Below are 57131 nucleotides of genomic sequence, written 5' to 3'. Positions count from 1 at the left end.
CCTCTTCCTCTGCATACAGCAGCGGACCGAGTTTGTCGGAGAAGCCCCACTGCGTCACCATGTTACGCGCCAGGTTTGTCGCGACTTTGATGTCGTTGGACGCACCGGTAGAAACATGTTCCACACCGTAGATAATCTCTTCTGCCAGGCGACCACCGTACAGGGTAGAAATCTGACTTTCCAGTTTCTGACGGCTGGCGCTGATCGCGTCGCCTTCAGGCAGGAAGAAGGTCACACCCAGCGCACGACCGCGCGGAATAATCGTCACTTTATGCACCGGATCGTGTTCCGGTACGAGGCGACCGATAATCGCGTGACCCGCTTCGTGGTATGCCGTGGACTCTTTCTGCGCTTCCGTCATCACCATGGAGCGACGTTCCGCACCCATCATGATTTTGTCTTTCGCTTTCTCGAACTCCACCATGGACACCACGCGCTTGTTACCGCGAGCGGCAAACAGAGCTGCTTCGTTGACCAGGTTAGCCAGGTCCGCACCGGAGAAGCCCGGGGTACCGCGCGCAATGATTGCCGCATCGATATCTGGCGCCAGCGGTACGCGACGCATGTGAACTTTCAGAATCTGTTCACGACCGCGAACGTCCGGCAGACCCACGACAACCTGACGGTCGAAACGGCCTGGACGCAGCAGCGCAGGGTCAAGTACGTCCGGACGGTTAGTCGCCGCGATAACGATGATACCTTCGTTACCTTCGAAGCCGTCCATCTCAACCAGCATCTGGTTCAGCGTCTGTTCACGTTCATCGTGACCACCGCCCAGACCTGCGCCACGCTGGCGGCCTACGGCGTCGATTTCATCGATGAAGATAATGCACGGTGCTGCCTTCTTGGCCTGCTCGAACATGTCACGCACACGAGATGCACCGACACCCACGAACATTTCAACGAAGTCAGAACCTGAAATAGTAAAGAACGGCACCTTCGCTTCACCCGCAATGGCTTTCGCCAGCAGGGTTTTACCGGTACCCGGAGGGCCAACCATCAGCACGCCTTTCGGGATCTTACCGCCCAGCTTCTGGAAACGGCTCGGTTCACGCAGGTATTCAACCAGTTCACCGACCTCTTCTTTCGCTTCGTCACACCCGGCGACGTCAGCAAACGTGGTCTTGATCTGGTCTTCCGTCAGCATACGCGCCTTGCTCTTACCGAACGACATGGCACCTTTGCCACCGCCGCCCTGCATCTGGCGCATAAAGAAGATCCAGACGCCGATAAGAAGCAGCATCGGGAACCAGGAAATGAAGATAGAAGCCAGCAGGCTTGGTTCTTCTGGCGGCTCGCCAACTACCTTGACGTTTTTGGTCAGAAGGTTATCAAGCAGCTTAGGATCGTTCACCGGGATGTAAGTCGTGTAACGGTTACTATCTTTCTTGGTAACGTTGATCTCACGTCCGTTGATACGCGCTTCGCGAACCTGGTCCTGATTGACCTCCTGCAGGAAGGTAGAATAATCCACCTTGCGGCCATTCGACTCGCTGGGCCCAAAGCTCTGGAATACTGACATCAGCACAACGGCAATGACCAGCCAGAGTATTAGGTTTTTCGCCATGTCACTCAAGGGATTAACCTCATATTACAACTGTGTTAAAAACAGCGTCAGGATACTCTATATCCAGTTTCATTCAAACTTTCGCCTGAAATCTACCGGTTATCATTTTCGCCCGGTCGCTACAATATACACTTCTCGGGAGCGGGCCCGGGAAGAGTCCGGCTTACGAACTTTAACCTTCGCAAACAGGGAGCGAATTTCCTTAAGATACTCCTCGAAACCTTCGCCCTGAAACACCTTCACAACAAAACTACCACCAGGCGCTAGTACATCACGACACATTTCTAACGCTAGCTCCACCAGATACATGGCGCGGGGGATATCCACCGCCGGTGTTCCGCACATATTTGGTGCCATATCTGACATGACAACCTGAACCTTACTGTCACCTACACGATCAAGTAACGCTTTCAGCACTAATTCATCACGAAAGTCGCCCTGAAGGAAGTCGACACCAACGATGGGATCCATTGGTAAAAGATCGCACGCAATGATTCGGCCCGTTCCGCCGATTTGCGTTACCGCATACTGGGACCATCCGCCAGGTGCCGCACCGAGGTCAACAACCGTCATCCCCGGCTTAAAAAGTTTGTCACTTTGCTGTATTTCATCAAGTTTAAACCAGGCACGGGAACGCAACCCCTTTTTCTGTGCCTGTTGAACATATTTATCGCTAAAGTGTTCCTGAAGCCAGCGGCTGGAGCTGGCAGAACGCTTTTTACCTGTCATTTAACATTTCCGTCCTGGTTCATCGTTACCTGCCTGTGACGTAAATTTCTACGCAGCTATTTGGCGATATAAGGGAGATGGCGGTAGAATGAACCGTTTTCAATCCCAACGTAAGCAAAAATATACGATGAATCTGAGTACTAAACAAAAACAGCACCTTAAAGGTCTGGCACATCCGCTCAAGCCTGTAGTGATGCTTGGCAACAATGGTTTGACCGAAGGGGTGCTTGCCGAGATTGAACAAGCGCTGGAACACCACGAGCTGATCAAGGTGAAAATCGCCTCTGAAGACAGAGACACTAAAAACCTGATCGTGGAAGCCATCGTGCGCGAAACCGGCGCCTGTAATGTACAGGTCATCGGTAAAACGCTGGTGCTCTACCGCCCATCTAAAGAGCGTAAAATCTCGCTGCCACGCTAAGGATATCCTGAATCAAACACATTTTCTGTGTGAAACGAGGGATTTCTATCAGCAGGCGAGCAAAATGCCATGCTCCTTGAGTTGATAAAAGGCCGCTATGCGGCCTTTTTCTTTTCTTTACAATGTATCAACATCTTAGTAGAGAAGCGAATTACAGATATTCAACCTTAATAATTTCGTATTCTACTTCACCGCCAGGGGTGCGGATGGTGACAACATCATCCTGCTCTTTGCCAATCAGGCCGCGAGCAATCGGAGAGTTCACTGAAATCAGGTTCTGTTTGAAGTCTGCTTCATCATCACCCACGATGCGATAGGTTTGCTCTTCGTCGTTGTCCAGGTTCAGCACGGTAACGGTAGAACCAAAGATCACACGCCCGTTGTTAGGCATTTTGGTGATATCGATAACCTGCGCATTGGACAGTTTTGCTTCGATATCTTTAATACGCCCTTCACAGAAGCCCTGCTGCTCACGCGCGGCGTGGTATTCAGCATTCTCTTTCAGGTCGCCATGCTCGCGCGCATCCGCGATAGCGGCGATGATTTCAGGGCGACGCACGGATTTCAGAAAATCCAGCTCTTCGCGCAGTTTTTCGGCACCACGTAAGGTCATCGGAATAGCTTGCATTTGTTATACCTCTTAAACATTCCTGTTGGGAGCAGTGTTCCCTGCTCCTGCCCCCCTAAGCGGGCAAGAAGCAAAAAGAAAACCGACCCGGGAGCAATGCCCCAGGTCAGCAGCAATTTTTCAATTTGATATGCATTTTACCGCGAAGTTCACTATGGGTCATCGTTTACTTTGCAGTGCCATGCACCGTAGTATGACGGTTTGTTTTCGGGTTGTTAGCGCGAGATTATGCGATTTTCCAGATTTATCATCGGATTGACTACCAGTATAACGTTCACCGCCCAGGCCGCGAATGTTGATGAGTACATTAATCAGCTCCCCGCAGGCGCGAACCTTGCCCTGATGGTGCAGAAGGTTGGCGCACAGGCTCCCGAGATTGACTATCATAGTCAACAGATGGCGCTGCCTGCCAGTACCCAAAAGGTGATCACTGCCCTCGCCGCCCTGCTCCAGCTCGGTCCTGACTTCCGTTTTACGACCACACTCGAGACCAAAGGTAACGTCGAGGGGGGCGCACTGAAAGGCGATCTTATCGCCCGTTTTGGCGGCGATCCGACCTTTAAGCGCCAGGATATCCGCAACATGGTTGCGGTACTGAAAAAAACTGGCGTGCAGAAAATTGATGGCAATGTGCTGATCGACACGTCAATCTTTGCCAGCCACGATAAAGCCCCAGGCTGGCCGTGGAACGACATGACCCAATGTTTTAGCGCCCCGCCCGCCGCCGCGATTGTTGACCGTAACTGCTTCTCGGTTTCGCTTTACAGCGCGCCAAAACCAGATGATTTAGCGTTTATCCGCATAGCGTCCTACTACCCGGTCACAATGTTTAGCCAGGTCCGCACGCTGGCGAAAGGCTCCCCCGATGCACAGTATTGCGAACTGGACGTGGTGCCAGGCGATCTTAACCGCTTCACGCTCACCGGCTGCCTGACGCAGCGCGCCGATCCGCTGCCGCTGGCCTTTGCGATACAGGATGGCGCAAGCTATGCGGGCGCCATCCTGAAGGATGAGCTGAAACAAGCAGGCATAACATACACCGGAACGCTGCTTCGCCAGACGCAGGTCAACCAGCCCGGCACGGTCATCGCGAGCAAACAGTCTCCTCCGCTGCACGATTTACTGCGAATCATGCTGAAAAAGTCTGACAACATGATTGCCGACACCGTATTCCGCATGATTGGTCACGCGCGTTTCGGCGTGCCGGGAACCTGGCGCGCGGGTTCAGACGCCGTTCGCCAGATCCTGCGCCAGCAGGCCGGGATCGAGCTGGGTAATACCATCGCCGTCGATGGCTCCGGATTATCGCGTCATAATTTGATCTCTCCGGCCACGATGATGCAGGTGCTTCAGTACATTGCACAGCATGACACTGAGCTAAACTTTATTTCAATGCTGCCGCTGGCCGGGCATGACGGTTCACTGCAGTACCGCGCGGGGCTTCACGCCGCGGGCGTGGATGGCAAAGTATCTGCGAAAACAGGCTCACTGCAGGGGGTTTACAACCTTGCAGGCTTCATCACTACCGCCAGCGGACAACGCATGGCATTCGTGCAGTATCTTTCCGGCTATGCCGTCGAACCGACCGACCAGCGCAATCGTCGTATTCCGCTGGTTCGCTTCGAAAGCAGGCTTTATAAGGACATCTACCAGAATAACTAGCGATGAAACTACTCATAGTTGAAGACGATGTGTTATTGCAGGAAGGGCTGGCGCTGGGGCTGGCCAATGAGGGGTATGCTCTCGACTGTGCTGGCACCGCAGCGGAGGCGGACGCCCTGATCCAGAGCGGCGAATACAGCCTGGTGATCCTCGATTTGGGCTTGCCTGATAAAGACGGCGCCACGCTGCTCAGCCAGTGGCGACGTCGCGGTATCGCCAACCCGGTATTGATCCTGACGGCACGTGATGCCATTGAAGATCGTATCACCGGCCTCGATGCAGGCGCAGATGATTACCTGGTGAAGCCTTTTGCGCTTGCGGAGCTGCAGGCTCGGGTACGAGCCTTGATTCGCCGCTATCAGGGACATAGTGATAATTTACTTACCGACGGCGATATCACGCTGAATCTGCAAACCCAGCAGGTACTGCGCCAGGATCAGGCCGTAGAGGTAACGCCAAAAGAGTTCGCCTTGCTTACGCGTCTGATCATGCGCAGCGGGCAAACGGTGCACAGAGAAACGCTCCAGCAGGATATCTACTCCTGGCAGGACGATCCCGGGTCAAATACCCTTGAGGTTCATATCCATAACCTGCGTCGTAAGCTCGGCAAAGACAGGATCAAAACCGTTCGCGGCGTTGGCTATCGCCTGGAGAGCCAGAAATGAACAGCATGCGTCGGCGTTTGATGGTGCTGCTGGCGGTCATTCTGTTATTTTTCCAGCTGATAAGCGTAATCTGGCTGTGGCATGAAAGCCGTGAGCAGATAGGATTTCTGGTCAACGAAACGCTGTCAGCGAAAGCTCGCAATAATCATGTTGAGAAAGAGATCCGCGAAGCGATTGCTTCCCTTCTCGTCCCTTCTCTGGTGATGGTCGGTTTCACGCTGCTGTTTTCATTCTGGGCGGTCACCTGGATAACCCGACCGCTGAATAAACTGCGTGACAGCCTGGCTAACCGTTCGGCGGATAACTTAACTCCGCTTCCTATGTATTCCGACATGGAAGAGATCGGCGCGGTGACGACCTCCCTGAACCACCTCCTCGCCCGGCTGGACAATACCATTCAACAGGAGCGTCTCTTTACCGCAGACGCCGCACACGAGCTGAGAACGCCGCTGGCCGGTATCCGGCTCCATCTGGAGCTAATGGCGCAGTCAGGTGCGCCTCAGGCCGCAACGCTGATTAGCCGTATCGATCAGCTCATGCATACCGTCGAACAACTGCTGATGCTGGCCCGCGCCGGACAGGCAATGGCGAGCGGCCACTACGAAACCGTGAGCTGGACGGAAAATATCATTGAACCTCTCGGCCTTGGGCATGAAGCCAAAGAGCATACGGTGATTTGGCCCGCTAAAAGCGCGCTTACGGTTCAGGGGGACGCCGTGCTTCTGCGCCTGATGCTGCGCAACCTGCTTGAGAATGCCGGGCGCTACAGCCCGACAGGGACAACGATTACAGTGACATTAACCGAAGTCGACGGGGGGACGCGGATCAGCGTTATCGATCAGGGTCCGGGGATTGATGAAGCGCACCGGCAGTCCATTACCGAGCCATTCCGCCGTCTTGACCAGCGCTACGGCGGAAGCGGTCTGGGTCTGAGTATCGTGCAGCGCATCGTCCAGCTCCACCACGGCAGGCTTTCGCTTGAGAATGGCGCAGAAGGTGGTTTAATCGCCAGCTGCTGGCTGCCCGCGACGCTGGAATAAAAAAAGCCCCCATAATGGGGGCTTTGGAGAGATATTAGTGCTTGTAGATGAACTCGACGCCTTCTTCGTCGTCTTCATCCCAGTCATCGTCCCAGTCTTCATCATCATCTTCCGCTTCCAGCTCTTCGAGCTGCTGACGGTGGTAGTCATCCCACATGAATTCGACTTTTTCAGGCTGTTTCACTTCTTCCGCCTGAACAATTGGGTTCTCAATGATGAATGTCATCACATCCCAGCACAGATCTTTCACGCCAACCTGGCTTGCCGCAGAGATCAGGTAATATTTATCTTCCCAACCCATCGCTTCAGCAATCGCTTTAGCTTTCGCTTCCGCTTCCGCTTTATCCATCAGGTCGATCTTGTTGAAGACCAGCCAGCGTGGTTTATTCGCCAGTTTTTCGCTGTATTTTTCCAGCTCACCGATGATGATGCGGGCGTTTTCAACCGGATCGGAACCGTCGATAGGATCGATATCGATAAGGTGCAGCAGCACGCGGCAACGCTCAAGGTGTTTCAGGAAGCGAATACCCAGACCCGCGCCTTCCGCAGCGCCTTCAATCAGACCAGGAATATCGGCAACCACAAAGCTCTTCTCGTTATCCATACGGACAACGCCCAGGCTTGGCACCAGCGTGGTAAACGGATAGTCCGCCACTTTTGGTTTCGCCGCAGAAACGGCGCGAATGAACGTCGATTTACCGGCGTTTGGCATACCCAGCATGCCCACGTCTGCCAGAAGCATCAGCTCCAGCTGCAGATCGCGCTTATCGCCCGGCGTACCCATCGTTTTCTGACGCGGAGTACGGTTAACGGAGGATTTGAAACGGCTGTTACCCAGACCGTGCCAGCCGCCTTTAGCCACCATCAGGCGCTGACCGTGTTTGGTCATGTCACCCATGGTTTCACCCGTCCCCTGGTCAATCACACGCGTACCGACCGGCACTTTAATGGTGACGTCTTTACCGCGTTTCCCGGTACAGTCACGGCTCTGGCCGTTCTGGCCACGTTCAGCACGGAAGGATTTTTCGAAACGGTAGTCGATCAGCGTGTTGAGGTTTTCATCCGCCTCCAGCCACACGTCACCACCATCCCCGCCGTCGCCGCCGTCAGGACCGCCACGTGGGATATACTTTTCACGGCGGAAGCTCACGCAACCGTTGCCGCCATCACCAGCCACGACCAGGATCGTCGCTTCATCAACAAACTTCATTTTACTCTCCGTAACTCATTCGCCTGAGCGGGGGACTACTACAACCGCTTCATTTTTGCGCCAACGTCCCCAAAGACGATGACCAATGGCGGAATACATCGCGCCCGCAACCACGACAAACGCACCGAGATAACCCAACAGGTTGAGCATCGGTCTGACGAAGACATCGGGCCAGGCCATTGATAACAAATCTGAAAATAACAGCGTAAACAGCGGAGTAAGCGTAATTAACGCGCTCACCTGTGCTGCCTGCCAGCGCGCCATCGCTTCGGCCAGCGCGCCATAACCGACCAGCGTGTTCAGCCCACAAAAAATGAGGCACGCCAGTTGCCAGTCGCTAAGCTGGGAAATCACACCCGGCTTTGCTAATGGCAGCAATGCTATTGTACACAAAGTGTACAATAAAAAGAGGATCTGCTGTGAGGCAAGACGACGCAATAACACCTTTTGCGCGACGCCATAGCTCACCCAGACCGTTGCTGCCCCCACACCAAAAATTACACCCCATGTGTAATCCGTCAGGCGGGTAAAAATCTCTATCAGACTGGTGTTGAAGAACATCACCAGACCGCACAGCAGCATACTCGCCCCGATAATCTGCGTACCGCGCATCTTTTCCTTGAGGATAAAGACGCTGGCGACCATCATGCCCACCGGTGAAAGCTGACCTATCACCTGCGACGCCGTGGGGCTGAGATATTGCAGGGAAGAGCTGAACAGGATGAAGTTACCGAACAGACCGCCCGTCGCGATAGCCAGCAATACCAGCCAGCGAGGTTTACGGAAAAGCCGCAAAGGTGGAAGCTTACCTTTGATAGCCAGAATGGCCCCGAGGCCGATGCTTGCCATCAGAAAGCGATAAAAGACCACCGTAGGCGGCTCCATCACTTCCAGTACCTGCTTCATTGCAATTGGCAGCGCACCCCAGCACATTGCGGTTGTGAGCGCCAAAAGAATACCAATGCCGGCCTGCTGCTTCATGCCCGTTTTCCCTACAGAAAAAATTACCGGGTTTCCAATGTAAAAAGCCCCGCAACAGGTTGCGGGGCTTTAATCCGTTACCGGACCGAGAAAACCTTACTCAGCAACGATGCTGATGTATTTACGGTTGTTCGGGCCTTTAACTTCAAATTTCACTTTACCGTCTGCTTTAGCAAACAGAGTGTGGTCACGACCGCAACCTACGTTGTTGCCAGCGTGGAATTTGGTACCACGTTGACGAACGATGATGCTACCCGCCAGAACGGATTCGCCACCGAAACGCTTAACGCCAAGGCGTTTAGCTTCTGAATCGCGACCGTTACGTGTGGAGCCGCCAGCCTTTTTATGTGCCATTTAAATCTCTCCTCAGGTCTTAGGCGCTGATGCCAGTAATTTTCACATCAGTGAACCACTGACGGTGGCCCTGCTGCTTACGGTAGTGCTTACGACGACGAAACTTAACGATTTTAACTTTCTCGCCACGACCGTGTGCAACAACTTCAGCTTTGATAACGCCGCCATCAACGAAAGGAACGCCGATTTTGACTTCTTCACCGTTTGCGATCATCAGAACTTCTGCGAACTCAACAGATTCGCCAGTTGCGATGTCCAGCTTTTCCAGGCGAACGGTCTGACCTTCGCTTACTCGGTGTTGTTTACCACCACTTTGGAAAACCGCGTACATATAAACTCCGCTTCCGCGCACGTCCTCGTATGAATCAGAGTGCGCTATAAATATTCACAATAGGGCGCGAATATTACGCAAAACGCGAGCCTTTGACAAGTGCTACCGTCAATACATGAAGAAAAAAAACACAACACGTACGGTAACGTTTATCTGTGCCGTTTTTTCAGTACAATCAGCACTACTATTGATAAACCGAAACCCTTCGTTACCCCATTGAAAATGGGATCAACAGGATAAAAAGCCCGGCTTTTGCGATGAATTTAGAAAAAATCAACGAGTTAACCGCGCAAGATATGGCGGGTGTGAATGCAGCAATCCTGGAGCAACTCAACTCTGACGTTCAGCTGATCAATCAGTTGGGTTATTACATCGTCAGCGGCGGCGGTAAACGCATTCGTCCGATGATTGCCATTCTGGCTGCCAGAGCCGTTGGCTATCAGGGAAATGCTCACATCACTATCGCAGCGCTCATCGAATTTATTCACACGGCGACGCTTCTGCATGACGATGTGGTGGATGAATCGGATATGCGTCGTGGCAAAGCCACGGCAAACGCTGCTTTCGGGAACGCAGCCAGCGTCCTGGTGGGGGATTTTATCTATACCCGCGCCTTCCAGATGATGACCAGCCTGGGCTCTCTTAAAGTGCTGGAAGTCATGTCCGAAGCCGTGAACGTTATTGCTGAAGGCGAAGTGCTGCAGCTGATGAACGTCAACGACCCTGACATCACCGAAGAAAACTACATGCGCGTCATCTACAGCAAAACCGCGCGCCTGTTTGAAGCGGCTGCCCAGTGTTCCGGCATTCTGGCTGACTGTACCGAAGCACAGGAAAAGGGCCTGCAGGACTATGGCCGCTATCTGGGTACGGCATTCCAGCTGATCGATGATTTACTGGATTACAGCGCAGACGGCGAGACGCTCGGCAAAAACGTGGGCGATGACCTGAACGAAGGCAAACCAACCCTGCCTCTGCTGCATGCTATGCGCAACGGAACAGCCGACCAGGCGAAAATGATCCGGGAAGCGATTGAGCAGGGAAATGGCCGCCATCTTCTGGAACCTGTACTGGAAACCATGGCTATCTGCGGATCGCTGGAATGGACGCGCCAGCGTGCGGAAGAGGAAGCCGACAAAGCCATCGAAGCGCTGCAGGTCATTCCAGACAGCCCGTGGCGCGAGGCACTGATTGGTCTTGCCCACATCGCCGTTCAGCGCGACCGTTAATCTCCTTGTTTCTCCCCGCAGCAATAGCGGGGAGATTCCAGTACAAACCTGTAAATTCCGCGTTCATGTAAATTCATCGGTTTAGAGACCGCATGAATAAAGCCGTGTCTTATTCTGAATATCCTTTCAAGTAACGCGAACTTTTTAGAACAAGAAGTTGAAATGGGTATAGTAACCGCGTCGTTTCAGAAGAAACGGCGTAGGTGAATCCGAACTTAAGGACGGCGTTATGGATACGAAATTTATCGACTGGCATACGGCTGATATTATTGCCGCACTGCGCAAAAGAGGCACTTCACTGGCAGCAGAGTCCCGCCGCCATGGACTGAGTTCTTCAACTCTCGCAAACACCCTCACCCGCCCCTGGCCCAAGGGAGAATTAATTATCGCGAAGGCGCTGGATACGCATCCGTGGGTGATTTGGCCTTCTCGCTACCACGATCCCATCACTCATGAATTTATCGACAGATCGCGCATGATTCGCCAGAGAAAGGTAAAAAGAGAACCGCAGGAATAACGCGTGTTGACAGGAACAGCAACCCCCCGGTCATTGCTGGCAGGGGGCTGCCGGAACGATTACTCGCCCTTCACACGCTCAATGTTGGCACCCAGCGCGCGCAGTTTATCTTCGATACGCTCATAACCACGATCGATGTGATAGATACGATCCACGATCGTTGTACCTTCCGCAATACACCCCGCCAGAACCAGGCTTGCAGACGCACGCAGATCGGTTGCCATCACCTGAGCACCTGACAGTTTCTCAACGCCGTGGCAAATCACGGTATTACTTTCGATCTCAGCATGCGCCCCCATACGGATCAGCTCCGGTACGTGCATAAAGCGGTTCTCGAAAATGGTTTCTGTGATGAAGCCAGTGCCTTCGGCAACCAGGTTCAACAGGGTGAACTGCGCCTGCATGTCAGTAGGGAACGCCGGATGCGGCGCCGTACGTACATTGACCGCTTTTGGACGCTGGCCGTGCATATCGAGGCTGATCCAGTCTTCACCGATTTCGATATCCGCACCCGCATCGCGCAGTTTCGCCAGCACCGCATCCAGGGTATCTGGCTGCGCGTTGCGGCACACAATCTTACCGCCAGAAATCGCCGCAGCGACCAGGAAGGTACCGGTTTCGATACGGTCCGGCAGTACGCGATAGACACCACCGCCCAGACGCTCAACGCCTTCGATGGTGATACGGTCGGTACCCTGACCGGAAATCTTCGCCCCCAGCGCCACGAGGAAGTTGGCGGTATCCACAATCTCCGGTTCACGCGCGGCGTTTTCGATGATGGTGGTACCTTCTGCCAGCGTCGCCGCAGACATAATGGTGACCGTTGCGCCCACGCTCACTTTGTCCATGACAATGTGCGCGCCTTTCAGACGACCATTGACGGACGCTTTAACGTAACCTTCTTCCAGCTTGATCTCTGCGCCCAGCTTCTCCAGACCAAAAATGTGCAGGTCAACCGGACGCGCACCGATGGCGCAGCCGCCCGGCAGAGAGACCTGCCCCTGACCAAAACGCGCCACCAGCGGGCCAAGCGCCCAGATGGATGCACGCATGGTTTTCACCAGATCGTAAGGGGCTGAGAAGTTGTTCACCTTGCTGGCGTCGATCCAGACGGAACCGTTACGCTCAACTTTCGTCCCCAGCTGGGTGAGCAGCTTCATGGTGGTGTCGATATCTTTCAGCTTTGGTACGTTCTGAATTTCTACCGGCTCTTCAGCCAGCAGCGCAGCAAAGAGGATTGGCAGCGCGGCGTTTTTTGCGCCAGAAATTGTGACTTCGCCCTGGAGACGCGTTGGCCCCTGTACACGAAATTTATCCATTGTGTGCTCTCTTATAAATTCAACCGTGCTGCGGGCCTGTCGCCCTCAGCTCAAAAACCGTTTAGTTTGCGATCGCGTGCCCACTCTTGCGGGGTGAACGCTTTAATCGACAGGGCGTGGATGCGGTTATCCGCAATATATTCCATCAGCGGCGCGTACACAGCCTGCTGTTTCTTCACGCGGCTCATACCGTCGAACATCTCACCCACAGCAATAACCTGGAAGTGACTGCCATCGCCAGTGACGTGGGCTTCCTGAAGGGAGAGTGCATTCATCAGCACTGTCTGGATTTCATGATTTTCCATGGGCTCTTAATCATCTGATAGTGAAAACAAGCCCAACATCTTAGAGCAAAGTGGCGTTGTCTTAAACAAGCAAAAAGCCCCGACGATGAAACTGTCAGGGCTTTCGGAAGTAACGCACTGAAAATATTAACGAGGCAGTACGTCCTGAGGGAGGTTGTAGAGCTGCGCAAGGGTCACGACATTTTCGCTCGCGCCGCGAAGCGTGACGCTTGTCCCCTGCTTTTTCCCTACGGCAACCAGATGGGCAAGCAGCGCAACACCCGCCGTATCCACCCGCGTGATGCCGGTTAAGTCGATAAGCGCCACGCCCTGCATCGCTTCATGGCGTTTGTCCCAGAGTGGGTTCAGCAGATCCTGATCCAGTTCACCGGACAGCTTTAATGTCTCGCCTTCACGCGACCAGCTGAGTTGCTGTGACATTACTTCTTCTCGTCGAGAGTAATTTTCTGGCGAGAGATAGACTGCAGCTGAGCGGTCAGGCCATCAATGCCTTTGGTGCGAAGCAGGTCGCTCCATTCGTTCTGTTTGGTGGTGATCATGCTTACCCCTTCGGCAATCATGTCATATGCCTGCCAGTGGCCGGTCTGGCTGTTTTTACGCCACTGGAAATCCAGACGAACCGGCGGACGACCGTTAGGATCGTTGATCGTCACACGGATAGGGACGATGGTCGCATCGCCCAGCGGCTGCTCAGGCGCAATCTGATAGGTCTGACCGTGGTACATCGCCAGCGCCTGGCCATAAGCCTGTTTCAGGTATTCACGGAACGCGGCAAAGTAAGCATCGCGCTGCGCAGGAGTCGCGTCTTTGTAATAACGTCCCAGCACCAGCGCACCCGCATATTTAATCTGCACGTACGGCAGCAGCTCCTGGTCAACCACGTCACGCAGATAATCAGGATTCGCACGAATTTTAGGCTGTTCATTTTTAAGACGATCGAAGGTTTTCTTCGCGGCCTCGTCCATCAGTTTGTACGGGTTACTCTGATCCGCCGCGTGCGCCGCGGTGAGAGGGGCAATGACCAGCATGGCAACCATTAACAGTCGTTTAAACATGAATGACTTCTCCTGATATTATTTCGCAGCACCTGGGGTCGGCGCGGCATTGGTATGGTCTTCACTCTGCGCAGGGGCATTGTCAGACTTTTTATCATCCCCTTTACTGTTGTAAAGGAACTGACCAATCATATCTTCCAGCACCATGGCGGACTTGGTGTCCTGGATCACGCTCCCGTCCTTAAGGATAGTCGTTCCCAGCTCGGGGTCTTCAAAACCGACGTTAAGCGCCAGATATTGTTCGCCCAGCAGACCGGAAGTCCGGATAGAAAGGGAGCTGGTGTCCGGAATGTGGTTGTAACGCTCTTCGATATCCATCGCGACGCGCGGCAGATAGGTCTTCTCATCCAGCGTAATGTCAGATACGCGCCCAATCACCACGCCGCCGATGCGGACCGGTGAACGCGCTTTCAGCCCGCCGATGTTATCGAAGGTGGCATAGATGCGATACGTCGGTTCGGTGCGCACAGATGTAATATCCGCCGCTCTGAGGCAGATAAACAGCGCGGCCAGCAGCGCCAGCAGCAGGAATACACCGACCCAAATTTCATTTTTTCTCGTTTGCATGAACTCAATTCCCAAACATCAGTGCGGTGAGCACAAAATCCAGACCCAGTACGGCCAGCGACGAATGTACGACTGTACGTGTTGTTGCGCGGCTAATGCCCGCCGACGTCGGGATGGCATCGTAACCATTGAACAATGCAATCCAGGTGACCGTAATGGCAAATACCACGCTTTTAATCAGGCAGTTAACCAGATCCATTCGCAAGTCGATGGCGTCCTGCATCGCGGACCAGAAGAAACCGGCATCAATGCCTTTCCAGTGAACGCCAACCAGCGAACCGCCCCAGATACCCACGGCGACAAACAGAATAGTCAGTAACGGTAAAGAGATCACCCCAGCCCAGAAACGCGGCGAGATCACGCGACGCAGCGGGTCGACCGCCATCATCTCCATGCTGGAAAGCTGCTCGGTAGCACGCATCAGGCCAATTTCAGCCGTTAATGCCGATCCCGCGCGTCCGGCAAACAGCAGCGCCGCCACAACCGGCCCCAGCTCGCGAAGAAGCGAGAGCGCCACCAGCATTCCAAGGCTGGTTTCCGCGCTGTAGGTTGTCAGAACAAGATAGCCCTGTAGCCCAAGCACCATACCGATAAACAGACCGGAAACAATGATGATGAGCATCGACAGCACGGCGACATTATAAAGCTGCCGCACCAGCAGCGGCGCGTGCTTACGGAATTCCGGCTTGCCGACCAGCGCGTTGAATAACATCAATCCGGCACGCCCGAACGTCCTGATGGTTTTTATGCCACGGTGTCCGAGAGCGGCCAACGCATTTAACAGCATGAGTGGCTTAACTCCCTATTCCCAGTAAATCGTCACGATAGTCGCCCGCCGGGTAGCGGAACGGCACAGGGCCATCGGCAATACCGTCGAGGAACTGCCGCACGCGCGGATCGCAATTTTCCTGCAGCGCCTGGGCGCTACCGTGTGCGACGATCTTTTTGTCCGCCACGATATAGGCGTAATCGGCAATGCTCAATACTTCCGGTACATCGTGCGATACCACAATGCAGGTGACGCCAAGCGCGCTGTTCAGTTCAGAGATGAGCTTCACCAGCACGCCCATCGTGATGGGATCCTGTCCAACAAAAGGTTCGTCGAACATGATTAAATCAGGTTCTAATGCAATGGCTCGCGCCAGCGCGGCGCGGCGCGCCATCCCGCCGGACAGTTCCGAAGGCATCAGCTTCGCGGCGCCCCGCAAACCGACGGCTTCAAGCTTCATCATCACCGTGCTTTTCAGCAGTTCAGGCGGCAGGCTGGTATGCTCACGCAGCGGATAGGCCACGTTATCAAAGACATTCATGTCGGTGAACAAGGCTCCCGACTGAAAGAGCATGCTCATGCGTTTGCGGACAGTATACAGGCGCGAGCGTGACATCTCCGGGATGTTTTCGCCATCAAAGAGGATTTCACCGCGATCGGGTGGGATCTGCCCACCAATAAGGCGCAGCAGGGTCGTTTTACCGATCCCGGACGGGCCCATGATAGCAGTGATCTTGCCACGCGGTACGGTCAACGAAATATCATCAAATATCAATCTGTTGGCGCGAGAAAAACTCACACCGCGAACATCGACTAAATTCGCCATCGTTTGGCTCATTTATGGTTCCTTTATTACCTGCTCACGTTAAGGCATGCCGCCAGAATCAGCCCTCAACTCCGCATTTTTACAGAATAATAGCCGTTGAGGTTAGCGAAAGCTGGCATTTGTTTTACTTTTCCGGCGCATAAAGTCAAAATTAGGAATTCGTTACGCCTCAGACTGTATGCAGTCCTGCCATTTCCGCGCGATGGACCGACGAGTATACCTGAAGAAAGGACTTTTGATGCTTTTAGCAACAGCACTGTTAATAATTGGTTTACTTTTGGTGGTCTACAGTGCTGACCGTTTAGTGTTTGCTGCATCTATCCTGTGTCGCCTGACTGGCGTACCGCCTGTCGTCATCGGGATGACCGTTGTCAGCGTTGGAACGTCACTTCCTGAAATCATCGTCTCTGTCTCGGCATCGCTGCATGGTCAGCTAGACCTGGCAGTCGGTACCGCGATTGGCTCGAACATCGTCAATATACTCTTGATTTTAGGCCTGGCCGCCCTGCTCCATCCATTTCGCGTGCATTCTGATGTTCTGCGCCGTGAATTGCCGCTAATGTTAATCGTAAGCCTGCTGGCAGGCTGCGTATTTTACGATGGTGTACTGAGCTATAGCGATGGCATTTTCTTGCTGGCGCTGGCCGTCATCTGGCTGATGTATAGTGTTAAAATCGCCCGTCTGGCTGAGAAGCAGGGTCAGGATAGTCTCACGCGTGAGCAGGTCGCCGAGCTTCCCCGAGAAGGTACGCTGCCTGTTGCCCTGCTCTGGCTTGGCGTTGCGCTGATCATCATGCCGATGGCAACGCGCATGGTCGTGGATAACGCGACTGTGGTGGCGAACTATTTCGCCATCAGTGAACTGACCATTGGCCTGACGGTGATTGCCATCGGTACCAGCCTGCCGGAGCTGGCCACGGCCATTGCGGGGGCACGTAAAGGTGAGGATGACATTGCCATTGGTAATATCATCGGTTCCAACATATTTAATATCGCCATCGTGATGGGTCTGCCGGCCCTGATTACGCCTGGGCCCTTTAATCCCCTGGCGTTTTCACGAGACTACGGCGTGATGTTATTGGTCAGCGTGATATTTGCCCTGCTCTGCTGGCGGCGGCAACGACAGATCGGCAAAGGCGCAGGCGCGCTGCTGACGGGTGGATTTATCGTATGGATGGCGATGCTGTACTGGCTCTCGCCTCTTCTCTCTGGGTAAACGGAAACGCATTATGTCGCAAATAGAATTGCAGCCGGATTTTGACTTTCAGAAAGCGGGCAAAGAGGTTCTGGAGATTGAACGTGAAGGTCTGGCGCAGTTAGATCAGTACATTAATCAGGATTTTAGTCTGGCATGTGAGAAGATGTTCTACTGTGCCGGAAAAGTCGTGGTGATGGGGATGGGCAAGTCCGGCCACATTGGACGCAAAATGGCGGCAACGTTTGCCAGCACCGGAACCTCTTCCTTCTTTGTACACCCGGGGGAAGCCGCGCACGGCGACCTGGGTATGGTCACGCCGCAGGATATCGTCATCGCGCTGTCTAACTCCGGTGAGTCCAATGAAATTCTGGCGCTGATCCCGGTACTGAAGCGACTACAGGTGCCGCTTATTTGCATGACCAGCCGTCCGGAAAGTAGCATGGCGCGGGCAGCCGATATTCATCTTTGCGTGAAAGTGCCCAAGGAGGCCTGTCCGCTCGGCCTGGCGCCGACGTCCAGCACCACCGCCGCGCTGGTCATGGGTGATGCGCTTGCCGTTGCGCTGCTCGAAGCCCGCGGTTTTACGCCGGAAGATTTCGCGCTTTCCCACCCGGGCGGCGCGCTGGGGCGCAAGCTTCTGCTTCGGGTAAACGATATTATGCACACCGGGGACGAGATCCCTCACGTCAGTAAAGAAGCCTCCCTGCGTGATGCGCTGCTGGAAATCACCCGTAAGAATCTGGGTATGACGGTCGTGTGCGACGATCTGATGAAAATTCAGGGGATCTTCACCGATGGCGACCTGCGTCGCGTGTTCGACATGGGTGTAGATGTCCGCACGCTCGGCATTGCCGACGTGATGACGCCGGGCGGTATCCGCGTCCGTCCGGGTACGCTGGCCGTAGATGTGCTGAACCTGATGCAGTCCCGTCACATTACCTCAGTGATGGTTGCCGATGGCGACCAGTTGCTGGGTGTGGTACATATGCATGATCTGCTGCGCGCAGGCGTAGTGTAATGAAGGATAAGACAATGAGTAATGCGGGTGCATCCCTTGCAACCTGTTATGGTCCGGTCAGCACCCAGATGATGGCAAAGGCGGAAAATATTCGTCTGCTCATCCTGGACGTGGATGGCGTACTTTCCGATGGCCTGATTTACATGGGCAATAATGGTGAAGAGCTGAAAGCGTTTAACGTACGCGACGGCTACGGTATCCGCTGTGCGCTCACCTCAGGTATTGAGGTGGCTATCATCACCGGGCGAAAAGCTAAACTGGTAGAAGACCGCTGTGAAACCTTAGGAATTACCCATCTGTATCAGGGTCAGTCCGATAAGATGGCGGCGTTTAAGGATTTACTGGGTAAACTGGCTATCGCACCGGAAAACGTGGCCTACGTCGGGGACGATCTGATTGACTGGCCCGTGATGGCTGAAGTCGGGCTGAGCATCGCCGTTGCCGATGCGCATCCGCTGCTGATCCCACGCGCTGACTACGTTACCCACATCAACGGGGGCCGTGGTGCCGTACGTGAAGTCTGCGATCTGCTTTTGCTGGCGCAGGGCAAGCTTGATGAGGCCAAAGGGCAATCGATATGAGTAAAACCAGACGCTGGATTATCATTTTGCTTTCGCTTGTCGCACTGGTATTGATTGGCGTGAACCTTGCCGATCGCGACGATACGCAAACGGAAGTGGTCAACAATAACGATCCAACCTATAAAAGCGATCACAGCGACACCGTGGTCTACAGCCCGGAAGGCGCGCTGAACTATCGCCTGATTGCCCAGCATGTTGAATATTTTTCAGATGACGGTATTTCGTGGTTTACCCAGCCTGTCATGACCACATTTGATAAGGACAAAGTTCCGACGTGGTCAATTAAGTCAGATCGGGCAAAACTGACAAATGACCGTATGCTTTATCTGTATGGTCACGTTGAAGTCAACGCCCTGACCGCTGACTCGCAACTGCGAAAAATTACGACGGATAATGCCCAGATTAACCTGGTAACCCAGGACGTGACCTCGCAGGATCTGGTCACACTGTATGGCACAACATTTAATTCCAGCGGTTTGAGAATGCGCGGGAACTTACGCAGCAAGAACGCCGAGCTGATTGAAAAGGTTAGAACCTCCTATGAAATTCAAAACAAACAAACTCAGCCTTAAAGTAATTATCGCCAGCGCGATGCTGGCGACCAGTCTCCCCGCGCTTGCTGTTACGGGCGATACCGACCAACCGATCCATATCGAGTCTGATACCCAGTCTCTCGATATGCAGGGCAACGTCGTCACCTTCACGGGTAACGTCGTCATGACTCAGGGCACCATCAAAATTAACGCCGACAAAGTGGTCGTGACCCGTCCGGGTGGCGAGCAGGGCAAAGAGATCATTGATGGTTACGGCAACCCGGCAACCTTCTACCAGATGCAGGACAACGGCAAGCCGGTGAAAGGCCACGCCTCGCATATGCACTACGAGCTGGCGAAGGACCTGGTCATCCTGACCGGAAATGCGTATCTGGAACAGCTGGACAGCAACATTACCGGCGACCAGATCACCTATCTGGTGAAAGAGCAAAAAATGCAGGCCTCCAGCGAGAAAGGCAAACGCGTCACGACCGTACTGGTTCCGTCGCAGCTGCAGGACAAAGGCAAAGGCCAGGCCCCGGCACAGAAGAAGAGTAACTAATTCGTTATGGCAACATTAACTGCAAAAAATCTCGCGAAGGCCTATAAGGGCCGCCGTGTCGTAGAAGATGTCAGTCTGACCGTCAACTCCGGCGAAATTGTAGGGCTGCTTGGCCCTAACGGTGCGGGTAAAACCACCACCTTCTACATGGTCGTTGGCATTGTGCCGCGCGATGCCGGCAACATTATCATTGACGATGAAGACATCAGCCTTCTGCCGCTGCACGCGCGCGCGCGTCGCGGGATCGGCTACCTGCCGCAGGAAGCCTCCATTTTCCGTCGTCTCAGCGTTTACGATAACCTGATGGCGGTCCTGCAAATTCGTAACGACCTGACCAGTGAACAGCGTCAGGATCGTGCCAACGAGCTGATGGAAGAGTTCCACATTGAGCATCTGCGCGACAGCCTCGGTCAGGCACTCTCCGGCGGGGAACGCCGTCGCGTTGAGATTGCGCGTGCGCTGGCCGCAAATCCGAAATTTATCCTTCTGGATGAACCGTTTGCTGGCGTTGACCCGATCTCGGTTATCGACATCAAACGAATCATTGAACACCTGCGCGACAGCGGGCTTGGCGTCCTGATCACCGACCACAACGTCCGTGAAACGCTGGCCGTTTGCGAACGCGCGTATATTGTGAGCCAGGGCAATCTGATCGCCCACGGTACGCCGCAGCAGATCCTCGAAGACGATCATGTTAAGCGCGTCTATCTTGGGGAAGACTTCAGACTCTGATAGGGTAGAGGTAACGTAACGCCGAACCGGAGAAAAATGCTCTGAACATGAAGCAAGGTTTGCAATTAAGGCTCAGCCAACAACTGGCAATGACGCCGCAGCTACAGCAGGCAATTCGCCTGTTGCAACTGTCCACGTTAGAACTTCAGCAGGAGCTCCAGCAGGCGCTGGACAGCAACCCTCTGCTGGAACAAACCGATCTTCATGACGAGGTAGACACTCAGCAGTCACAGGATACAGAAGCGCTCGACACTGCGGATGCACTCGAACAAAAAGAGATGCCCGACGAGCTTCCGCTTGATGCCAGCTGGGATGAAATCTACACGGCCGGAACCCCTTCCGGTACGCGTGCAGACTACCAGGACGATGAGCTACCGGTCTATCAGGGAGAAACCACCCAGTCGCTGCAGGATTACCTGATGTGGCAGGTGGAACTCACCCCCTTCTCCGATACCGACCGCGCGATTGCTACGTCAATTGTCGATGCCGTTGACGACACCGGCTATTTGACCGTCACGCTGGACGATATTCTGGAAAGCATGGGCGACGATGAGATTGAGCTTGAGGAAGTTGAAGCCGTTCTGAAGCGCATCCAGCGTTTCGATCCGGTAGGCGTAGCCGCAAAAGATCTGCGCGACTGCCTGCTGATCCAGCTCTCTCAGTTCAGCAAAGAGACGCCATGGCTCGACGAGGCGCGTTTAATCATCAGCGATCATCTGGATCTGCTGGCAAACCACGATTTCCGCACCCTGATGCGCGTTACGCGCCTGAAGGAAGAGGTGCTGAAAGAAGCGGTGAATCTGATTCAGTCGCTCGATCCGCGCCCCGGTCAGTCGATCCAGACCAGCGAACCCGAGTACGTGATCCCGGATGTGCTGGTCAGAAAACACAACGGCCGCTGGGTAGTTGAATTGAATTCAGACAGCATCCCTCGCCTGCAAATCAACCAGCAGTATGCCTCCATGTGCACCAGCGCGCGTAACGACTCCGATAATCAATATATTCGTAGCAATCTTCAGGAAGCGCGATGGCTGATCAAAAGTCTGGAGAGCCGAAATGATACGCTGCTACGCGTCAGCCGCTGTATTGTCGAACAGCAGCAGGCGTTCTTTGAGCAGGGTGAAGAGTATATGAAACCGATGGTACTGGCGGATATCGCTCAGGCCGTCGAGATGCATGAATCAACCATTTCCCGTGTCACCACGCAGAAGTATCTGCACAGTCCACGCGGTATATTTGAGCTTAAGTATTTCTTCTCCAGCCATGTGAATACCGAGGGCGGCGGCGAAGCGTCGTCAACGGCCATTCGTGCCCTGGTGAAGAAGTTGATCGCCGCGGAGAACCCCGCGAAGCCACTGAGCGACAGTAAGTTAACCACCATGCTGTCCGATCAGGGTATTATGGTGGCACGTCGTACTGTTGCGAAGTATCGAGAGTCTTTATCCATTCCGCCGTCCAACCAGCGTAAACAGCTGGTCTGACACAACCGATAAGGAAGACACTATGCAGCTCAACATCACTGGACAAAACGTCGAAATTACTGAGGCTTTACGCGACTTTGTGAACGCGAAGTTTGCAAAACTCGAGCAGTATTTCGAAAGGATCAATCAGGTCTATATTGTGTTGAAAGTGGAGAAAGTGACTCATATCTCGGATGCCACCCTGCATGTTAACGGGGGTGAACTGCATGCCAGTGCGGAAGGGCAAGACATGTACGCTGCTATCGACGGCTTGATTGATAAGCTTGCACGACAGCTCAATAAACATAAAGATAAACTGAAACAACACTAATTGTCCGGGCAGTTAACGGGTGCAGGACGGCCTGTTGTGAAACACAACAGGCCATTTGTACAGTTAGCGCTTAGGTGAAATTATGATGAACAACGATTCCGCTCTTCAACTGAGCAATGTCCTTAACCAGGAATGTACCCGCAGTGCGGTTCACTGCCAGAGCAAAAAACGTGCGCTGGAGATCATCAGTGAACTGGCCGCAAAACAGCTGGGCCTGCCGCCGCAGGTGGTGTTCGAAGCGATTCTGACCCGTGAAAAGATGGGCAGTACCGGTATCGGCAACGGCATCGCGATCCCGCATGGCAAACTGGAAGAGGATACCCTGCGTGCCGTCGGTGTGTTTGTGCAGCTTGAAACACCGATCGCCTTCGATGCCATTGATAACCAGCCCGTCGATCTCCTCTTCGCGCTGCTGGTTCCTGCTGACCAGACGAAAACCCATCTGTATACACTGTCGCTGGTCGCCAAGCGTCTGGCTGATAAAACCATTTGCCGTCGACTGCGCTCGGCTCAAAGTGATGAAGAGCTCTATCAAATTATCACTGAAGCAGAAGGCAATCAGGATGATGCATAACCAGGAGATGGCCTTCACATCTGTTGTCCTGAGGAGAAACGGAACATGGTGCTGATGATTGTCAGTGGCCGTTCAGGGTCGGGGAAATCCGTTGCTCTGCGCGCGCTGGAAGACATGGGTTTTTACTGCGTAGATAACCTGCCGGTCGTGTTGTTGCCCGATCTGGCCCGCACGCTTGCAGAGAGACAAACCTCTGCCGCCGTCAGTATCGACGTTCGTAACATGCCGGAATCGCCAGAGATCTTCGAACAGGCCATGAGCAACCTGCCTGATGCGTTCTCGCCTCAGCTGCTGTTCCTTGATGCAGACCGCAATACGCTGATCCGTCGCTACAGCGATACCCGTCGCTTGCACCCGCTTTCCAGTAAGAACCTCTCTCTGGAGAGCGCGATCGATGAAGAGAGCGACCTGCTGGAGCCGCTGCGTTCTCGTGCCGACCTGATTGTCGACACCTCTGAGATGTCCGTTCACGAGCTGGCGGAAATGCTGCGTACCCGGCTGTTGGGTAAACGCGAGCGTGAACTGACGATGGTGTTCGAATCCTTCGGCTTTAAGCACGGTATTCCGATTGATGCGGATTACGTTTTCGACGTGCGCTTCCTGCCGAACCCGCACTGGGATCCGAAGCTGCGCCCAATGACCGGTCTGGATAAACCCGTCGCGGCCTTCCTCGACCGGCACACAGAAGTTCACAATTTTATCTACCAGACGCGAAGCTACCTTGAGCTATGGTTACCTATGCTGGAGACAAACAATCGTAGCTACCTGACGGTGGCGATTGGCTGTACCGGCGGTAAACATCGTTCGGTTTATATCGCCGAACAGCTGGCCGACTATTTCCGCTCGCGCGGGAAGAACGTTCAGTCCCGTCATCGCACGCTGGAAAAACGTAAAACATGACCGTAAAACAGACCGTTGAGATCACCAACAAGCTGGGTATGCACGCCCGCCCGGCGATGAAGCTGTTTGAGCTAATGCAGGGTTTCGATGCAGAAGTTCTGCTGCGGAATGACGAAGGTACCGAAGCGGAAGCGAACAGCGTGATCGCCCTGCTGATGCTGGATTCCGCCAAAGGGCGCCAGATTGAAGTCGAAGCTACCGGCCCCCAGGAAGAGGAAGCGCTGGCGGCGGTGATTGCCCTGTTTAACGCCGGCTTTGACGAAGACTAACGTTCGCCCCTTCGGCGGGTGGCGCTGCGCTTACCCGCCCTACATTAGATTATTACGCTGCATAAAACCCTCTCCGCCCAGCTGATTCATCTGGCGTATAATCCACGCCTGACGGCTTCGCACGTATCCTGATGGGGCACTGGCTTTAAAGCGGATAGGGTTCGGTAAAACGGCGGCCAATAACGCTGCTTCTGACATGCTCAGACGGCTGGCTGGCTTATTGAAATAACGCTGCGCGGCAGCTTCCACGCCAAAAACGCCATCGCCAAACTCAGCGACGTTGAGATAGACGGTCAGAATGCGTTTTTTGCTCCAGACCGTTTCCATCCCCAGGGTCAACCCCGCCTCCAGCCCTTTTCGCACCCAGCTACGGCCGTCCCACAGAAACAGATTTTTGGCAGTCTGCTGCGACAACGTTGACGCGCCGCGCACGCGATTTTCATGACGTTCGTTATGCGCCAGCGCCTTCTCAATCGCGGCCACGTCGAACCCCCAGTGCTCCGGGAATTTCTGATCCTCCGCCGCGATGACCGCCAGCCCCATGAACGGTGAGATCTCGTCCATGCGCACCCAGTCAGAGTGGGCAACATAGCCGAAATCGCCGCTGAGCCACGCGCCGAGCTGACGCTCAACCATCACGGCCGAGAACGGAACCGGCATAATGCTGAACAGGGCGAGTCCACCGCCCCAAAACACCGCCAGCACCAGAACGATGCGTAACAGGGTACGTTTTACCCACGCGCCAGCACCGGATTGACGACTCATTCAGCCAGCACCAGCACGCGGGCGACCAGCTTTTCGATCCCCGTGGCCGCTTCCGCAATATTCTGCGCCAGCATATACGCAGGCGTGGTGACAATTTTATTATCTTCATCAACCACAATATCATCCACCGGGCACGGAACGTGTTCGCCCCCCATTTCCTCAACGATTTCCGCAGTATCAATATCCGTCCCGATGGTCAGGCGCAGCGGGAAATCAAAAATCTTAGGCAGCATCGCCGGTGCGATACAGATAAAGCCCAGCGGTTTCCCTGCCGCATGCATGGCCTGCGACAGCGCTTTGAGATGAGGTTCGATCTGACACTCCGCGCCCTGCGCGGCAAAAGAACTGAGATTTTTGGCCGCGCCAAACCCACCCGGCACAATGAGCGCATCAAGCTCTTTAGGGTCTGCCTGAATAAGAGGATGGATATCGCCTCGCGCAATACGCGCGGCTTCAACCAGTACGTTACGGGTTTCCGCCATCGGCTCGCCGGTGAGATGATTAATCACATCCGCCTGATTTTTGTCTGGCGCAAAACAAATAACCTCTGCACCGTGCTTTGCGAGGGCCAGCAGCGTGATTACGGCTTCATGTATCTCAGAACCATCGTAAACACCGCATCCGCTCAGCACGACACCAATCTTTTTCATCATGACAATCCTTTTCTGCAACTTGCTGAAGCACATTAATAATTTTGATTAAAACGCTATGCTTCACACATTTCACTGATTCATGTAACAAACCATTTAAGATTTGCTATCTTATCTGCGTGCGGCCTAAATTTTTCAGGCAGCGCCCTTTCGAAAATAACTTTAAAAAACAGGCGCAGCCACGATTTCCCTGGTGTTGGCGCAGTATTCGCGCACCCCGGTTAAGCCGGGGTCATTTTTTTCTGGCATCGACCCAGGCTTTAAGCACCGCAACATCGTTTTGCCACTCTTGTTTCATCTCTTCAACCCAATCACCCACGTTATCTTCCCATGCAGGTAAATCCGGCGACTGAATCTGTTGCCCCAGCTGCTGCAGGTGGCGTAGGCCAACCGAGCCGGCGGCACCTTTAATTTTATGACCTTCTTCTACGATCCCCTTCTGGTCACGCGCCGTCAGGTTGGATTCCAGCACGCTCAGATAGCCCGGCATCATTTTTTCGAACACCGCCAGACCGTCGGTAATCAGTTTCGGGCCGACCAGATCGATGTACTGCTCCAGCATCGCGGTATCGAGAATCGTTTGGGCTTTTGCGCTATCAACAGACGTCATGGTGCTCTCCTCTTCATCATGGGTATCCCAGAACTTTTTGATCATAGCGGTCAGAGCAGGCACCGCCAGCGGCTTGCTGAGTACATCGTCCATACCAGCATCGAGATACTCTTTTTTATCTTTCAGCACGTTCGCCGTCAGCGCAACCAGCGGCGGCAGTTCGTCGGCCGCGTACTGACGCGTCAGCTCGCGCGAGATATCCAGCCCGGTCATATCCGGTAATTGAATATCCAGCAGAACGAGATCGTATTCGCCGGGTTTAAACATCTCCAGCGCGGCTTTACCGGTCATCGCGACATCCACGCTGTTGCCCAGCTTTTCCAGCACGGAGCGCGCCACGATCACGTTCAGCTCAATATCTTCCACCAGCAGGACGTGCAGAGCAGGCAGCGGCATATCGTCATTTTCAAAGGTATCTTCTACCTCTTCCGCCACCGCCGGCGCATGGACCGTCAGCGTGAAGGTCGATCCTTTGCCCGGCTGGCTGGCTACGGTGATATCACCGCCCATGCTCTTCGCCAGACGTTTAGAGACCGCCAGGCCAATGCCTGTTCCGGTCGCCGGTTTCCCGCCGTTGCTGTCTTTCACCTGGTAATACATCGCGAAAATTTTGTCCTGCTCCTCCTGCGGAATACCAATCCCGGAGTCTTCCACCTCGAAGTGCAGCATGTCGCCTTCGTCATAGCGGATACGCACCGCCACCTGCCCCTTCTGGGTGAATTTCACCGCGTTGCTGATCAGGTTCCACAGGATCTGGCGCAGCCGCGTGCCGTCAGTCACCACTTTATGCGGCAGCGGCAGGGTGGGCTCCATGACAAAACTCAGTCCCTTCTGCTGCGCCTGCAGGCCGGACAGGTTTTCGAGATCGGCAAGGAAGCTGGTGAAATCAACCGGCTGGTTATCAAGCTGAACTTTACGGCGCTCCATCTTATCCATATCAATAATATCGTTGAAGATATTACCCAGCGTGACCGCTGAGACATGGATAGTCTTGAGGTATTTTTCCTGCTCTGCGGTCAGGTCGGTATCCAGCAGAATACGGCTCAGCCCGACAATGCCGTTTAGCGGCGTACGCAGCTCGTGGCTGATGGTGGAGATAAAGGTGGTCTTGTCGCGGCTGGCGCGCTCCAGAGCATCCTGATAGCGCTTACGCTCGGTGATATCGCGACCAAAGCCCATCAGGCCGTGGCGTTTGCCCACGCGGTCATAGTACGGCACCTTACGGATCTCAAAGCAGGCTTTGCGTCCGTCCGGGTAATCCAGCCACTGTTCATAGGTCAGCGAGACGTTATGGCGGAAGACTTTTTCGTCGGTCTCCATGACCTTGGCCGCCGCCTCTTCAGAGTAAACGTCCTGCGGCTTCAGATGAATCAGCTGCTTTTCGCTTTTCCCGGTAAGCAACTCCATCGCCCGGTTACAGCCGGAAAATTCTTTATCTTCATTACGGTAGAACACCAGATCCGGCGACGCGTCCAGGAACGACCGCAGGAAAGAGGATTGCTGCTCAAGCTGGATCTGCGTGACCTCGCGCTCTTTCATTTCGATTTTCAGCTGCTCCAGGGTGGCCTGACGCTCGGCCTCCGCCTTCTCACGATCTGAAATCTCCTGATTCAGCTGCGCAATGTTGTCCTTAAGCTGGACGTTGAGCTTCAGGTCACGCTCGCGCATCTCTTCCAGTTTATCGACCAGCTTAGACAGGCGCTGACGGGACTCTTCCAGCTGTTCAACCACTACGGAAAGGAAATAGACCGCCCAGGGCGTAATGAGCAAGCCAAAGAAGATGGAGCGAATGACGTCGATACTCTCGACCTGACCATGCAGAACCATGGTAACGGCCATTTGCACGACAATGGCCAGAACGACCAGCGCCAGCGCAAGCAGCATGGAAAAACGCACCAGCCCAAGCTTCATCATCAGGTCGACGTAATACTGGGCAAGCATTCGGATTTGCTTCATAGAGGATCCCTTCACGACGTTATCGCTCAATAATACTCAAATTCGCGGCGAGGCGTTGAAGGTTGTGAGAAAAAGTGCGGGGTGAAACAGGAGATTAGCCTCGCTCCCGGTTAACCGGAAGCGAGGAGAGGTCACTCAGGAGCGTTTCAACAACAGCCAGAGGCTGATCAGGAGGAAACTGGCGCTTGGCAGCAGCGCACCAATTATCGGCGGAATGCCATAAACCAGCGTCAGCGGACCGAAGATCTGGTCAAGCACGTAGAACACAAAGCCGAAGCTGATACCGGTCACGACGCGCACCCCCATCGGCACGCTGCGTAACGGGCCGAAGATAAACGACAGCGCCATCAGCATCATCACCGCCACGGACATCGGCTGGAAGATTTTGCTCCACATGTTGAGCTGATAACGCCCTGCATCCTGCCCGCTCGACTTCAGGTATTTCACATAGTTATGTAAACCGCTGATGGAGAGCGCGTCAGGATCCAGCGCCACGACCCCGAGCTTATCGGGCGTCAGGTTGGTCTTCCACGTCCCGGTTACCGTCTGAGAACCGGTAATCTGTTTCGGATCGGTCAGGTCAGACTCATCGACCTGGGATAAACGCCACTGTTTATGCTCGGCGTCAAACTTCGCCGAAGAGGCGTGGCGGACTGACTGCAGACGGCGCTGGTCATCGAAAGCGTAGATGCTCACCCCACCCAGTTCATCATTCCCTTTTACCCGTTCGATGTAGACGAAGTTTTTACCGTCTTTCGCCCATAAACCTTGCTGAGTCGAGAGCAGTGAGCCGCCGTACATCGCCTGAGCACGGTAGTTACGCGCCATCTGTTCGCCCTGCGGCGCGACCCACTCGCCAATCGCCATGGTCAACAGCACCAGTGGGATCGCGGTTTTCATCACCGACAGCGCGACCTGCATGCGGGTAAAGCCCGAGGCCTGCATAACGACCAGTTCACTGCGCTGCGCCAGCATCCCCAGCCCCAGCAGCGCGCCCAGCAGGGCCGCCATTGGGAAGAAGATCTGCACATCTTTCGGCACGCTGAGCAGGGTATACATCCCCGCGCCCAGTGCGTCATAGCTCCCCTGCCCGGCTTTTTTCAGCTGATCGACAAATTTGATAATGCCGGAGAGCGACACCAGCATGAACAAGGTCATCATGATGGTGGTAAAAATGGTTTTACCGATATAGCGGTCAAGAACGCCAAACACCTGCATTACAACGCTCCTTTACGCGAGAATCGGGCACGAATGCGGCGCACAGGCACCGTATCCCACAGGTTTAACCCTAGCGCCAGTAAGATGTACAGGCTGTTGACTACCCATGTCCAGACCATAGGGTCCAGCTTACCCTTCGCGCCGTTAGAACGAATCGAGGTTTGCAGCAGGAAATAGATCAGGTAAAGCAGCATCGCCGGCAGCATAGAGAGCACGCGTCCCTGGCGAGGGTTCACCACGCTCAGCGGAACGACAATCAGCGCCATCATAAACACGGTGAAGACGAGCGTAATACGCCAGTGGAACTCAGCGCGCGCTCGGTCGGTATCGGTATTCCAGAGGGTCCGCATGTCCATTTGCTCGGTATCCGTTGGATCGAGCGCCACCGCCTGATGGCCGATAATGGCCTGATAGTTCTGGAAATCCGTGATACGGAAGTCGCGCAGCATCGCGGTGCCTTCGAAACGGGTGCCTTTATTCAGCGTCACGATCTGAGAACCATCTTTGCGCTGAGCAAGCTGACCGGAGTCTGCCACCACCACTGACGGACGCGCGTTACCTTTGGGACGCAGCTGCGCCAGGAAGACATCGTTGAATTTACTGCCGTCAACGCTCTCAATAAACAGCACGGAGTTGCCGTCGGTTGCCTGCTGGAACTGCCCCTGGGCTAACGCCGCCATGCCGGGGTTGGCTTTCGCTTCGGCCAGCACTTCGTCCTGATGACGGGAAGACATAGGGCCCGCCCACATCACATTCACCGCAGCAACAATACCCGTGAACAGCGCCAGTATCATGGCCGCTTTCACCAGTACCGCTTTGCTCAGGCCACAGGCATGCATCACCGTGATTTCACTCTCGGTGTAGAGTTTCCCAAGCGTCATGAGCAGGCCAAGGAAAAGACTTAGCGGCAGGATGAGCTGCGCCATTTCCGGGATCCCTAAACCAAGCAGGGAAAGCACCAGATTTGTTGGAATTTCGCCGTCAACGGCCGCACCGAGGATCTTAACCAGCTTCTGACAGAAAAAAATCAGCAGCAGGATGAAGAGGATCGCCAGTTGGCTTTTGAGCGTCTCCCGCACCAGATATCTTATGATTATCACTTTAAATACGCCCGTAAAAACCCGTCTCTTTGCAGGAATTTCGCTTGTTTCATGGCTTAAACGTCATTTATTCTCTTGAGTCGTCGAAATCATCGCTAAGATTAAAACATCCAGCGGATTCACGCTTCAGGACTTTTTCTGACGTGTCGAAACCGTAGTAACGTAAGATTAACACGAAGTCACCACAACAGCGGACATGAGTTACGAAAGGTTTCAATTCTATCCGTAGCAGCCGCCGTTGTCTTTAAGATTCAGGAGCGTAGTGCATGGAGTTCAGTGTAAAAAGTGGTAGCCCGGAGAAACAGCGGAGTGCCTGCATCGTTGTGGGCGTCTTTGAACCACGCCGACTCTCCCCGATCGCCGAGCAACTCGATAAAATCAGTGACGGCTATATTAGCGCCCTGCTGCGCCGTGGCGAACTGGAAGGCAAACCTGGGCAGACGCTGTTACTGCACCATGTTCCGAACGTACTGTCAGAACGTATTCTGCTGATTGGCTGCGGCAAAGAACGCGAGCTGGATGAACGTCAGTATAAGCAGGTGATTCAGAAAACAATCAATACGCTGAATGATACTGGATCAATGGAAGCCGTCTGCTTCCTGACCGAGCTGCACGTCAAAGGACGTAACACCTACTGGAAAGTGCGTCAGGCGGTTGAAACGGCAAAAGAGAGCCTGTACAGCTTCGATCAGCTGAAGACCAACAAAAGCGAGCCGCGTCGTCCGCTGCGTAAAATGGTCTTTAACGTGCCAACCCGTCGCGAACTGACCAGCGGCGAACGCGCTATCCAGCACGGTCTGGCGATTGCTGCCGGCATTAAAGCGGCCAAAGATCTCGGCAACATGCCGCCTAACATCTGTAACGCGGCGTACCTGGCCTCTCAGGCACGTCAGCTGGCCGACGCCTACAGCAAAAACGTCATTACCCGCGTCATCGGCGAACAGCAGATGAAAGAGTTGGGAATGCACTCTTATCTGGCGGTCGGTAACGGCTCGCAGAACGAATCCCTGATGTCCGTCATCGAGTACAAAGGCAATCCGTCCGAAGACGCGCGTCCAGTCGTGCTGGTCGGAAAAGGCCTGACCTTCGACTCCGGCGGTATCTCCATCAAACCTGCCGAAGGCATGGATGAGATGAAGTACGACATGTGCGGCGCGGCGGCGGTTTACGGCGTGATGCGCATGGTTGCGGAACTTCAGTTGCCTATCAACGTGATCGGCGTACTGGCGGGCTGCGAAAACATGCCTGGCGGGCGCGCCTATCGTCCAGGTGACGTTCTGACCACCATGTCCGGCCAGACCGTTGAAGTGCTGAACACCGACGCCGAAGGCCGTCTGGTGCTGTGTGACGTGCTGACCTACGTTGAGCGCTTCGAGCCAGAAGCGGTGATTGACGTCGCCACTCTCACCGGCGCCTGTGTGATTGCGCTGGGCCACCACATCACCGGCCTGATGTCGAACCACAATCCGCTGGCGCACGAGCTGATTGGTGCCTCGGAGCAGGCCGGTGACCGCGCATGGCGTCTTCCGCTGGGTGACGAATATCAGGAGCAACTGGAGTCTAACTTCGCGGATATGGCGAACATCGGCGGACGTCCTGGCGGGGCGATCACCGCGGGCTGCTTCCTGGCGCGCTTCACCCGTAAGTACAACTGGGCGCACCTTGATATCGCGGGTACCGCATGGCGCTCCGGCAAGGCCAAAGGCGCAACCGGTCGTCCAGTGGCGCTGCTGTCGCAGTTCCTGCTCAATCGTGCGGGTTTTAACGGCGACGAGTGATGTAAAACGCCGGGTGGCGGCTTCGCCTTACCCGGTCTACAGCGCCACTCAACCGTAGGCCGGGTAAGCGTAGCGCCACCCGGCTTTGCATTTAAATCCACGACAAGAAGCCCCATATATGAAGAATGCAACGTTCTACCTTCTGGACAACGACACCCATCAGGATGGCCTCAGCGCCGTCGAACAGCTGGTGTGTGAAATTGCCGCAGAACGTTGGCGCGCAGGTAAACGCGTTCTGATTGCCTGTGAAGATGAACAGCAGGCCATTCGCCTTGATGAGGCGCTGTGGGCGCGCCCGCCGGAGAGTTTTGTGCCGCATAACCTGTCGGGCGAAGGCCCGCGCGGTGGAGCACCGGTTGAAATTGCCTGGCCGCAAAAGCGCAACAGCAGCGCGCGCGATATTCTGATTAGCCTGCGGATAGATTTTGCAGATTTTGCCACCGCTTTCACAGAAGTGGTAGACTTTGTCCCTTACGAAGAATCTTTGAAACAACTGGCGCGCGAACGCTATAAAGCGTACCGCCTGGCTGGTTTTAACCTGAATACGGCAACCTGGAAATAATGGAAAAGACATATAACCCACGCGATATCGAACAGCCGCTTTACGAGCACTGGGAACAGCAGGGCTATTTCAAGCCTAACGGCGACGAAAGCAAAGAGTCCTTCTGCATCATGATCCCGCCGCCGAACGTCACCGGCAGTTTGCATATGGGTCATGCTTTCCAGCAGACCATCATGGACACCATGATCCGCTACCAGCGCATGCAGGGTAAAAACACCCTGTGGCAGGCGGGGACTGACCACGCGGGTATCGCGACCCAGATGGTGGTTGAGCGTAAAATTGCCGCTGAAGAAGGAAAAACCCGCCACGACTACGGTCGCGACGCGTTCATCGACAAAATCTGGCAGTGGAAAGCGGAATCCGGCGGCACCATTACCCGTCAGATGCGCCGTCTCGGCAACTCCGTGGACTGGGAGCGCGAGCGCTTCACCATGGATGAAGGCCTCTCCAACGCCGTGAAAGAAGTCTTCGTCCGCCTGTACAAAGAAGACCTGATTTACCGCGGCAAACGCCTGGTCAACTGGGATCCGAAACTGCGTACCGCCATCTCTGACCTGGAAGTGGAAAACCGCGAGTCTAAAGGCTCCATGTGGCACATCCGCTATCCGCTGGCCGATGGCGCGAAAACCGCCGACGGTAAAGATTACCTGGTGGTCGCAACGACACGTCCGGAAACTCTGCTGGGCGATACCGGCGTGGCCGTTAACCCGGAAGATCCGCGTTATAAAGATCTGATCGGCAAATTCGTGGTGCTGCCGCTGGTAAACCGCCGTATTCCGATTGTAGGCGACGAACACGCCGACATGGAAAAAGGCACCGGCTGCGTGAAAATCACCCCGGCGCACGACTTCAACGACTATGAAGTGGGTCGTCGTCACGCCCTGCCGATGATCAACATTCTGACCTTCGACGGCGATATCCGCGAAAGCGCAGAAGTGTACGACACCAAAGGCAACGAATCCGACGTTTATTCCAGCGACATCCCGGCGGAGTTCCAGAAGCTGGAACGCTTTGCCGCGCGTAAGGCGATTGTGGCTGCCGTTGACGCACTCGGCCTGCTGGAAGAGATCAAACCTCACGATCTGACCGTGCCGTACGGCGATCGTGGCGGCGTAGTTATCGAGCCAATGCTGACCGACCAGTGGTACGTGCGAGCCGACGTGCTGGCGAAACCGGCTGTGGAAGCGGTTGAAAACGGCAGCATCCAGTTCGTACCGAAGCAGTACGAAAACATGTACTTCTCCTGGATGCGCGATATTCAGGACTGGTGTATCTCCCGTCAGCTGTGGTGGGGTCACCGTATCCCGGCATGGTACGACAACGAAGGCAACGTGTACGTTGGCCGCAGCGAAGATGAAGTGCGTCAGGAAAACAACCTGAGCGCGGACGTTGCGCTGCGTCAGGACGAAGACGTGCTGGACACCTGGTTCTCCTCCGCGCTGTGGACCTTCTCCACCCTCGGCTGGCCAGAAAACACCGACGCGCTGCGTCAGTTCCACCCAACCAGCGTGATGGTGTCCGGCTTCGACATTATCTTCTTCTGGATTGCCCGCATGATCATGATGACCATGCACTTCATCAAAGACGAAGACGGCAAGCCGCAGGTTCCGTTCCATACCGTCTACATGACCGGTCTGATCCGCGACGATGAAGGCCAGAAGATGTCCAAGTCCAAGGGGAACGTGATTGACCCGCTGGACATGGTTGACGGTATCTCTCTGGAAGAGCTGCTGGAAAAACGTACCGGCAACATGATGCAGCCGCAGCTGGCTGAGAAAATCCGCAAGCGTACCGAGAAGCAGTTCCCGAACGGGATCGAGTCTCACGGTACCGACGCCCTGCGCTTCACCCTGGCGGCACTGGCCTCTACCGGTCGTGACATCAACTGGGACATGAAGCGTCTGGAAGGTTACCGTAACTTCTGTAACAAGCTGTGGAACGCCAGCCGCTTCGTGCTGATGAACACCGAAGATCAGGACTGCGGCTTCAACGGCGGCGAAATGACGCTGTCTCTGGCGGACCGCTGGATCCTGGCGGAATTCAACCAGACCGTGAAAGCGTTCCGCGAGGCGCTGGACAGCTACCGCTTCGATATCGCGGCGGGCATCCTGTATGAATTCACCTGGAACCAGTTCTGCGACTGGTATCTTGAGCTGGCGAAGCCGGTGATGAACGGCGGTACTGAGGCGGAACTGCGCGGCACGCGCAACACGCTGATTACCGTTCTGGAAGGCCTGCTGCGCCTGGCGCATCCGGTTATTCCATTTATCACCGAAACCATCTGGCAGCGCGTGAAGGTGATTGCAGGCATTAACGCCGATACCATCATGCTGCAGCCGTTCCCGGAATTCGATGCGGCTAAGGTTGATGAAGCGGCGTCTGCGGATACCGAGTGGCTGAAGCAGGCGATCGTTGCAGTACGTAACATCCGTGCTGAAATGAACATCGCCCCTGGCAAACCGCTGGAGCTGCTGCTGCGTGGCTGCAGCGAAGCGGCTGTTCGTCGCGTCAACGAGAACAACACCTTCCTCAAGACCATGGCGCGTCTGGAAAGCATCACCGTGCTGCCTGCGGATGACAAAGGTCCGGTTTCCGTGACCAAAATCATCGACGGTGCCGAGCTGCTGATCCCGATGGCGGGCCTGATCGACAAAGACGCTGAGCTGGCTCGTCTGGCGAAAGAAGTGGCCAAAGTCGACGTGGAAATTGGCAAAATCGAAAGCAAACTGGCGAACGAAGGCTTTGTTGCCCGCGCGCCGGAAGCGGTCATCGCGAAAGAGCGTGAGCGTCTGGTTGCTTTCGCCGATGCGAAGACCAAGCTGATTGAGCAGCAGGCGGTCATCGCTGCCCTGTAATGCTTTTACCCCTTACGCTTCAGGGCGTAAGGGGTAACCTTCCTGAAAACTCCTCGCTTGCACTCCCCCTTCTGCGGTGCTATTAACAGCAGTTATGTGTCAATTTTTGTAATGAGTAATGCTATGAGCGTGATTACCCCCGTCGCGACGACGATGCGTCGGATCACTGAGCAGGATAACCCGGCTATCGCCGCCGTTATTCGCACCGTTTCTGCTGAATATGGCCTGACGGCTGACAAAGGCTACACGGTTGCCGACCCGAATCTGGACGAGCTTTTTCAGCTCTACAGCCAGCCTGGGCATGCCTACTGGGTAATCGAGCAGAACGGCCAGGTTGTGGGCGGTGGCGGTGTCGCGCCTCTCAGCTGCAGCGAGCCGGATATCTGCGAACTACAGAAAATGTATTTCCTGCCAACGGCGCGCGGGCAAGGGCTGGCGAAAAAGCTGGCGCTGATTGCGCTGGACCACGCGCGCAAGCAGGGTTTTACCCGCTGCTACCTTGAAACGACCGCCTTCCTCAAAGAGGCCATCGGCCTGTATGAGCATCTGGGCTTTGAGCATATCGATGCGCCGCTGGGCTGTACCGGCCACGTTGATTGCGAAGTCAGAATGTTGAAAAGTCTGTAACTTTCGTTCCTGCCCTCTTCTGTTAAGCGGCTGTAAACTGAATGCTCTACACTCTCAGTTCACACCATAACGGGGGAAACACGATGTCGAAGATAAAAAGCTACGCCGCACCGCAGGCGGGTGCAGAACTTGAGCTGTACGAGTACGATGCGGGCGTTCTAAAAGCAGAAGACGTCGAGGTACAGGTTGATTACTGCGGGATCTGCCACTCGGATCTCTCGATGATCGACAACGAATGGGGCTTTTCAAGCTATCCACTGATTGCCGGGCACGAAGTCATTGGCCGCGTCGTGGCGCTCGGTAGCGCCGCGCAGGACAAAGGGCTGAAAGTGGGCCAGCGCGTGGGCATTGGCTGGACAGCGCGCAGCTGTGGTCACTGCGATGCCTGTATCAGCGGCAATCAGATCAACTGCCTCGAAGGCGCCGTTCCCACCATTCTGAACAAAGGCGGCTTTGCCGATAAACTGCGCGCCGACTGGCAATGGGTCATCCCGCTGCCGGACAGCATTGATATCGAGTCCGCCGGCCCGCTGCTGTGCGGCGGTATCACCGTCTTCAAACCGCTGCTGATGCACAATATCACCGCCACCAGCCGCGTAGGCGTCATCGGTATCGGCGGTCTGGGGCATATCGCCATCAAGCTGCTGCACGCGATGGGCTGTGAAGTCACGGCGTTCAGCTCGAACCCGGCGAAAGAGAAAGAAGTGCTGGCGATGGGAGCGGATAAAGTCGTAAACAGCCGCGATCCTGAAGCGCTGAACGCGCTGGCCGGGCAGTTTGACCTGATCATCAACACCGTTAACGTCGATCTCAACTGGCAGCCGTACTTTGAAGCGCTGGCATACGGCGGTAACTTCCACACCGTGGGTGCGGTGATGAAGCCGCTGCCGGTTCCGGCATTTACCCTGATCGGCGGCGATCGCAGCGTGTCAGGCTCCGCGACCGGTACGCCGTTTGAGTTGCGCAAGCTGATGAAATTCGCCGGACGCACCAAAGTGGCGCCGACCACCGAACTGTATCCGATGTCGAAAATCAACGAAGCGATCCAGCACGTGCGCGACGGCAAAGCCCGTTACCGCGTGGTGTTGAAAGCGGATTTTTGATGTGACATTTCCGGGGAATGTGCGGCCTGATGCCCTCACCCCAACCCTCCCCCACGGGGAGAGGGCGTAAAAACTAAAAACGGTAACGGTTGTTACCGTTTTGCTTCTACCAGGGCTTTAAACACCTCTGCCACCGCCACGGCTCCCGGATCCATCACCCCATCCAGGTTCTCTTTATTGACATACGACGAGCGTCCCGCGCCGGCTTTCGCCATTTTCGACGTTTCTTCTGCGCCCTGCTGCGCGGCCTGCGCTGCCGCCTGAATATCGCCTTTCTGTAACGCCTCCAGCGCCGGCTGCAGCGCATCGATCAGAGTGCGATCGCCGAGATCTGCTCCGCCGTACTGCTTCATCTGCGCAAGTCCGCTGAGCAAGGCCTCCGGGAGCGCATGACCATCGTGAAGCTTTTGCCCGGCCGCGGTGAAGAAGATCGACATCAGTACCCCGCTCGACCCGCCCATCACCGTAGCCAGCCGCTCGCCAACCAGCAGCAGCAGCTTAGGCACGTCATTAAGCGGGAGCGTGTTCTCCTCCAGGCGCTGCGCAATATCCCGCGCCCCTTGCGCAAAGGTGGAGCCGGTATCGCCATCACCCACTTTGGCATCCAGCGCGTTCAGGCGGTTTTCCAGCTGGATCAGGGTTGTCGACACTGCGGAGACAAACGCACGCACCTGCGGATTGTCAGAGGGGGTATACTCCACACGGTCATGAATGGCGCTATGCGCCACGGTGCGCAGCGGCGCAAACGCGACGGGCTTCTGCCAGCCCAGCGTCTCAACGTCGGCATGAATCGCCTTTTCGAAGAAATCGTTTAGCTTCAGCAGCGTCAGAGAAAAGCCTTTCATATCCAGCGCGCTGACCAGCGGCGCAGGGCCAATCAGGTACGCGATATTCTCTTTCAGCGCCGAGTGCGCCAGCTCTTTGGTCAGCAGCGCCATCTCCAGCGCCGATACGCCGCCAAGATTGTTAATCAGCACCGCAAAACGCCCCTCACCCGCCAGCGCGCTTAACGGCGTCACCAGGGTGTCGATAATGGCTTTGCTGTTTTGCGTATCCACTACGGAAGCCCCGGGCTCGCCGTGAATGCCCAGGCCCAGCTCAACATGGCCTTGCTTAATGCGCCCCTCTTCATCGTCGCTGCCCGGCAGGTTGCACGTTTGCATCGCCACGCCCAGGCTCCAGAGGTTATCGCAGGCCTGTTGCGCAATATCCCGCACCTCGCTCAGCGATTTCCCGTGTTCCGCCGCATAGCCCGCAATCTTGTGCACCAGTGCCGTACCGGCAATACCGCGCGGCTGCTTGTTATCCGGCAGCGCGATATCGTCTGCCACAATCACCATCTCTACCTTCAGGCCGTAGCGCTTGGCCTTTTCGGCCGCCAGGCCAAAGTTCAGGCGGTCGCCAGTGTAGTTTTTGACGATCAGCAGACAGCCGCGATCGCCCGTGACCGCCACAATGGCATTCAGCACCGCATCCACGCTCGGCGAGGCAAACAGATCGCCGCACACTGCCGCCGTCAGCATCCCTTTGCCGACAAACCCGGCGTGTGCGGGTTCGTGGCCTGAGCCGCCGCCGGAGATTACCGCCACGCGGCTTTTGTCCCAGTCGCCGCGTGCGACGATCCTGATGGCCGGATCGATATCAAGCTTGACGAGATTGGCATGTGGCGCAGAGAGCAGTATGCCTTCAATGGCATCGTTGACCAGCTGTTTGCGATCGTTAAAGAAGAATCTGGACATAGTTTCCCACTATTTTGTGAACCGTATGCAAAAGCATAGCCCGCGTTGGATAATGCGCCGCAAAGTCAGGAATTTACTCAACCAAATTGCTATCAGGTTGCCTATACTCCACCCAGGACTAAGAGAGGAAGCGCATCATGAGTACACCATTGTTAATTGCCCGGACGCTTGAAAAAGAGCTCTATTTACTGCCCGCGATGGCGAATCGCCACGGTCTGATCACCGGAGCGACCGGGACGGGGAAAACCGTCACCCTGCAAAAGCTGGCGGAGTCGCTTTCGGAGATTGGCGTACCGGTCTTTATGGCTGACGTAAAAGGCGATTTAACCGGTGTGGCTCAGGAAGGGGCGGCCTCTGAAAAACTGCTCGAACGGCTGAAGAATATTGGCATCACGGACTGGACGCCGCATAACAATCCGGTGGTGGTGTGGGATATCTTTGGTGAAAAAGGCCATCCGGTACGCGCCACCGTCTCCGATCTCGGCCCGCTTCTGCTGGCCCGTCTGCTTAACCTCAACGACGTGCAGTCCGGCGTGCTGAATATTATCTTCCGCATTGCCGACGATCAGGGACTGCTGCTGCTTGATTTTAAAGATCTGCGCGCCATTACCCAGTACATCGGCGATAACGCGAAATCCTTCCAGAACCAGTACGGCAACATCAGCAGCGCCTCGGTGGGTGCTATTCAGCGCGGGCTGCTGACGCTTGAGCAACAGGGCGCTGAACATTTCTTCGGCGAGCCGATGCTGGATATCAAAGACTGGATGCGCACCGACAGCAGCGGCAAAGGCATTATCAATATACTGAGTTCAGAGAAGCTCTACCAGATGCCGAAACTCTACGCCGCCAGCCTCCTGTGGATGCTCTCCGAGCTCTATGAACAATTACCCGAAGCGGGCGATCTGGAAAAACCGAAGCTGGTGTTCTTCTTTGACGAAGCGCATCTGCTGTTTAACGATGCGCCGCAGGTCCTGCTGGATAAGATCGAACAGGTTATCCGCCTGATCCGCTCCAAAGGCGTCGGCGTCTGGTTTGTCTCGCAAAACCCGTCGGATATCCCCGACAACGTGCTCGGGCAGCTCGGCAACCGCGTGCAGCATGCCCTGCGCGCTTTTACGCCGAAAGATCAGAAAGCGGTGAAAGCCGCGGCGCAAACCATGCGCGCCAATCCTGCCTTTGATACCGAAGAGGCGATTCAGGCGTTAGGCACCGGTGAAGCGCTGATCTCGTTCCTTGATGCGAAGGGCAGCCCGTCCGTGGTGGAACGCGCCATGGTGATCGCGCCTTGCTCGCGCATGGGGCCGGTGACCGACGATGAGCGCAACGGCCTGATTAACCACTCTCCCGTTTACGGGAAATACGAAGACGAGGTGGATCGCGAGTCCGCGTTCGAGATGCTGCAAAAAGGGGTCCAGGCGACAACGGAATCGCAGGATGCGCCTGCCGCTAAAGGGCAATCAGTCGCAGTGGATGACGGCATTCTCGGTGGGCTCAAAGATATTCTGTTCGGCAGCACCGGGCCGCGCGGCGGCAAGCGCGACGGCGTAGTGCAGACCATGGCGAAAAGCGCAGCGCGACAGGTCACCAATCAAATCGTGCGCGGCATGCTGGGGAGTTTGTTAGGCGGCCGTCGCCGCTAGACGCGGAATCCAGGGGCGGCCCAGCGCCGAACCCTGTACGCCGTTCTCCTGCAGATAGCGGTCAATTTCCACCATCCCCGTCCAGCGGTTCTCACACCACAGCGGTGCCAGAAGCGTTGGACGGCGGGCGCTGGCCGAGATGCGGTGGTAGACAATATCCGGCGGCGTGTGGCGAATCATCTCTCCCGCCGTCACCGTATAGTCCTCAAGCTCGATACCGCTTAACCGCCCGGCCTCCCAGGCTTTCGCCATAATGCTGCCCTTCACGATATGCAGCGGATGAAGCTTGATGCCGTCCACGCCGGTTTCAACTACTCTTTCCAGCGTTTCAAGGCCATGCTGTTGACCTTCGCCAGGCAGACCGACAATCAGATGTGAACAGACCTTCAGCCCGCGCTCGCGTGCCAGCCGCGTGGTGCGCTGGTAGCAGGCGAAATCATGCCCACGGTTAATACGGTGCAGCGTTTTGTCATGTGCGGTTTGCAAGCCCAGCTCCAGCCAGATCTCGTAGCCTTGTTCTTTGTACTCGCAGAGCAGGTCCAGCACCGCGTCCGGCACGCAGTCCGGGCGGGTTCCCACGCACAGCCCAACGATGTTGGCCTGGCTGACGGCCTGCTGATACATCGAGCGCAGTACCTGTACCTCCGCCCACGTGCTGGTGTAAGCCTGAAAATAGGCCAGATACTGCTTCGCACGGTTCACCAGGCTGGCCTGGTGGGCAAGCTGCTCAGCGATAGAATGGTGCTGCTGCGCCTCATCGGCAAACGACGCGACGTTACAGAAGGTGCAGCCGCCGCGCCCGATGGTGCCGTCGCGATTCGGGCAGCTAAACCCGCCGTGCAGCGTCAGCTTATGAACCTTTTGCCCGTACCGCTGCAAAAGATCCCCACCAAACATATTGACTAATTTCTGTAACTGCATAGTCTGATAGACCGTCCCGGAGAAAGGGGACAAGCCTGCCATTTTTAGCCTCTGTCGGCGATGACCTGGATCAATCGCCCTGGACGGCCTTTATCTATATGAATAAATACTCAGGATTACTGCAATTTCATTCACGCCGTACGTGATTACTTTTCCTTATGTTCTGATTGTTTTTTTCATTTATAGCGCCACCACTGAAAAACAGTGCCTTTATGCGGGTTTGCATCCAATGCCAGATTATTATTCTGCTATAAAACCGCTATTCAGCACGCTACATTGATAATACCGCTTTCATATAGTGAGTCAGATCACACTCCGCTGTGCTCTTTCAGGGCATTCAATCAATGTAAAATTAGTTAAATAACCTTTAAATACAATTGGATATGTTCTCTTTAGCACATTTTTGTATAAATAAGTTTGCCATTTGACCTGTGTACCAATTCCCGATAAGTTGGAAATCCGCTGGAAGCTTTCTGGATGAGCGGCCTGCTCATCATATTTATGCAGTAATTGAGATTCCCTCTGAAGCAAGTCCTCAAACTTGTTTACCTGCGCGAAAGGATGAAAAAGAGGGCGAATGCGAGGTCCGCGTATGAAACGCAAACCCCGTCGCCATGCTCTTTCTGTGCCTGTGCGCCACGGTAAAGTTCAGTGGGAAGCCCGACGAGCCTGGGGAGGTTCACTGATATGTTGTACGATAAATCCCTTGAGAAGGATAACTGTGGTTTCGGCCTGATCGCCCACATAGAAGGCGAACCTAGCCACAAGGTAGTGCGTACTGCTATTCACGCACTGGCCCGTATGCAGCACCGTGGCGCCATCCTTGCCGATGGTAAAACCGGCGACGGTTGCGGCCTGCTGCTGCAAAAACCGGATCGTTTCTTCCGCATCGTGGCGGAAGAGCGCGGCTGGCGTTTAGCCAAAAACTACGCTGTCGGCATGCTGTTCCTGAATCAGGATCCTGAAAAGGCTGCCGCCTCACGCCGCATCGTCGAAGAAGAACTTCAGCGTGAAACCCTGTCGATTGTCGGCTGGCGCAATGTGCCAACCAACGAAGGGGTGCTCGGTGAAATCGCCCTCTCCTCGCTGCCTCGTATTGAACAGATTTTCGTCAACGCGCCTGCGGGCTGGCGTCCGCGTGATATGGAACGCCGTCTGTTTATTGCTCGCCGCCGCATTGAAAAACGTCTCCAGGACGATAAAGAGTTCTACGTTTGTAGTCTCTCTAACCTGGTGAACATCTATAAAGGTCTGTGTATGCCGGCTGACCTGCCGCGCTTCTACCTGGACCTGGCGGACCTGCGTCTGGAATCGGCCATTTGCCTGTTCCACCAGCGCTTCTCCACCAACACCGTTCCACGCTGGCCGCTGGCTCAGCCGTTCCGCTACCTGGCGCACAACGGCGAGATCAACACCATTACCGGTAACCGCCAGTGGGCCCGCGCCCGTACCTATAAATTCCAGACGCCGCTGATCCCCGATCTGCACGATGCCGCGCCGTTCGTGAACGAAACCGGCTCTGACTCCAGCTCGATGGATAACATGCTGGAACTGCTGCTGGCAGGCGGGATGGATATCGTGCGCGCCATGCGTCTGCTCGTGCCGCCGGCCTGGCAGAACAACCCGGATATGGACCCTGAGCTGCGCGCATTCTTCGACTTTAACTCCATGCACATGGAGCCGTGGGACGGCCCGGCGGGCATCGTTATGTCCGACGGTCGTTTTGCCGCCTGTAACCTGGACCGTAACGGTCTGCGTCCGGCGCGCTACGTCATCACCAAAGACAAGCTCATCACCTGTGCCTCTGAAGTCGGCATCTGGGATTACCAGCCAGACGAAGTGGTCGAGAAAGGCCGCGTCGGTCCGGGCGAGCTGATGGTTATCGACACCCGCGGTGGGCGCATCCTGCACTCTGCCGAAACCGACAACGATCTGAAGAGCCGCCATCCGTACAAAGAGTGGATGGAGAAAAACGTGCGTCGTCTGGTGCCGTTTGAAGATCTGTCGGACGAAGAAGTGGGCAGCCGCGAGCTGGACGATGATACCCTCGCCAGCTACCAGAAGCAGTTTAACTACAGCGCGGAAGAGCTGGACTCTGTCATCCGCGTGCTCGGTGAAAACGGCCAGGAAGCGGTCGGCTCGATGGGTGACGATACCCCGTTTGCCGTGCTCTCCAGCCAGCCGCGCATCATTTACGACTACTTCCGTCAGCAGTTCGCGCAGGTGACTAACCCGCCAATCGATCCCCTGCGTGAAGCGCACGTGATGTCGCTGGCCACCAGCATCGGCCGCGAGATGAACGTATTCTGCGAGGCCGAAGGCCAGGCGCACCGTCTTACCTTTAAGTCGCCGATCCTGCTGTACTCCGATTTCAAACAGCTCACCACCATGAAAGAGGAGCACTACCGCGCCGACACGCTCGATATTACTTTCGACGTGAACGAAGCGAGCCTCGAAGAGACGGTGAATGCGCTGTGTGACAAAGCCGAACAGATGGTGCGTAACGGTACCGTGCTGCTGGTATTGTCCGACCGCAACATCGCGAAAAACCGTCTGCCGGTACCGGCCCCGATGGCGGTAGGCGCTATCCAGACGCGTCTGGTCGATAAGAGCCTACGCTGCGACGCCAACATCATTGTTGAAACCGCAAGCGCCCGTGACCCGCACCACTTTGCCGTGCTGCTGGGCTTTGGCGCGACGGCGATCTATCCGTACCTGGCCTACGAAACGCTGGCCCGTCTGGTGGATACCCGCGCGATCGACAAAGATTACCGCGCGGTGATGCTGAACTACCGTAACGGCATCAACAAAGGTCTGTACAAGATCATGTCCAAAATGGGCATCTCGACCATTGCTTCCTACCGCTGCTCGAAGCTGTTTGAAGCGGTCGGCCTGCATGACGAGGTCGCCAACCTCTGCTTCCAGGGCGTGGTCAGCCGCATCGGCGGCGCCGGTTTTGCTGACTTCCAGCAGGATCTGGTGAACCTGTCCAAGCGCGCCTGGCTGGCACGTAAGCCGCTGGATCAGGGCGGTCTGCTGAAATACGTTCACGGCGGCGAGTATCACGCCTACAACCCGGACGTGGTGCGCACGCTGCAGCAGGCGGTTCAGAGCGGCGAATACCGTGATTATCAGCAGTATGCTGAGCTGGTGAACAACCGTCCGGCGGCAACGCTGCGCGACCTCATTGCTCTGAATCCGGGTGATGAAGCGGTCAGCATTGACGACGTTGAGCCGGCATCCGAATTGTTTAAACGCTTCGATACCGCGGCGATGTCCATCGGCGCCCTGAGCCCGGAAGCCCACGAAGCGCTGGCGGAAGCCATGAACAGCATCGGCGGCAACTCCAACTCCGGCGAAGGCGGTGAAGATCCGGCGCGCTACGGCACCAACAAGGTGTCCCGCATCAAGCAGGTGGCATCCGGTCGCTTTGGCGTAACGCCAGCGTACCTGGTCAACGCCGACGTGATTCAGATTAAGGTCGCTCAGGGTGCGAAACCGGGCGAAGGCGGTCAGCTGCCGGGTGATAAAGTTACCCCGTACATCGCCAAACTGCGCTACTCGGTACCGGGCGTGACGCTGATCTCCCCGCCGCCGCACCACGATATCTACTCTATCGAGGACCTGGCGCAGCTGATTTTCGACCTGAAGCAGGTTAACCCGAAGGCAATGATCTCCGTGAAGCTGGTTTCCGAACCGGGCGTCGGCACCATCGCGACCGGCGTGGCAAAAGCCTATGCGGACCTTATCACCATCGCCGGTTACGATGGCGGTACCGGCGCAAGCCCGCTTTCCTCAGTGAAATATGCGGGCTGTCCGTGGGAGCTTGGCCTGGTGGAAACCCAGCAGGCGCTGGTGGCAAACGGTCTGCGCCACAAGATCCGCCTGCAGGTGGACGGTGGCCTGAAAACCGGCCTCGACATCATCAAGGCGGCGATCCTCGGCGCGGAAAGCTTCGGCTTCGGTACCGGTCCAATGGTCGCGCTGGGCTGTAAATACCTGCGTATTTGCCACCTGAACAACTGCGCAACCGGCGTTGCAACCCAGGACGAGAAGCTGCGTAAGAACCACTATCACGGCCTGCCGTTCAAAGTGACTAACTACTTTGAGTTCATCGCCCGCGAAACCCGCGAGCTGATGGCGCAGCTGGGCGTGAAGCGTCTGGTAGACCTGATTGGTCGAACCGACCTGCTGAAAGAGCTGGAAGGTTTCACCGCCAAACAGCAGAAGCTGGAGTTGAGCAAGCTGCTGGAAACCGCGCAGCCGCACCCGGGCAAAGCGGTCTACTGCACCGAGAACAACCCGCCGTTTGATAATGGCGTGTTGAACGCACAGCTGCTGCAGCAGGCGAAGCCATACGTGGATGACAAGCAGAGCAAAACGTTCTGGTTTGATATCCGCAACACCGACCGTTCCGTGGGGGCCTCCCTCTCCGGTTACATCGCGCAGACGCACGGTGACCAGGGGCTGGCAGCGGATCCGATTACCGCGCACTTCAGCGGTACCGCGGGTCAGAGCTTCGGCGTGTGGAACGCAGGCGGCGTTGAGCTGTACCTGACCGGCGATGCCAACGACTACGTCGGCAAAGGCATGGCTGGCGGGCTGCTGGCGGTGCGTCCTCCGGTCGGCTCAGCCTTCCGCAGCCATGAAGCCAGCATCATCGGTAACACCTGCCTGTACGGCGCGACCGGCGGTCGTCTGTTCGCAGCAGGCCGTGCGGGCGAGCGTTTTGCAGTGCGTAACTCCGGTGCTATCACCGTGGTGGAAGGCATTGGCGATAACGGTTGTGAATACATGACGGGCGGGATTGTTTGCGTTCTGGGTAAAACCGGCGTGAACTTCGGCGCAGGCATGACGGGCGGTTTTGCGTACGTCCTGGATGAAGACGGTGAGTTCCGCAAACGCGTGAACCCGGAGCTGGTGGAAGTGCTGGACGTTGATACGCTGGCCATTCACGAAGAACACCTGCGCGGTTTGATTACCGAACACGTGCAGCATACCGGCTCTTCGCGCGGCGAAGAGATCCTGGCGAACTGGCCAGCGTTCTCTGCGAAATTCGCGCTGGTTAAGCCGAAGTCCAGCGATGTTAAAGCCCTGTTGGGTCACCGTAGTCGTAGCGCAGCAGAGCTGCGCGTGCAGGCGCAGTAAGGAATTCAGATGAGCCAGAACGTATACCAGTTTATCGACCTGCAGCGTGTTGATCCGCCAAAGAAACCGCTGAAGATCCGCAAAATTGAATTTGTTGAAATCTACGAGCCGTTTTCAGAAGGCCAGGCCAAAGCACAGGCGGACCGCTGCCTGTCCTGCGGTAACCCTTACTGCGAATGGAAATGTCCGGTACATAACTACATCCCGAACTGGCTGAAGCTGGCCAACGAAGGGCGTATTTTTGAAGCCGCCGAGCTCTCTCACCAGACCAACACCCTGCCGGAAGTGTGCGGCCGCGTGTGTCCTCAGGACCGTCTGTGCGAAGGTTCCTGTACGCTGAACGACGAGTTTGGCGCGGTGACCATCGGCAACATCGAGCGCTACATCAACGATAAAGCGTTTGAGATGGGCTGGCGTCCGGACATGACCGGCGTGAAGCAAACCGACAAGCGCGTGGCGATCATCGGCGCAGGCCCGGCGGGCCTGGCCTGTGCGGACGTGCTGACCCGCAACGGCGTGAAGGCGGTGGTCTTTGACCGTCATCCGGAGATCGGCGGTCTGCTGACCTTCGGTATCCCGGCCTTCAAGCTGGAAAAAGAGGTCATGACCCGTCGCCGTGAAATCTTCACCGGCATGGGCATTGAGTTCAAACTGAACGTGGAAGTGGGCCGCGACGTGCAGCTCGACGACCTGCTGAAGGATTACGACGCCGTGTTCCTGGGCGTGGGCACCTATCAGTCCATGCGCGGTGGTCTGGAGAACGAAGACGCGCCGGGCGTATACGACGCGCTGCCGTTCCTGATCGCCAACACCAAGCAGATCATGGGCTACGGTGAAACCGCCGATGAGCCGTTCGTCAGCATGGAAGGCAAACGCGTGGTGGTGCTGGGCGGCGGTGATACCGCGATGGACTGCGTGCGTACCTCCATTCGTCAGAATGCGGCACACGTGATCTGCGCCTACCGTCGTGACGAAGAGAACATGCCGGGCTCTAAGCGCGAAGTGAAAAACGCGCGTGAAGAGGGCGTGGAGTTCCAGTTCAACATCCAGCCTCTGGGTATTGAAGTGAATGCCAACGGTAAAGTGAGCGGCGTGAAGATGGCGCGCACTGAGATGGGGGCACCGGATGCGAAAGGCCGTCGTCGCGCGGAAATCGTGGCGGGCTCTGAACACGTGATCCCGGCCGACGCCGTGGTGATGGCGTTCGGTTTCCGTCCGCACAGCATGGAGTGGCTGGCGAAGCACAGCGTTGAGCTGGATTCGCAGGGCCGCGTAATCGCGCCAGAAGGCAGCGATAATGCGTTCCAGACCAGTAACCCGAAAATCTTCGCCGGTGGCGATATCGTTCGCGGTTCTGACCTGGTGGTGACGGCGATTGCCGAAGGCCGCAAGGCGGCTGACGGGATCCTGAACTACCTGGAAGTGTAAAAAAAACAGGCCCGATTGGGCCTGTTTTTTTATTTCACGACGCGTAGCGCCGGACGACCGCCGCGCGGAGGCGGATCGTCATCAGGGTCATTGTCGTCGTGATGATCGGGTTTATCGCCATCGATAAGTGACATCACCGTGTCGCTTTCGCGCTCATCGGATGCGTTGTCATCATTCAGGCTGGCAACATCTTCATCATACGCCGCTTCCGGCTCGAACATGGTACCCGCACCGTTTTCACGCGCGTAGATAGCCAGCACAGCTGCCAGAGGTACGGAAACCTGACGCGGCACGCCGCCGAAACGCGCGTTGAAGCGCACTTCATCGTTTGCCAGCTCCAGATTACCTACCGCACGCGGCGCAATGTTCAGTACGATCTGTCCGTCACGCGCGTATTCCATCGGAACCAGCACGCCCGGCAACGTCACATCCACAACCAGGTGCGGCGTGAGCTGGTTATCCAGCAGCCATTCATAGAAGGCGCGCAGCAGATACGGACGGCGTGGGGTAAGTTGTGACATTTCCACAGTCATTAGCCTCGGCCGAGACGCATTTCACGTTCCGGTTCAGTTAAAGATGCCAGGAAAGAGTCGCGTTCAAATACGCGAGTCATATAGCCTTTCAGCTCTTTCGCGCCAGGACCGCTGAACTCTACGCCCAGGGTTGGCAGACGCCACAGCAGCGGTGCCAGGTAGCAGTCCACCAGGCTGAACTCATCGCTCAGGAAGAATGGTTTCTGACCAAACACAGGGGCGATTGCCAGCAGCTCTTCACGCAGTTGCTTACGTGCAGCGTCAGCTTCAGAAGCGGAACCGCTGGTAATCACGTTCATCAGCGAGTACCAGTCTTTTTCGATACGCTGCATGTACAGGCGGCTTTCACCACGCGCGACAGGGTAAACAGGCATCAGTGGCGGATGCGGGAAACGCTCATCCAGATATTCCATAATGATACGGGATTCCCACAGGGTCAGCTCGCGATCCACCAGCGTCGGTACGCTTTGGCTCGGGTTGAGATCGATCAGATCCTGAGGCGGGTTATCCTTTTCCACATGCTCGATCTCAAAACTGACACCCTTCTCGGCCAGCACGATACGAACCTGATGGCTATAAATGTCAGTAGGACCAGAAAACAGCGTCATTACCGAACGTTTGTTGGCAGCGACAGCCATGAAAACCTCCAGGTATATTCAGAATTTTTACTGCTACCAGCCCAACAGGGGCCAGCCAGATGTTGTATCGCCCATCCCAGAGAAAACACATTGTTCAAGAATCGAACAAAAATCGAGTATTCACCGATATTTGGGCAGAAAATTGGATGATAGTTTACCAGATTTTGATGGCTTTGTGGTGAGGGGATTCTGGAAATGTGGAAAAAGAGAAGATATATGCACGGAGATTGTGGATAACCTGCGCATTATCCATAAAAAAACCCGCCGAAGCGGGTTTTTCGCCAATCGTTCTGCGTAAGCAGAATGGATTAACGTTTGGAGAACTGTGGACGACGACGTGCTTTACGCAGACCCACTTTCTTACGTTCAACCTGACGCGCGTCACGAGTAACGAAGCCAGCTTTACGCAGTTCAGAACGCAGGGATTCGTCGTACTCCATCAGAGCGCGGGTGATACCGTGACGGATCGCACCTGCCTGACCGGAGATACCACCACCTTTAACGGTGATGTACAGATCCAGTTTTTCTACCATGTCAACCAGTTCCAGCGGCTGGCGAACTACCATGCGGGCAGTTTCGCGACCGAAGTATTGTTCCAGAGAACGCTGGTTGATTACGATTTTACCACTGCCCGGTTTGATGAAAACGCGAGCTGCGGAACTTTTGCGGCGACCAGTGCCGTAGTATTGATTTTCAGCCATTGCCTATAATCCCGATTAGATGTCAAGAACTTGCGGTTGCTGTGCCGCGTGGTTGTGCTCGTTGCCTGCGTAAACTTTCAGTTTACGGAACATAGCACGACCCAGCGGGCCTTTTGGCAGCATGCCTTTAACCGCGATTTCAATCACACGCTCAGGACGGCGGGCAATCATCTCTTCAAAGGTCGCTTCTTTGATACCACCGATGTGGCCGGTGTGGTGGTAATACATTTTGTCAGTACGCTTGTTGCCGGTTACAGCAACTTTATCAGCGTTCAGAACGATGATGTAATCACCGGTATCAACGTGCGGAGTGTATTCCGCTTTATGCTTACCGCGCAGGCGACGAGCCAGTTCAGTAGCCAGACGGCCCAGAGTTTTACCGGTCGCGTCAACAACATACCAGTCGCGCTGTACGGTTTCTGGTTTAGCTGTAAAAGTTTTCATTAAAAGCTTACCCAAATAATAAGTTACACGTTGGTGAACACCCAAACGTTTAGTCAGTTGAGGTTCACACGACAAAGTCCGGCAAACCTACCCCTTCGAATAGCACATGCCGACACATAGAAAGTTTCGGGAAAAAAACCTTCTCGTAACGTGGGGTCGCAAGATTATAGAGAAGTTGAGGTCAAAGATCGACCCTTAAATGTGATTTGGAATGGGTTTTTCGGGGTTAAGTAGTGTGCGGTCTGGTACCCTCACCACCGGCCCCTCTCCCACAGGGAGAGGGCGGCGTTTATTACGGCATATGCTCCAGCTTCAGGTACTCCTCGCTCTGCATCTCCTGCAGGCGCGACAGGCAGCGCTGGAACTCAAACTTTAGCCGCTCGCCCTGGTAGATCTCATATAAAGGGACTTCGGCGCTGACCACCAGCTTGACGTGGCGCTCATAAAACTCGTCTACCAGCGCAATAAAGCGCCGCGCCTCGCTCTCCATCAGCCGCGTCATCACCGGTACATCCAGCACCATCACGGTGTGGAACAGACGCGAAAGCGCAATGTAGTCGTGCTGGCTGCGGGCATCCACGCAGAGCGTCGTAAAGGAGACCGCCAGCGTTTGGTTTTCAACGCCGAGCGTAGGCAGCGGACGATGGTTAATTTCGAGTTCCGGGGCGTGCTCGCGTTTTGCGCCGGCCAGCACCAGCCAGAGTGTATCCATCTCGCGGGTGGTCTCTGCATTTAACGGCGAGAGCCACAGGTGCGCCTGGGTTAACGTGCGCAGACGATAATCGACACCGGCATCGACGTTCATGATGTCGCAGTGCTGCTTGATGGCATCGATAGCGGGCAGGAAGCGTGCCCGCTGCAGGCCGTTGCGGTACAGCTCGTCCGGCGGGATATTCGACGTGGCCACCAGCGTAATCCCGCGGGTAAATAACGCCTTCATCAGGCCGCCTAACAGCATGGCATCGGTGATGTCAGACACAAAAAACTCATCGAAGCAGAGAACGTCCGTTTCCGCCTTGAACCGGTCGGCCACAATCTCCAGCGGATCGCTTTTACCCTGCAGCGCAGTCAGCTCTTCATGCACCCGCAGCATAAAGCGGTGGAAGTGCAGACGCTGTTTTCGCTCCCCCGGCAGGCTCTGGTAGAACAGATCCATCAGCCAGGTTTTTCCGCGACCGACCCCGCCCCACATATATAAACCGCGCACCGGCGCGTGAGCCTGTGGCGCTTTTTTACCGAGCAGCCGCCCAAATGCCGCCTTTAGCCCGCCATTCTGTTCGGTTTCAGCGGGTTTTGCCGTGAGCTCCTGGTAAATCATCTCCAGACGGTTTACCGCCTCACGTTGAACGTCATCAGGCTGATGAGTGCCCTCGTTAAGGGCCAGTTGATATCGCGATGCAGGGGACAGGTTTTGCATAATCTTATTGTTATTCCTTCAATTAACGCTCACCAGCAGACGTGACTGATGAAAAAAAGGCCGTTCTACACTACGCGATGATACGTCAGGATTCCACTTCTGCAGAAATAGCGGTTATAGTGGCATTATCAGGCACAGGCAGGAGCCGAGCCAACACCCTACGGAACAACAAGACAACGGGAGAAGTTCATGACCTGGGAATATGCGCTAATCGGTTTAGTCGTCGGCATCGTCATTGGTGCTGTGGCCATGCGTTTCGGTAATCGCAAATTGCGTCAGCAGCAGTCACTGCAGTACGAACTGGAAAAGAACAAAGCCGAGCTGGAAGAGTATCGTGAAGAGCTGGTCAGCCATTTTGCCCGCAGCGCCGAGCTGCTGGACAACATGGCGACCGACTATCGTCAGCTGTATCAGCATATGGCAAAAAGCTCCAGCAGCCTGCTGCCGGAAATGACGGCGGAAACCAACCCGTTCCGCAACCGTCTGGCTGACTCTGAAGCCGGTAACGACCAGGCACCCGTTCAGATGCCTCGCGACTATTCAGACGGCGCGTCCGGCCTGCTGCGCGGCGGTGTAAAACGCGATTAATCGCACAACCTGAATTTATTTTACGGGCGCAGCGATTGCGCCCGTCCTTTCTTCATGACCCCAGCTATCATTTAATAAAACACCTCATTGTTCAGCGGTTTAAAATTCAATAACATCAACGTGTTTTTTGGGGCCGTTTTTCCTTTATTCCAGGTTACGAGAGTCAACATCGATGAAGAAAAAAAACCAGCTGTTGAGCGCTATCGCGTTAAGTGTCGGGTTATCTCTCTCGGCGTCCGTTCCTGTATTTGCCGCCATTCCCTCCCAGGTGCCTGGCCAGGCTGCCATTCCAAGCCTTGCTCCGATGCTGGAAAAAGTGTTGCCTGCGGTCGTCAGCGTTCAGGTTGAAGGCACGGCGGTACAAAGCCAACGCGTCCCTGAAGAACTGAAGAAGTATTTTGGCGATGAGTCTCCCGACCAGCAGGCCCAGCCTTTTGAAGGCCTGGGTTCTGGCGTCATTATTGATGCGGCAAAAGGCTATATTCTGACCAACAATCATGTCATCAGCCAGGCCGATAAAATCAGCGTCCAGCTGAACGATGGCCGCGAGTTTGATGCCAAACTGATTGGCGGCGATGACCAGAGCGACATCGCGCTGCTGCAGGTGCAAAACCCGAGCAACCTGACCCAGATTGCCATCGCAGATTCAGACAAACTGCGCGTCGGCGACTTTGCCGTCGCCGTGGGTAACCCCTTTGGCTTAGGGCAAACCGCCACCTCCGGGATCGTCTCCGCGCTCGGGCGTAGCGGCCTCAATCTGGAAGGGCTGGAAAACTTTATCCAGACCGATGCCTCAATCAACCGCGGGAACTCCGGCGGGGCATTGCTCAACCTTAACGGTGAGCTGATTGGGATTAACACGGCGATTCTTGCCCCGGGCGGCGGCAGCATTGGGATCGGTTTTGCGATTCCCAGCAATATGGCCAAAACGCTGGCACAGCAGCTCATTCAGTTCGGTGAAATCAAACGCGGGCTGCTGGGAATTAAAGGTATGGAGATGAGCGCGGATATCGCAAAAGCGTTTAACATCAACGTACAGCGCGGGGCGTTTGTCAGTGAAGTGCTGCCTAACTCCGGCTCGGCAAAAGCGGGTATCAAATCGGGCGATGTGATCGTCAGCCTCAACGACAAGCCGCTGAGCAGCTTTGCCGAGCTGCGCTCGCGGATAGCCACCACCGAACCCGGCGCCAAAGTGAAGCTGGGTCTGATCCGTGACGGTAAGCCGCTGGACGTTGAAGTGACGCTGGATAAGAGCACCTCTTCCTCTGCCAGTGCGGAGCTGATCGCCCCTGCGCTGCAGGGTGCGACGCTGAGCGATGGACAGCTGAAAGACGGTACGAAAGGCATTCGCATCGACACCGTTGAGAAGAGCAGCCCTGCCGCACAGGCCGGATTGCATCAGGAAGATGTGATCATTGGTGTTAACCGCAACCGCGTGCAGTCCATTGCCGAACTGCGTAAGGTGCTGGAAAGTAAACCGGCGGTTATTGCCCTGCAGGTCATGCGTGGCAATGAGTCAATCTATATTCTGTTGCGCTAAGCATTTGTGACCCGGACATCACCGCTGCGTGTGATGTCCGGATAACTCATGTTATGCTGCAAATCGTTCCTTTTTTAACGACACGCGCATCATGCTTTTAAAGCTCTTACGTTCTATTGTCATCGGTTTGATTGTCGCTGGCCTGCTGCTGCTGGCTCTGCCGTCTTTACGTCAGTTCAATAAACTGTCGGCTCCCCAGTTCGATAGCGCGGATGAAACGCCGGCCACCTATAACCAGGCCGTCCGCCGAGCCGCACCTGCCGTGGTTAACGTCTATAACCGTGGCCTGAATACCTCAGCCCACAACCAGCTGGAGATCCGCACCCTCGGCTCCGGCGTGATCATGGACGAGCGCGGCTACATTATTACTAACAAGCACGTGATAAACGATGCCGACCAGATTATCGTCGCCCTGCAGGATGGCCGCGTGTTTGAGGCATTACTCGTTGGCTCTGACAGCCTGACCGACCTCGCCGTCCTGAAGATTAACGCCACGGGCGGTTTGCCGGTCATCCCGATCAACCGTAAACGTACCCCGCATATTGGTGACGTCGTCCTGGCGATCGGTAACCCTTACAACCTGGGCCAGACCATCACTCAGGGGATTATCAGCGCGACCGGTCGTATCGGTTTGAACCCCTCCGGGCGGCAGAACTTCCTGCAAACCGATGCCTCTATCAACCACGGTAACTCCGGCGGTGCGCTGGTCAACTCGCTGGGCGAACTGATGGGCATCAACACCCTCTCGTTCGATAAGAGTAACGACGGTGAGACGCCGGAAGGGATCGGCTTTGCCATTCCGTTCCAGCTGGCGACCAAAATTATGGATAAGCTTATCCGCGACGGACGCGTGATCCGCGGCTATATCGGTATCGGTGGCCGTGAAATTGCGCCGATGCATACCCAGGGTGGCGGTATCGATCAGATCCAGGGCATCGTGGTGAACGAGGTGGCACCGGGTGGTCCGGCGGCTAACGCGGGGATTCAGGTCAACGACGTCATTGTGTCGGTCAACGGCACGCCTGCGGTTTCTGCGCTGGAGACGATGGACCAGGTGGCAGAAATTCGCCCGGGCTCTATCATCCCGGTCGAAGTCATGCGCAACGATAAGAAACTGACGCTGCAAGTCACCATTCAGGAATACCCGGCAACGAACTGACAGGCATAAAAAAACGGAGCGATAAGCTCCGTTTTTTTTGCCGGGAGACGGTTCGTATTACTTGTTAACGAACTCTTCGCCCAGGGTGATATCTTTCTTCAGCGTATCCAGCATGCCTTCCATCGCGTGTTGTTCAAACGCGCTCAGCGTACCAATGGATTTACGCTCTTCGATACCGTTTTTACCCAGCAGCAGCGGCTGAGAGAAGAAGCGAGCGTGTTCGCCATCGCCTTCAACGTAAGCGCATTCAACAACACCTTTCTCGCCCTGCAGAGCGCGAACCAGTGACAGGCCAAAACGCGCAGCCGCCTGGCCCATAGACAGGGTTGCAGAACCGCCACCCGCCTTCGCTTCCACCACTTCGGTGCCCGCGTTCTGGATGCGTTTAGTCAGGTCAGCCACTTCCTGCTCGGTGAAGCTCACGCCTGGGATCTGCGACAGCAGAGGCAGGATGGTGACGCCAGAGTGACCGCCGATGACCGGAACTTCCACTTCTGTTGGCTGTTTGCCTTTCAGCTCAGCAACAAAGGTGTTGGAACGGATGATATCCAGCGTGGTGACGCCGAACAGTTTATTTTTGTCGTAAACACCCGCTTTCTTCAGCACTTCTGCCGCGATAGCCACGGTGGTGTTCACCGGGTTAGTGATGATACCGATGCATGCTTTCGGGCAGATTTCTGCAATCTGCTGCACGAGGTTTTTCACGATGCCCGCGTTGACGTTGAACAGGTCTGAACGATCCATGCCTGGCTTACGCGCCACGCCTGCAGAAATCAGCACCACGTCGGCACCCTGCAGTGCAGGACGTGCATCTTCACCGGAGAAGCCTTTGATTTTTACAGCAGTCGGGATGTGGCTCAGGTCAACCGCCACACCTGGGGTTACCGGGGCAATATCGTACAGGGAGAGTTCTGAGCCTGAAGGCAGTTGGGTTTTCAGTAGTAGGGCAAGCGCCTGGCCGATACCACCAGCAGCGCCGAGGACTGCGACTTTCATCCTAAACTCCTTATTATGGTTAACTTAAGTATCTGTAAATCCGTTGCGGCGACCATAATTCAGCAAGTAAATAATTACAATTTTCGTAGCTAAAGAATTTGAGGTCACGCGACTTTATCTCTCATCAGAAGACTATCTGAAGACAGAGAGCAACGCTTTAAGAGGTGGTTACAATACACCCTGCCCCGCCACCAAAACAACATCATTTTGATAACATTTAATTTACTTTTAAGCTTATTTGCGCGGCGTGACCCAGGCATGTTTTCTGATAACGAAATCTGATAAAATCACTCCCTTTCATAACATTATTTCAGCCTGGCGCTGAGTAGATAATTTGCATAAAAATTCATCCACATGCATAATAATGTTGTTTCTATCGTCATATTCCGGGTGACTTATGCGAAGCTCGTCTAAGCAAGAAGAATTAGTAAAGGCGTTTAAAGCGCTACTTAAAGAAGAGAAATTCAGTTCTCAGGGAGAAATTGTTCAGGCGCTGCAGGAACAAGGCTTCGATAACATCAACCAGTCGAAAGTCTCCCGCATGTTAACGAAATTTGGCGCGGTGCGTACCCGTAACGCCAAGATGGAGATGGTCTATTGCCTGCCGGCCGAACTTGGCGTGCCGACCACCTCCAGCCCGCTCAAGAATCTGGTTCTGGATATCGATTACAACGACGCCGTT

At 55.3% G+C, this 57131-nt stretch carries 56 protein-coding genes (2 of these 56 cut by a window edge); 29 read left to right on the top strand and 27 right to left on the bottom strand.

All coding sequences use genetic code 11. The annotated features are described in order from the left end of the window. Both ftsH and rlmE read right to left on the bottom strand, forming a co-directional pair. Nucleotides 1-1567 carry the 5' portion of an ATP-dependent zinc metalloprotease FtsH gene (ftsH, locus tag RVY89_RS22340; RefSeq protein ID WP_010436002.1) on the bottom strand. The gene continues 368 nt to the left of window position 1, outside the view, so 1567 of the gene's 1935 nt are visible here — the first part of the coding sequence; the start codon lies at nucleotides 1565-1567; its stop codon lies beyond the left edge, outside the window. 102 nt (nucleotides 1568-1669) lie between these two features. Next, on the bottom strand, nucleotides 1670-2296 hold the full coding sequence (gene rlmE / locus RVY89_RS22335; RefSeq protein WP_003861812.1) for a 23S rRNA (uridine(2552)-2'-O)-methyltransferase RlmE: 627 nt from the start codon (nucleotides 2294-2296) through the stop codon (nucleotides 1670-1672). A gap of 127 nt (nucleotides 2297-2423) precedes the next feature. Here rlmE and yhbY point away from each other — a divergent pair, with 127 nt between their 5' ends. Then, the gene (gene yhbY / locus RVY89_RS22330) at nucleotides 2424-2717 is read left to right on the top strand and encodes a ribosome assembly RNA-binding protein YhbY (protein ID WP_003861814.1); all 294 of its coding nucleotides are present in this window, start codon (nucleotides 2424-2426) and stop codon (nucleotides 2715-2717) included. Between the two features lie 151 nt (nucleotides 2718-2868). Here the strand turns inward: yhbY and greA are convergent, their stop codons facing one another. Beyond that, on the bottom strand, nucleotides 2869-3345 hold the full coding sequence (gene greA, locus RVY89_RS22325; protein ID WP_014171793.1) for a transcription elongation factor GreA: 477 nt from the start codon (nucleotides 3343-3345) through the stop codon (nucleotides 2869-2871). 228 nt (nucleotides 3346-3573) lie between these two features. Between greA and dacB the strand changes: the two genes are divergently transcribed. From dacB to pmrB, 3 genes are read left to right on the top strand one after another with little or no spacing between them, the layout of a single operon-like run. Next, nucleotides 3574-5007: a serine-type D-Ala-D-Ala carboxypeptidase gene (gene dacB, locus RVY89_RS22320; protein WP_484826461.1), complete on the top strand. Its 1434-nt coding sequence runs from the start codon at nucleotides 3574-3576 to the stop codon at nucleotides 5005-5007. 2 nt (nucleotides 5008-5009) lie between these two features. Further along, a complete protein-coding gene (gene pmrA / locus RVY89_RS22315) occupies nucleotides 5010-5672 on the top strand; it encodes a two-component system response regulator PmrA (protein ID WP_371899180.1) in 663 nt (220 codons plus the stop codon). After that, the gene (gene pmrB / locus RVY89_RS22310; RefSeq protein ID WP_484826460.1) at nucleotides 5669-6712 is read left to right on the top strand and encodes a two-component system sensor histidine kinase PmrB; all 1044 of its coding nucleotides are present in this window, start codon (nucleotides 5669-5671) and stop codon (nucleotides 6710-6712) included. The genes pmrA and pmrB overlap by 4 nt, the downstream gene beginning before the upstream one ends. A gap of 34 nt (nucleotides 6713-6746) precedes the next feature. Here pmrB and cgtA read toward each other — a convergent pair whose 3' ends face one another. The 4 genes from cgtA to rplU all read right to left on the bottom strand — a co-directional run bounded on the left by cgtA (nucleotide 6747) and on the right by rplU (nucleotide 9588). After that, a complete protein-coding gene (gene cgtA, locus RVY89_RS22305; protein WP_371899182.1) occupies nucleotides 6747-7922 on the bottom strand; it encodes an Obg family GTPase CgtA in 1176 nt (391 codons plus the stop codon). Nucleotides 7923-7937: 15 nt separating this feature from the next. Beyond that, a complete protein-coding gene (locus tag RVY89_RS22300) occupies nucleotides 7938-8903 on the bottom strand; it encodes a DMT family transporter (RefSeq protein WP_023309346.1) in 966 nt (321 codons plus the stop codon). Nucleotides 8904-8999: 96 nt separating this feature from the next. Then, complete coding sequence (rpmA, locus tag RVY89_RS22295; RefSeq protein ID WP_004385076.1) at nucleotides 9000-9257, bottom strand: 50S ribosomal protein L27; 258 nt, start codon at nucleotides 9255-9257, stop codon at nucleotides 9000-9002. Between the two features lie 19 nt (nucleotides 9258-9276). After that, nucleotides 9277-9588, bottom strand: coding sequence for a 50S ribosomal protein L21 (gene rplU / locus RVY89_RS22290; RefSeq protein ID WP_003025032.1), 312 nt, complete (start codon nucleotides 9586-9588; stop codon nucleotides 9277-9279). Nucleotides 9589-9845: 257 nt separating this feature from the next. On the opposite strand from rplU, the gene ispB reads away from it, so the two are divergent. Together ispB and sfsB are read left to right on the top strand one after the other, a co-directional pair. Next, a complete protein-coding gene (gene ispB / locus RVY89_RS22285) occupies nucleotides 9846-10817 on the top strand; it encodes an octaprenyl diphosphate synthase (protein WP_024906360.1) in 972 nt (323 codons plus the stop codon). A 229-nt stretch (nucleotides 10818-11046) separates the two neighbouring features. Continuing rightward, nucleotides 11047-11334: a DNA-binding transcriptional regulator SfsB gene (gene sfsB, locus RVY89_RS22280; RefSeq protein ID WP_484826459.1), complete on the top strand. Its 288-nt coding sequence runs from the start codon at nucleotides 11047-11049 to the stop codon at nucleotides 11332-11334. Nucleotides 11335-11393: 59 nt separating this feature from the next. Here sfsB and murA read toward each other — a convergent pair whose 3' ends face one another. From murA to mlaF, 7 genes are all read right to left on the bottom strand, one after another. After that, on the bottom strand, nucleotides 11394-12653 hold the full coding sequence (murA, locus tag RVY89_RS22275) for a UDP-N-acetylglucosamine 1-carboxyvinyltransferase (protein ID WP_023309349.1): 1260 nt from the start codon (nucleotides 12651-12653) through the stop codon (nucleotides 11394-11396). A 50-nt stretch (nucleotides 12654-12703) separates the two neighbouring features. After that, a complete protein-coding gene (gene ibaG, locus RVY89_RS22270; RefSeq protein ID WP_008501458.1) occupies nucleotides 12704-12958 on the bottom strand; it encodes a BolA family iron metabolism protein IbaG in 255 nt (84 codons plus the stop codon). A 126-nt stretch (nucleotides 12959-13084) separates the two neighbouring features. Beyond that, nucleotides 13085-13378, bottom strand: coding sequence for a lipid asymmetry maintenance protein MlaB (mlaB, locus tag RVY89_RS22265; RefSeq protein WP_484826458.1), 294 nt, complete (start codon nucleotides 13376-13378; stop codon nucleotides 13085-13087). Further along, a complete protein-coding gene (gene mlaC / locus RVY89_RS22260) occupies nucleotides 13378-14013 on the bottom strand; it encodes a phospholipid-binding protein MlaC (protein ID WP_047650934.1) in 636 nt (211 codons plus the stop codon). Before mlaC ends, mlaB begins: the two co-directional genes overlap by 1 nt. Nucleotides 14014-14031: 18 nt before the next feature. Further along, nucleotides 14032-14580 carry an outer membrane lipid asymmetry maintenance protein MlaD gene (mlaD, locus tag RVY89_RS22255; protein ID WP_484826457.1) on the bottom strand — a complete coding sequence of 183 codons (549 nt, stop codon included), beginning with the start codon at nucleotides 14578-14580 and terminating at the stop codon, nucleotides 14032-14034. Nucleotides 14581-14584: 4 nt separating this feature from the next. Continuing rightward, nucleotides 14585-15367, bottom strand: coding sequence for a lipid asymmetry maintenance ABC transporter permease subunit MlaE (mlaE, locus tag RVY89_RS22250; protein ID WP_023333605.1), 783 nt, complete (start codon nucleotides 15365-15367; stop codon nucleotides 14585-14587). Between the two features lie 7 nt (nucleotides 15368-15374). Continuing rightward, nucleotides 15375-16187, bottom strand: coding sequence for a phospholipid ABC transporter ATP-binding protein MlaF (gene mlaF / locus RVY89_RS22245; RefSeq protein ID WP_023309353.1), 813 nt, complete (start codon nucleotides 16185-16187; stop codon nucleotides 15375-15377). 226 nt (nucleotides 16188-16413) lie between these two features. On the opposite strand from mlaF, the gene RVY89_RS22240 reads away from it, so the two are divergent. The 11 genes from RVY89_RS22240 to npr all read left to right on the top strand — a co-directional run bounded on the left by RVY89_RS22240 (nucleotide 16414) and on the right by npr (nucleotide 24333). Further along, nucleotides 16414-17391 carry a calcium/sodium antiporter gene (locus RVY89_RS22240; protein ID WP_484826456.1) on the top strand — a complete coding sequence of 326 codons (978 nt, stop codon included), beginning with the start codon at nucleotides 16414-16416 and terminating at the stop codon, nucleotides 17389-17391. A 13-nt stretch (nucleotides 17392-17404) separates the two neighbouring features. Next, nucleotides 17405-18391 (top strand): arabinose-5-phosphate isomerase KdsD, encoded by a 987-nt coding sequence (kdsD, locus tag RVY89_RS22235; protein ID WP_484826455.1) that lies wholly within the window; start codon nucleotides 17405-17407, stop codon nucleotides 18389-18391. 14 nt (nucleotides 18392-18405) lie between these two features. Next, a complete protein-coding gene (gene kdsC / locus RVY89_RS22230; protein ID WP_023309356.1) occupies nucleotides 18406-18972 on the top strand; it encodes a 3-deoxy-manno-octulosonate-8-phosphatase KdsC in 567 nt (188 codons plus the stop codon). Next, entirely contained in the window at nucleotides 18969-19544 is a 576-nt protein-coding gene (lptC, locus tag RVY89_RS22225; protein WP_023309357.1) for an LPS export ABC transporter periplasmic protein LptC, read from the top strand. The genes kdsC and lptC overlap by 4 nt, the downstream gene beginning before the upstream one ends. Then, on the top strand, nucleotides 19513-20067 hold the full coding sequence (lptA, locus tag RVY89_RS22220) for a lipopolysaccharide ABC transporter substrate-binding protein LptA (RefSeq protein ID WP_023309358.1): 555 nt from the start codon (nucleotides 19513-19515) through the stop codon (nucleotides 20065-20067). Before lptC ends, lptA begins: the two co-directional genes overlap by 32 nt. Nucleotides 20068-20073: 6 nt before the next feature. Beyond that, on the top strand, nucleotides 20074-20799 hold the full coding sequence (gene lptB, locus RVY89_RS22215; RefSeq protein ID WP_023309359.1) for an LPS export ABC transporter ATP-binding protein: 726 nt from the start codon (nucleotides 20074-20076) through the stop codon (nucleotides 20797-20799). Between the two features lie 47 nt (nucleotides 20800-20846). Beyond that, nucleotides 20847-22280: an RNA polymerase factor sigma-54 gene (gene rpoN, locus RVY89_RS22210; protein ID WP_484826454.1), complete on the top strand. Its 1434-nt coding sequence runs from the start codon at nucleotides 20847-20849 to the stop codon at nucleotides 22278-22280. A gap of 22 nt (nucleotides 22281-22302) precedes the next feature. Further along, nucleotides 22303-22590, top strand: a complete 288-nt coding sequence (hpf, locus tag RVY89_RS22205) for a ribosome hibernation promoting factor (protein ID WP_008501444.1) — start codon at nucleotides 22303-22305, stop codon at nucleotides 22588-22590. Between the two features lie 82 nt (nucleotides 22591-22672). After that, nucleotides 22673-23164: a PTS IIA-like nitrogen regulatory protein PtsN gene (gene ptsN / locus RVY89_RS22200; protein ID WP_484826453.1), complete on the top strand. Its 492-nt coding sequence runs from the start codon at nucleotides 22673-22675 to the stop codon at nucleotides 23162-23164. Between the two features lie 45 nt (nucleotides 23165-23209). Further along, entirely contained in the window at nucleotides 23210-24064 is an 855-nt protein-coding gene (gene rapZ, locus RVY89_RS22195) for an RNase adapter RapZ (protein ID WP_014885397.1), read from the top strand. After that, the gene (gene npr / locus RVY89_RS22190) at nucleotides 24061-24333 is read left to right on the top strand and encodes a PTS phosphocarrier protein NPr (RefSeq protein WP_003861872.1); all 273 of its coding nucleotides are present in this window, start codon (nucleotides 24061-24063) and stop codon (nucleotides 24331-24333) included. Before rapZ ends, npr begins: the two co-directional genes overlap by 4 nt. A 39-nt stretch (nucleotides 24334-24372) precedes the next feature. On the opposite strand, the gene mtgA is transcribed toward npr, so the two are convergent. The 5 genes from mtgA to lptF all read right to left on the bottom strand — a co-directional run bounded on the left by mtgA (nucleotide 24373) and on the right by lptF (nucleotide 30632). Next, entirely contained in the window at nucleotides 24373-25098 is a 726-nt protein-coding gene (gene mtgA, locus RVY89_RS22185; protein ID WP_484826452.1) for a monofunctional biosynthetic peptidoglycan transglycosylase, read from the bottom strand. Continuing rightward, on the bottom strand, nucleotides 25095-25748 hold the full coding sequence (gene elbB, locus RVY89_RS22180) for an isoprenoid biosynthesis glyoxalase ElbB (RefSeq protein WP_484827981.1): 654 nt from the start codon (nucleotides 25746-25748) through the stop codon (nucleotides 25095-25097). The genes mtgA and elbB overlap by 4 nt, the downstream gene beginning before the upstream one ends. 232 nt (nucleotides 25749-25980) lie before the next feature. Further along, on the bottom strand, nucleotides 25981-28314 hold the full coding sequence (gene arcB / locus RVY89_RS22175) for an aerobic respiration two-component sensor histidine kinase ArcB (protein WP_048225127.1): 2334 nt from the start codon (nucleotides 28312-28314) through the stop codon (nucleotides 25981-25983). A 135-nt stretch (nucleotides 28315-28449) separates the two neighbouring features. Beyond that, nucleotides 28450-29532 carry an LPS export ABC transporter permease LptG gene (gene lptG / locus RVY89_RS22170; protein WP_484826451.1) on the bottom strand — a complete coding sequence of 361 codons (1083 nt, stop codon included), beginning with the start codon at nucleotides 29530-29532 and terminating at the stop codon, nucleotides 28450-28452. Next, nucleotides 29532-30632, bottom strand: a complete 1101-nt coding sequence (lptF, locus tag RVY89_RS22165) for an LPS export ABC transporter permease LptF (RefSeq protein WP_484826450.1) — start codon at nucleotides 30630-30632, stop codon at nucleotides 29532-29534. The genes lptG and lptF overlap by 1 nt, the downstream gene beginning before the upstream one ends. Before the next feature lie 266 nt (nucleotides 30633-30898). Between lptF and pepA the strand changes: the two genes are divergently transcribed. The 5 genes from pepA (at nucleotide 30899) to ahr (ending at nucleotide 37557) form a co-directional block, all read left to right on the top strand. Next, entirely contained in the window at nucleotides 30899-32410 is a 1512-nt protein-coding gene (pepA, locus tag RVY89_RS22160) for a leucyl aminopeptidase (RefSeq protein WP_371899192.1), read from the top strand. 118 nt (nucleotides 32411-32528) lie between these two features. Next, nucleotides 32529-32972 carry a DNA polymerase III subunit chi gene (holC, locus tag RVY89_RS22155; protein WP_008502815.1) on the top strand — a complete coding sequence of 148 codons (444 nt, stop codon included), beginning with the start codon at nucleotides 32529-32531 and terminating at the stop codon, nucleotides 32970-32972. Continuing rightward, nucleotides 32972-35827: a valine--tRNA ligase gene (locus tag RVY89_RS22150; RefSeq protein ID WP_484826449.1), complete on the top strand. Its 2856-nt coding sequence runs from the start codon at nucleotides 32972-32974 to the stop codon at nucleotides 35825-35827. Before holC ends, RVY89_RS22150 begins: the two co-directional genes overlap by 1 nt. Before the next feature lie 123 nt (nucleotides 35828-35950). Beyond that, a complete protein-coding gene (locus tag RVY89_RS22145; RefSeq protein ID WP_198886065.1) occupies nucleotides 35951-36454 on the top strand; it encodes a GNAT family N-acetyltransferase in 504 nt (167 codons plus the stop codon). 83 nt (nucleotides 36455-36537) lie between these two features. After that, a complete protein-coding gene (ahr, locus tag RVY89_RS22140) occupies nucleotides 36538-37557 on the top strand; it encodes an NADPH-dependent aldehyde reductase Ahr (RefSeq protein WP_484826448.1) in 1020 nt (339 codons plus the stop codon). 92 nt (nucleotides 37558-37649) lie between these two features. Here the strand turns inward: ahr and RVY89_RS22135 are convergent, their stop codons facing one another. Beyond that, on the bottom strand, nucleotides 37650-39296 hold the full coding sequence (locus RVY89_RS22135) for a dihydroxyacetone kinase subunit DhaK (RefSeq protein ID WP_484826447.1): 1647 nt from the start codon (nucleotides 39294-39296) through the stop codon (nucleotides 37650-37652). Between the two features lie 137 nt (nucleotides 39297-39433). Between RVY89_RS22135 and RVY89_RS22130 the strand changes: the two genes are divergently transcribed. After that, entirely contained in the window at nucleotides 39434-40936 is a 1503-nt protein-coding gene (locus tag RVY89_RS22130; protein ID WP_484826446.1) for a helicase HerA-like C-terminal domain-containing protein, read from the top strand. Here the strand turns inward: RVY89_RS22130 and mnmL are convergent. Continuing rightward, nucleotides 40916-41857, bottom strand: coding sequence for a tRNA modification radical SAM protein MnmL/YtqA (gene mnmL, locus RVY89_RS22125; RefSeq protein WP_484827980.1), 942 nt, complete (start codon nucleotides 41855-41857; stop codon nucleotides 40916-40918). The two genes, RVY89_RS22130 and mnmL, sit on opposite strands and share 21 nt — an antisense overlap. Before the next feature lie 687 nt (nucleotides 41858-42544). On the opposite strand from mnmL, the gene gltB reads away from it, so the two are divergent. Both gltB and gltD read left to right on the top strand, forming a co-directional pair. Beyond that, entirely contained in the window at nucleotides 42545-47005 is a 4461-nt protein-coding gene (gene gltB, locus RVY89_RS22120) for a glutamate synthase large subunit (protein WP_484826445.1), read from the top strand. A 9-nt stretch (nucleotides 47006-47014) separates the two neighbouring features. Then, nucleotides 47015-48433 carry a glutamate synthase subunit GltD gene (gene gltD / locus RVY89_RS22115; protein WP_023309377.1) on the top strand — a complete coding sequence of 473 codons (1419 nt, stop codon included), beginning with the start codon at nucleotides 47015-47017 and terminating at the stop codon, nucleotides 48431-48433. Between the two features lie 29 nt (nucleotides 48434-48462). Here the strand turns inward: gltD and sspB are convergent, their stop codons facing one another. The 5 genes from sspB to zapE all read right to left on the bottom strand — a co-directional run bounded on the left by sspB (nucleotide 48463) and on the right by zapE (nucleotide 52166). Further along, the gene (gene sspB, locus RVY89_RS22110) at nucleotides 48463-48960 is read right to left on the bottom strand and encodes a ClpXP protease specificity-enhancing factor (protein ID WP_024906337.1); all 498 of its coding nucleotides are present in this window, start codon (nucleotides 48958-48960) and stop codon (nucleotides 48463-48465) included. A gap of 5 nt (nucleotides 48961-48965) precedes the next feature. Continuing rightward, nucleotides 48966-49604: a stringent starvation protein SspA gene (gene sspA, locus RVY89_RS22105; RefSeq protein ID WP_014885418.1), complete on the bottom strand. Its 639-nt coding sequence runs from the start codon at nucleotides 49602-49604 to the stop codon at nucleotides 48966-48968. A gap of 308 nt (nucleotides 49605-49912) precedes the next feature. Beyond that, complete coding sequence (gene rpsI, locus RVY89_RS22100) at nucleotides 49913-50305, bottom strand: 30S ribosomal protein S9 (protein ID WP_003860436.1); 393 nt, start codon at nucleotides 50303-50305, stop codon at nucleotides 49913-49915. A 15-nt stretch (nucleotides 50306-50320) separates the two neighbouring features. Further along, the gene (gene rplM, locus RVY89_RS22095; RefSeq protein WP_003860434.1) at nucleotides 50321-50749 is read right to left on the bottom strand and encodes a 50S ribosomal protein L13; all 429 of its coding nucleotides are present in this window, start codon (nucleotides 50747-50749) and stop codon (nucleotides 50321-50323) included. A gap of 292 nt (nucleotides 50750-51041) precedes the next feature. After that, nucleotides 51042-52166, bottom strand: coding sequence for a cell division protein ZapE (zapE, locus tag RVY89_RS22090; protein ID WP_484826444.1), 1125 nt, complete (start codon nucleotides 52164-52166; stop codon nucleotides 51042-51044). 189 nt (nucleotides 52167-52355) lie between these two features. Here zapE and zapG point away from each other — a divergent pair, with 189 nt between their 5' ends. The 3 genes from zapG (at nucleotide 52356) to degS (ending at nucleotide 55453) form a co-directional block, all read left to right on the top strand. Next, nucleotides 52356-52754, top strand: a complete 399-nt coding sequence (gene zapG / locus RVY89_RS22085) for a Z-ring associated protein ZapG (RefSeq protein ID WP_008502832.1) — start codon at nucleotides 52356-52358, stop codon at nucleotides 52752-52754. 172 nt (nucleotides 52755-52926) lie between these two features. After that, nucleotides 52927-54294 (top strand): serine endoprotease DegQ, encoded by a 1368-nt coding sequence (gene degQ, locus RVY89_RS22080; RefSeq protein WP_252077681.1) that lies wholly within the window; start codon nucleotides 52927-52929, stop codon nucleotides 54292-54294. A gap of 91 nt (nucleotides 54295-54385) precedes the next feature. After that, nucleotides 54386-55453, top strand: a complete 1068-nt coding sequence (degS, locus tag RVY89_RS22075) for an outer membrane-stress sensor serine endopeptidase DegS (protein ID WP_484826443.1) — start codon at nucleotides 54386-54388, stop codon at nucleotides 55451-55453. Between the two features lie 57 nt (nucleotides 55454-55510). Here degS and mdh read toward each other — a convergent pair whose 3' ends face one another. Then, a complete protein-coding gene (mdh, locus tag RVY89_RS22070; RefSeq protein WP_023309387.1) occupies nucleotides 55511-56449 on the bottom strand; it encodes a malate dehydrogenase in 939 nt (312 codons plus the stop codon). Between the two features lie 397 nt (nucleotides 56450-56846). Here mdh and argR point away from each other — a divergent pair, with 397 nt between their 5' ends. After that, nucleotides 56847-57131 carry the 5' portion of a transcriptional regulator ArgR gene (gene argR / locus RVY89_RS22065; RefSeq protein WP_008502836.1) on the top strand. It continues 186 nt past the right edge of the window, so the window shows 285 of its 471 coding nt (coding positions 1-285); it begins with the start codon at nucleotides 56847-56849; the stop codon falls past the right edge of the window.

The sequence above is a fragment of the Enterobacter sp. 3U4 genome (assembly GCF_057224565.1).
Note: the sequence above shows the minus strand (reverse complement) of the source record. Positions and strands in the feature narration are given on the sequence as shown.

Bases quoted from the DNA above. Each gene is read 5' to 3' on its own strand.
- rlmE (WP_003861812.1), bottom strand. From the start codon at position 2,296: ATGACAGGTAAAAAGCGTTCTGCCAGCTCCAGCCGCTGGCTTCAGGAA.
- yhbY (WP_003861814.1), top strand. From the start codon at position 2,424: ATGAATCTGAGTACTAAACAAAAACAGCACCTTAAAGGTCTGGCACAT.
- greA (WP_014171793.1), bottom strand. From the start codon at position 3,345: ATGCAAGCTATTCCGATGACCTTACGTGGTGCCGAAAAACTGCGCGAA.
- dacB (WP_484826461.1), top strand. From the start codon at position 3,574: ATGCGATTTTCCAGATTTATCATCGGATTGACTACCAGTATAACGTTC.
- pmrA (WP_371899180.1), top strand. From the start codon at position 5,010: ATGAAACTACTCATAGTTGAAGACGATGTGTTATTGCAGGAAGGGCTG.
- pmrB (WP_484826460.1), top strand. From the start codon at position 5,669: ATGAACAGCATGCGTCGGCGTTTGATGGTGCTGCTGGCGGTCATTCTG.
- cgtA (WP_371899182.1), bottom strand. From the start codon at position 7,922: ATGAAGTTTGTTGATGAAGCGACGATCCTGGTCGTGGCTGGTGATGGC.
- RVY89_RS22300 (WP_023309346.1), bottom strand. From the start codon at position 8,903: ATGAAGCAGCAGGCCGGCATTGGTATTCTTTTGGCGCTCACAACCGCA.
- rpmA (WP_004385076.1), bottom strand. From the start codon at position 9,257: ATGGCACATAAAAAGGCTGGCGGCTCCACACGTAACGGTCGCGATTCA.
- rplU (WP_003025032.1), bottom strand. From the start codon at position 9,588: ATGTACGCGGTTTTCCAAAGTGGTGGTAAACAACACCGAGTAAGCGAA.
- ispB (WP_024906360.1), top strand. From the start codon at position 9,846: ATGAATTTAGAAAAAATCAACGAGTTAACCGCGCAAGATATGGCGGGT.
- sfsB (WP_484826459.1), top strand. From the start codon at position 11,047: ATGGATACGAAATTTATCGACTGGCATACGGCTGATATTATTGCCGCA.
- murA (WP_023309349.1), bottom strand. From the start codon at position 12,653: ATGGATAAATTTCGTGTACAGGGGCCAACGCGTCTCCAGGGCGAAGTC.
- ibaG (WP_008501458.1), bottom strand. From the start codon at position 12,958: ATGGAAAATCATGAAATCCAGACAGTGCTGATGAATGCACTCTCCCTT.
- mlaB (WP_484826458.1), bottom strand. From the start codon at position 13,378: ATGTCACAGCAACTCAGCTGGTCGCGTGAAGGCGAGACATTAAAGCTG.
- mlaC (WP_047650934.1), bottom strand. From the start codon at position 14,013: ATGTTTAAACGACTGTTAATGGTTGCCATGCTGGTCATTGCCCCTCTC.
- mlaD (WP_484826457.1), bottom strand. From the start codon at position 14,580: ATGCAAACGAGAAAAAATGAAATTTGGGTCGGTGTATTCCTGCTGCTG.
- mlaE (WP_023333605.1), bottom strand. From the start codon at position 15,367: ATGCTGTTAAATGCGTTGGCCGCTCTCGGACACCGTGGCATAAAAACC.
- mlaF (WP_023309353.1), bottom strand. From the start codon at position 16,187: ATGAGCCAAACGATGGCGAATTTAGTCGATGTTCGCGGTGTGAGTTTT.
- RVY89_RS22240 (WP_484826456.1), top strand. From the start codon at position 16,414: ATGCTTTTAGCAACAGCACTGTTAATAATTGGTTTACTTTTGGTGGTC.
- kdsD (WP_484826455.1), top strand. From the start codon at position 17,405: ATGTCGCAAATAGAATTGCAGCCGGATTTTGACTTTCAGAAAGCGGGC.
- kdsC (WP_023309356.1), top strand. From the start codon at position 18,406: ATGAGTAATGCGGGTGCATCCCTTGCAACCTGTTATGGTCCGGTCAGC.
- lptC (WP_023309357.1), top strand. From the start codon at position 18,969: ATGAGTAAAACCAGACGCTGGATTATCATTTTGCTTTCGCTTGTCGCA.
- lptA (WP_023309358.1), top strand. From the start codon at position 19,513: ATGAAATTCAAAACAAACAAACTCAGCCTTAAAGTAATTATCGCCAGC.
- lptB (WP_023309359.1), top strand. From the start codon at position 20,074: ATGGCAACATTAACTGCAAAAAATCTCGCGAAGGCCTATAAGGGCCGC.
- rpoN (WP_484826454.1), top strand. From the start codon at position 20,847: ATGAAGCAAGGTTTGCAATTAAGGCTCAGCCAACAACTGGCAATGACG.
- hpf (WP_008501444.1), top strand. From the start codon at position 22,303: ATGCAGCTCAACATCACTGGACAAAACGTCGAAATTACTGAGGCTTTA.
- ptsN (WP_484826453.1), top strand. From the start codon at position 22,673: ATGATGAACAACGATTCCGCTCTTCAACTGAGCAATGTCCTTAACCAG.
- rapZ (WP_014885397.1), top strand. From the start codon at position 23,210: ATGGTGCTGATGATTGTCAGTGGCCGTTCAGGGTCGGGGAAATCCGTT.
- npr (WP_003861872.1), top strand. From the start codon at position 24,061: ATGACCGTAAAACAGACCGTTGAGATCACCAACAAGCTGGGTATGCAC.
- mtgA (WP_484826452.1), bottom strand. From the start codon at position 25,098: ATGAGTCGTCAATCCGGTGCTGGCGCGTGGGTAAAACGTACCCTGTTA.
- elbB (WP_484827981.1), bottom strand. From the start codon at position 25,748: ATGAAAAAGATTGGTGTCGTGCTGAGCGGATGCGGTGTTTACGATGGT.
- arcB (WP_048225127.1), bottom strand. From the start codon at position 28,314: ATGAAGCAAATCCGAATGCTTGCCCAGTATTACGTCGACCTGATGATG.
- lptG (WP_484826451.1), bottom strand. From the start codon at position 29,532: ATGCAGGTGTTTGGCGTTCTTGACCGCTATATCGGTAAAACCATTTTT.
- pepA (WP_371899192.1), top strand. From the start codon at position 30,899: ATGGAGTTCAGTGTAAAAAGTGGTAGCCCGGAGAAACAGCGGAGTGCC.
- holC (WP_008502815.1), top strand. From the start codon at position 32,529: ATGAAGAATGCAACGTTCTACCTTCTGGACAACGACACCCATCAGGAT.
- RVY89_RS22150 (WP_484826449.1), top strand. From the start codon at position 32,972: ATGGAAAAGACATATAACCCACGCGATATCGAACAGCCGCTTTACGAG.
- RVY89_RS22145 (WP_198886065.1), top strand. From the start codon at position 35,951: ATGAGCGTGATTACCCCCGTCGCGACGACGATGCGTCGGATCACTGAG.
- ahr (WP_484826448.1), top strand. From the start codon at position 36,538: ATGTCGAAGATAAAAAGCTACGCCGCACCGCAGGCGGGTGCAGAACTT.
- RVY89_RS22135 (WP_484826447.1), bottom strand. From the start codon at position 39,296: ATGTCCAGATTCTTCTTTAACGATCGCAAACAGCTGGTCAACGATGCC.
- RVY89_RS22130 (WP_484826446.1), top strand. From the start codon at position 39,434: ATGAGTACACCATTGTTAATTGCCCGGACGCTTGAAAAAGAGCTCTAT.
- mnmL (WP_484827980.1), bottom strand. From the start codon at position 41,857: ATGCAGTTACAGAAATTAGTCAATATGTTTGGTGGGGATCTTTTGCAG.
- gltB (WP_484826445.1), top strand. From the start codon at position 42,545: ATGTTGTACGATAAATCCCTTGAGAAGGATAACTGTGGTTTCGGCCTG.
- gltD (WP_023309377.1), top strand. From the start codon at position 47,015: ATGAGCCAGAACGTATACCAGTTTATCGACCTGCAGCGTGTTGATCCG.
- sspA (WP_014885418.1), bottom strand. From the start codon at position 49,604: ATGGCTGTCGCTGCCAACAAACGTTCGGTAATGACGCTGTTTTCTGGT.
- rpsI (WP_003860436.1), bottom strand. From the start codon at position 50,305: ATGGCTGAAAATCAATACTACGGCACTGGTCGCCGCAAAAGTTCCGCA.
- rplM (WP_003860434.1), bottom strand. From the start codon at position 50,749: ATGAAAACTTTTACAGCTAAACCAGAAACCGTACAGCGCGACTGGTAT.
- zapE (WP_484826444.1), bottom strand. From the start codon at position 52,166: ATGCAAAACCTGTCCCCTGCATCGCGATATCAACTGGCCCTTAACGAG.
- zapG (WP_008502832.1), top strand. From the start codon at position 52,356: ATGACCTGGGAATATGCGCTAATCGGTTTAGTCGTCGGCATCGTCATT.
- degQ (WP_252077681.1), top strand. From the start codon at position 52,927: ATGAAGAAAAAAAACCAGCTGTTGAGCGCTATCGCGTTAAGTGTCGGG.
- degS (WP_484826443.1), top strand. From the start codon at position 54,386: ATGCTTTTAAAGCTCTTACGTTCTATTGTCATCGGTTTGATTGTCGCT.
- mdh (WP_023309387.1), bottom strand. From the start codon at position 56,449: ATGAAAGTCGCAGTCCTCGGCGCTGCTGGTGGTATCGGCCAGGCGCTT.